General features: G+C 42.3%; 22 protein-coding genes. 6 read left to right on the forward strand and 16 right to left on the reverse strand.

Annotated features, from left to right (window positions below; genetic code table 11):
- Positions 1-178: 178 nt before the first annotated feature.
- On the reverse strand, positions 179-1,411 hold the full coding sequence (gene lpxB / locus AC4II3_RS09180; protein WP_488009361.1) for a lipid-A-disaccharide synthase: 1,233 nt from the start codon (positions 1,409-1,411) through the stop codon (positions 179-181).
- A gap of 163 nt (positions 1,412-1,574) precedes the next feature.
- On the opposite strand from lpxB, the gene AC4II3_RS09185 reads away from it, so the two are divergent.
- Together AC4II3_RS09185 and AC4II3_RS09190 are read left to right on the forward strand one after the other, a co-directional pair.
- On the forward strand, positions 1,575-1,751 hold the full coding sequence (locus AC4II3_RS09185; protein WP_488009363.1) for a hypothetical protein: 177 nt from the start codon (positions 1,575-1,577) through the stop codon (positions 1,749-1,751).
- A gap of 304 nt (positions 1,752-2,055) precedes the next feature.
- Positions 2,056-3,126, forward strand: a complete 1,071-nt coding sequence (locus AC4II3_RS09190) for a calcium-binding protein (protein WP_488009365.1) — start codon at positions 2,056-2,058, stop codon at positions 3,124-3,126.
- 101 nt (positions 3,127-3,227) lie between these two features.
- Here AC4II3_RS09190 and lpxA read toward each other — a convergent pair whose 3' ends face one another.
- The 5 genes from lpxA to purC all read right to left on the reverse strand — a co-directional run bounded on the left by lpxA (position 3,228) and on the right by purC (position 9,787).
- On the reverse strand, positions 3,228-4,022 hold the full coding sequence (lpxA, locus tag AC4II3_RS09195; RefSeq protein ID WP_488009367.1) for an acyl-ACP--UDP-N-acetylglucosamine O-acyltransferase: 795 nt from the start codon (positions 4,020-4,022) through the stop codon (positions 3,228-3,230).
- Between the two features lie 492 nt (positions 4,023-4,514).
- Positions 4,515-5,027: a 3-hydroxyacyl-ACP dehydratase FabZ gene (gene fabZ, locus AC4II3_RS09200; RefSeq protein ID WP_424102180.1), complete on the reverse strand. Its 513-nt coding sequence runs from the start codon at positions 5,025-5,027 to the stop codon at positions 4,515-4,517.
- An 18-nt stretch (positions 5,028-5,045) separates the two neighbouring features.
- Positions 5,046-6,044: a UDP-3-O-acyl-N-acetylglucosamine deacetylase gene (locus AC4II3_RS09205; protein ID WP_488009369.1), complete on the reverse strand. Its 999-nt coding sequence runs from the start codon at positions 6,042-6,044 to the stop codon at positions 5,046-5,048.
- A gap of 135 nt (positions 6,045-6,179) precedes the next feature.
- A complete protein-coding gene (locus AC4II3_RS09210) occupies positions 6,180-8,732 on the reverse strand; it encodes a BamA/TamA family outer membrane protein (RefSeq protein ID WP_488009371.1) in 2,553 nt (850 codons plus the stop codon).
- 326 nt (positions 8,733-9,058) lie between these two features.
- Positions 9,059-9,787, reverse strand: coding sequence for a phosphoribosylaminoimidazolesuccinocarboxamide synthase (purC, locus tag AC4II3_RS09215; protein ID WP_488009384.1), 729 nt, complete (start codon positions 9,785-9,787; stop codon positions 9,059-9,061).
- A gap of 662 nt (positions 9,788-10,449) precedes the next feature.
- On the opposite strand from purC, the gene AC4II3_RS09220 reads away from it, so the two are divergent.
- Positions 10,450-10,671 carry a DUF7219 family protein gene (locus AC4II3_RS09220; protein ID WP_424102177.1) on the forward strand — a complete coding sequence of 74 codons (222 nt, stop codon included), beginning with the start codon at positions 10,450-10,452 and terminating at the stop codon, positions 10,669-10,671.
- A gap of 23 nt (positions 10,672-10,694) precedes the next feature.
- Here AC4II3_RS09220 and AC4II3_RS09225 read toward each other — a convergent pair whose 3' ends face one another.
- The 7 genes from AC4II3_RS09225 to AC4II3_RS09255 form a co-directional block, all read right to left on the reverse strand.
- On the reverse strand, positions 10,695-13,262 hold the full coding sequence (locus tag AC4II3_RS09225; protein WP_488009374.1) for a GAF domain-containing protein: 2,568 nt from the start codon (positions 13,260-13,262) through the stop codon (positions 10,695-10,697).
- Between the two features lie 475 nt (positions 13,263-13,737).
- Complete coding sequence (locus AC4II3_RS09230) at positions 13,738-14,871, reverse strand: glycosyltransferase family 4 protein (RefSeq protein WP_488009376.1); 1,134 nt, start codon at positions 14,869-14,871, stop codon at positions 13,738-13,740.
- A 260-nt stretch (positions 14,872-15,131) separates the two neighbouring features.
- Positions 15,132-15,746: a CpcT/CpeT family chromophore lyase gene (locus AC4II3_RS09235; protein ID WP_488009378.1), complete on the reverse strand. Its 615-nt coding sequence runs from the start codon at positions 15,744-15,746 to the stop codon at positions 15,132-15,134.
- Positions 15,747-16,006: 260 nt separating this feature from the next.
- Complete coding sequence (locus AC4II3_RS09240) at positions 16,007-17,197, reverse strand: esterase-like activity of phytase family protein (RefSeq protein ID WP_488009380.1); 1,191 nt, start codon at positions 17,195-17,197, stop codon at positions 16,007-16,009.
- A gap of 170 nt (positions 17,198-17,367) precedes the next feature.
- The gene (locus AC4II3_RS09245; protein ID WP_488029255.1) at positions 17,368-30,462 is read right to left on the reverse strand and encodes an amino acid adenylation domain-containing protein; all 13,095 of its coding nucleotides are present in this window, start codon (positions 30,460-30,462) and stop codon (positions 17,368-17,370) included.
- A 60-nt stretch (positions 30,463-30,522) separates the two neighbouring features.
- Complete coding sequence (locus tag AC4II3_RS09250) at positions 30,523-31,746, reverse strand: cytochrome P450 (protein ID WP_488015321.1); 1,224 nt, start codon at positions 31,744-31,746, stop codon at positions 30,523-30,525.
- Positions 31,721-33,865: an AMP-binding protein gene (locus tag AC4II3_RS09255; RefSeq protein WP_488029254.1), complete on the reverse strand. Its 2,145-nt coding sequence runs from the start codon at positions 33,863-33,865 to the stop codon at positions 31,721-31,723. Before AC4II3_RS09255 ends, AC4II3_RS09250 begins: the two co-directional genes overlap by 26 nt.
- A gap of 672 nt (positions 33,866-34,537) precedes the next feature.
- Here AC4II3_RS09255 and AC4II3_RS09260 point away from each other — a divergent pair.
- Positions 34,538-35,791: a tetratricopeptide repeat protein gene (locus AC4II3_RS09260; protein ID WP_490722806.1), complete on the forward strand. Its 1,254-nt coding sequence runs from the start codon at positions 34,538-34,540 to the stop codon at positions 35,789-35,791.
- 215 nt (positions 35,792-36,006) lie between these two features.
- On the opposite strand, the gene AC4II3_RS09265 is transcribed toward AC4II3_RS09260, so the two are convergent.
- Positions 36,007-36,162, reverse strand: coding sequence for a hypothetical protein (locus AC4II3_RS09265; protein ID WP_488015686.1), 156 nt, complete (start codon positions 36,160-36,162; stop codon positions 36,007-36,009).
- A gap of 195 nt (positions 36,163-36,357) precedes the next feature.
- On the opposite strand from AC4II3_RS09265, the gene AC4II3_RS09270 reads away from it, so the two are divergent.
- Together AC4II3_RS09270 and AC4II3_RS09275 are read left to right on the forward strand one after the other, a co-directional pair.
- Entirely contained in the window at positions 36,358-37,653 is a 1,296-nt protein-coding gene (locus AC4II3_RS09270) for an AAA-like domain-containing protein (protein ID WP_488015684.1), read from the forward strand.
- Complete coding sequence (locus AC4II3_RS09275) at positions 37,602-40,265, forward strand: AAA-like domain-containing protein (RefSeq protein ID WP_488015682.1); 2,664 nt, start codon at positions 37,602-37,604, stop codon at positions 40,263-40,265. The genes AC4II3_RS09270 and AC4II3_RS09275 overlap by 52 nt, the downstream gene beginning before the upstream one ends.
- 124 nt (positions 40,266-40,389) lie before the next feature.
- Here AC4II3_RS09275 and AC4II3_RS09280 read toward each other — a convergent pair whose 3' ends face one another.
- Positions 40,390-42,981: a CHAT domain-containing protein gene (locus AC4II3_RS09280; protein ID WP_490722807.1), complete on the reverse strand. Its 2,592-nt coding sequence runs from the start codon at positions 42,979-42,981 to the stop codon at positions 40,390-40,392.
- Positions 42,982-43,008: 27 nt separating this feature from the next.
- The coding region (locus AC4II3_RS09285) for a hypothetical protein (RefSeq protein WP_488017293.1) at positions 43,009-43,247 on the reverse strand (239 nt) is incomplete at its 5' end.

Here is a 43,247-nt window from a genome sequence, read left to right on the forward strand (position 1 = left end):
TTCCCATAGTGTCGTAAAAAATATTCTATATCCAAGCTAACCTGCGGAATGTGGGTTTTAAGCATATGCGCTACGCGCACGCTACGCGAACATCTATCAGCCAATGCGCTACGCGCACGCTACGCGAACAGTCATTAGCCTTTGACCACCCTAAGCTAAACCCGATTTTAAATGCGTTTTAGCTGATTAGTTGGAAAATTTCTTGAGCAGCGCGATCGCATACGCCCACTTCACCCAATAACTGGCGCATTTCCTGATAATTTTTCAGGGTTTGCTGACGCCGTTCTTGATTAAAAAGGAGTTCCAAGGATTCCTGGACAATATTCTCTGGTGTGGCTTGCTCTTGTAACAACTCCGGCACAATGGAACGCATTACTACTAAGTTAGGGGGAGACATGAAGGGAATCGAAAACTTCAAGAAAGTGCGAGCAAACCAGTAGGTAAAGGGATTAACTCGGTAGAAAACTACCTGGGGCACATCTAGTAGTGCTAGTTCCAAATTCACTGTACCTGACTTGGTAATGGCTAAATCAGCAGCAGCCAAGATTTCCTTAGTTTGACCAGCTACCACCTTAGCTTGTAAACCATAGCGCTTTACTGCTTCTTCAATGGGATGGCGATAGGCTTCTAAAGATAGAGGAATCCAAAATAGTGGTGAATCAGCTTGACTTTCCCTTAAGCCTTCACCCTTTGACTGGCTAAGCTGGCCGGTTTCCTTAGTATCCAACAATTGTGACTGTAGCTGCTTGGCGGCTTCAAAGACTACAGGCATGAGATACTTAATTTCTTGTTGTCTAGAGGCAGGTAAAAGTGCGATCGCACTTTGTTCTGGAGCTATGCCTAAGGTAGCACGAGCCTCCTCCCGGCTTGGGCTAGATTCCATCCGATCTACCAGGGGATGACCTACCCAACTAACTGACGCTCCCTTTTCCACAAAGTAACGGGCTTCTTCTGGGAAAATTGCCAACATTCGATCAGTCATCTCCACAATCATCCTGGTGTTGCGCTTAGAGATAGACCAAACCCACTCTTGGGGAGCAATATAATACACTACCGGTAATTGCGGTAGTTCACGCTTCAGAAAACTACCAATACTCAAATTTGGTCCCATGTAGTCAATCAGCACTACTAGGTCAGGGGGCTGCTGCCGGAGATACTGTTTAGCACGACCTTGGACTTTCAGGGTAGGCAGCACAAAGGGTAGAGATTCCAGAATTCCTACAGAACCAATACTGGTGGTATTACCCAACAGCTTCGCACCAGCTTGGGTCATTTGATCACCGCCTAGAGCAACAATCTCTAACTCTAAGCCAGCTGCTGTTCCCTGACGTTTCAATGCTTCAATCAGTAGAGCCCCTTGTAAATCACCAGATACCTCGCCAGTACTGATAAAGATAGTTTTGAGAGTCATGGTTAATGGATCGATAGGGATTAGGAAAATAGGGGAGTAGACAGTAACCAAATCTAAATTACCTGACTACTGCAACATGGTATCAGTGCCCGGCTAGGGTAAACTGTCACACATTTAAATTGTGAATAAATTGTGAATAGGGGCGCTTTGGGGAGATGGGGAGATGAGGAGATGGGGAGATGGGAACCCACCCCTAACCCCTCCCAGGAGGGGAAGATGGGGAGATGGGGAGATGGGGAGATCAGGAAATGGGGAGATGGTAGACCGGCTTTTGCACAAGTGGATTGACCGTAGGTCACGCTACGGGAACGATTGGCCGTTGGCCACGCTAAGCGATTGACCGTAGGTCACGCTACGGGAACGGACATTTAAATCCATATTAGCTTAATCACTAATTATGTAATTTTTTTATACTTAAGTATTTTCTTTTAAAAGAAAAATTTTACAATTTTATGGGATTTTTACAAGTTACTATAAACTTCATTAAAACTAGTCATTTACTTCATCCACTTTTCATAGTTGTGAAAGCAAAATAAAAACAAATGAAGGAAAAAATACGTGATTTTACTGAATTAGCGCCAGCTAAAATCACATTTTTTATACTATAGGGTGCAATTAAAAAGTATTTTTTAGGAGAAATAAAGATGTCTAGTAATTCTACTAATACAACAGTTTTGACTTTCGATGAACTGCCCTTTCAACCCGTTGATGATCTGAGTTTCATGGGGGTCACATTTGATTTCAAAGTAGCTGGGGTAGATTCAACGGATGCCAATTATGCTGACGTCGGTCCAGGCTCAATTTTCTTTGTACAGGATCCGAGTTTGGAAGGTGATGCCGCCGGAATCCTAACCCTTGACTTTGATGCACCCATTTCCGAGCTTGAGTTTGGGGTGGCGCTGAGTACCTTTGGTACTCTCACACCTGGTTTTACAGTGGAACTGTTTGATGGCTCCACATTGGTAGATGAGATCGAAGTTGATACTAGTCCACTGTCAATCTTTAGCGAGGGTCTGTTCTCCTTTTCTGATAGTGATACACCAATAGACCGGGTTGTAATCGATTTCAATGATGGCACTGCTACCCGCTTCGCTGTTGACAACCTTAGCTTTGAGAAAGCTGGTATTACTCTAATCGGTACTTCCAACAATGACATCCTCGAAGGTGGCGGAGATGACGATATTATCAAAGGCCTTAACAGTAAAGATCTTCTTATAGGACTTGCTGGAGAAGACTACCTCGACGGTGGTGACGGTGACGATCTACTGTTTGGAGGGGACGGTCATGACACCCTCAAAGGTGGCAATGGTCAGGATACCCTCATTGGTGGGGCTCATGACGATATCCTGGAAGGTGGCAAGGGTGACGATTGGCTTTATGGTCAAGAAGGCAATGATCTGCTTAATGGTGGCCAGGGTCAAGATCAACTATTAGGTGGTTTCGGTAATGATACTCTTATCGGTGGCTCAGGAGATAACATTTTAACTGGTGGCAGTGGCCAAGATACCTTTGTCTTGTCAACAGTAGGCAAAGTTACCATCACTGACTTTACCGATGGTGAAGATCTGTTGCAGTTAGATGGTCTGACCTTTGGTCAGATTTCAATTTTTGAACAAAATGACGATACCATAATCACCACCATCAATAATCAACCATTAGCTGTCTTGAGTGGTGTAGATTTTGGTGATATTACAGAGGCAGATTTTGTGCTTTAATCTTCTGTTTTCTTAATTGAGAATCCCTAAAATAGGTTAGCAAAGGGTAAAGGTTAAAGGTGAAAGCAATTTGAAATAAACCTTAAAAACCTTTACCCTTTTCAGCGACGAGGAGGAATCAAACCCCGACGACCTTCCATGACAGACAACTGCAAAAACTGATGCAGGTGCTCAACATGTGGGTTATCTGGTGGTAATTCCAGAGTTTGGAGGGCTTTAGTGAATGGTTGTCCTGAAAGATAGAGCTTCCGGAAGACATTTTTTAGCTGTCTAATTTCAACGGTTGTCAGTCCAGCTCGTTTAAGACCGATTAAGTTAAGCGATCGCACTCGGGATGGATTCCCCTCCACTAGCATATAGGGTGGAACATCCCGGTCAATGCGACTCATCCCACCCACCATAGCTAGACGTCCAATGTGGACAAATTGATGAATCCCCAAGACCCCACTAATTCTCACCTGGGACTCAATATAAACATGACCTGCTATAGCAGTTCCATTAGCGATAATGACAGAATCTTCAATCACGCAATTGTGAGCAACATGACTATAAGCCATTAGCATATTGCCATTGCCAATTACGGTTGCTTCTCCCGCCCCGGTGGCTCGGTTAATGGTGACGTACTCTCGAATTAGATTATTATCACCAATTCTCACCCAGCTAGGAGCACCATCATACTTAAGGTCTTGGGGTTCCGAACCCAGTACTGCTCCTGGAAAGATTTGATTCCTGGCTCCGATCTCCATCGGTCCAGAAAGAACCACATGGGCACCAATGGTTGTTTCTGGGCCAACTTTCACATTATCTTCGATCACCGCGTAGGCACCAATCTGAACTGTCGGGTGTAGTTCAGCACCAGGATGGATAACAGCAGTAGGATGAATAAGTGTTGCCAATTTTCCAAACACCAAAGTGACCAATGACTAACAATACTGGCAAGTTAAAGGTTGCAGGTTGCAGGTTGCAGGTTGCAGGCTACAAGTTGCAGGTTGCAGGTTGCAGGTTTTAGGTTACAGGTTGCAGGTTACAGGTTGCAGGTTTAAGGTTGCAGGTTACAGGTTACAGGTTGCAGGTTGCAGGTTGCAGGTTGCAGGTTTTAGGTTTAATGTTTAATGTTGCAGGTTTAAGGTTTAATGTTGAAAGGTTAAGGTTGACTGTTGCAGGTTTAAGGGTTAATGTTTAGTGTTCCAGGTTTTAGTGCTAAAATAGAACATTAACGTTTAACCTCCAAAGCCAAGTATTTCAACCAAATAACCTACCCTAAACCGAAGGCGAAAGGCGAACAACTAAATAAACAAATAAATAACTTTTAACCAAATAACCTACCCTGAACCGAAGGCGAAAGGCGAATAACCAAATAACTTTTATTCGCTCTTACTAATTATGTTTTAATCCACTATAGAGAACATAAGTTCGCCTTCTACTGCTTTCTTACCATCAACAGTAGCAACTGAGTGTATCTTACCAAAACGACGGCGCTTGATGGACAACAGTTCCGCAGTCATTACCAGTTGATCTCCTGGCACTACGGGACGCCGAAAACGAACTTTGTCAATCCCTGCAAATACGAATAATCCATCAGGACTATCGGGCATTTGGGTTAATACAATCCCCCCAACCTGAGCCATAGCTTCCACTATCATTACCCCAGGCATTAAGGGTCGTCCAGGAAAATGTCCTTGAAAAAAAGGTTCATTAAAGGTAACATTTTTGATACCTACAGCTCGTTTACCTGGAACATAGTCAATAATCCGATCAACTAATGCGAAAGGATACCGATGAGGGAGTAGTTTATGAATCTCTTCAACAGTTAGAACTGTTTTAGTTGATGAGTCATCATTTACATCCTGGGTACTTCCGGTAGAGTTATTTGGCGTGTCAACGTCAGTCAGTGTGGACATAAGCGTACTTTAAGAGAATTACAAATTGTAGGTTAGTTTATTCATTTTTAAAGCTTCAACCTTCTGTGTGTGTGACTTGCAACCCATGCGTTCACCCAGCTTTTTGGCAAGTTGGACATGGAGATGGTGGCTAGCTTTATAGGCGAGGATGTGAGCGACAGGAAAACGTCCTAATAAACTCAAATCCCCTACTAAGTCTAAAAGTTTATGACGCACTGGCTCATTTGAAAATCGTAAGGGAGGATTAACCCATCCGTGTTTACCACAAACCAGAGCATTCTCCAAGCTACCACCTTTTATTAAACCGCGATCGCGCAGCTGGTCAATTTGATCAGCCAAGCCAAAGGTGCGAGCTGGTGCGATCGCATCAGCAAAATTGTTCTGTTCTGGAGTCCAACTATACCATTGTTTACCAATAGCTGGTAACGCAAAGTCAATCCCATAGGTAAATCGAGTTTTGGGTGCTGGTAGAGCGGTTACAAAGGCATCTCCGTGATAAACCGAGACTGGCTCGTTTAATACAAAAGGGATAGGTGTTGTTCCTGAGGGAGTTAGGAGGTGAGGGGGTGTTAGGGTAGCTCGAACTTGTCCGGGGGGAAAACTCTCGTGTGCTTTACCCTCGATTCCTCGAACCCCTGCTGCTACTACTCCCACCTCCTGGATAGCTTCCAGCCACACCTTCGCCGAACCATCTAAAAGAGGCACTTCTGGACCATCAATCTCAATCTGAGCATTATCCACACCACTACCAGCCAGTGCAGCTAAAAGGTGTTCCACCGTGCGAACGGTAGCGTTTCCATACTGGGTTGATGTGGAGAGTTCCGTAGACAGTGTAGTACCTGAAACTGCATCTATGTTTGCTGGAATAACGGGTTTACCTGGTAGGTCAACCCGCACAAAATATCGCCCAACTCCCGCAGCTGCTGGTAGTACCCTTACGTTGGTTAAAATACCGCTGTGCAGTCCGACACCAGAGCGTTCAAACATACCAGCCAAGGTGTTATATACTGAAGACATGTTTTTTGGTCAATTTTATATCAATAAATGCAGGAAAATTGAAAATTGAAAATTGAAATTAACCAATCACAAATCCCAATTAACAATTAGCAATTAACCACTAACAATTCACAACTAACAATTCACAATTAACAATTAAAACTTCTCTCCAATACCAAAGTGAAGACGACTGTCCCCTTCGGTATTCAAACCAAAGTCTACCCGAATCGGACCAAGTGGTGACTGTACTCTAACCCCAAGACCGTAACCGACACCAGTACCGGGTAAATCTCTCTGCTCACCCGGTTCACCAGGAACAGAACCAGCAGAACCAAGGTCAGTGCCAGCGTCAACAAATAGAGCGCCCCCTATTACTGAGAAAATGGGGAAGCGATATTCTGCAGTAGCCTGAAGGTAGCTACGTCCTGAGGCTAGGTCTCCCTCAGCAAACCCCCGCACGGAGTTACTACCACCAATAATAAAAGCTTCATAGGGAGGTAAATCCCCCAAGATAGTTCCCCCTTGAATGTTAAAGGCAAGAGCCTGAGGTCCTTCGGTAAAGTTGGTGAAGTCTACAGGGATATAGAAACTATAGCTACCTCTTAACCGATTCATTAAGATGCTGCCACTACCAATAGGAATAGATTGTTCCATGCCCAACCGCAGTAGAGAACCGTTAGTAGGTTGGGTGGTACTATTGCGTAAATCCCGCACTGCCCCTAACTGGACAGTAGTTAGGTCATCTTCACCACTGTCACTAAAGCTCAACAGTTCTCCATCTGTAGATTCAGGTCTGACATCCCCATCACTATCTTCAATGGCAACACGTTGATATTTCAAGCCTAGGGATGCTGTCCATTCTGCCCGTTTAAATACATCTTCCGATAAAGGACGGCGAAAAGTCACTCCACCACCAGTGCGCACAATCCGGGGGCGGTCTCCATCATCATCATCATTAGGAACTTTAATATTATTCTCACCGCTGCCCCCATTAAATACCAAGGAAATCGAGCGCCTTCGGAATGCATTGATAGTGTAAGAGGTGCGGAAGGGGTCTCCTGCAATCCAAGGGTCTGTAAAGCTCAAATCGAACAATAGCTCTCGGGTTCCCAGCTGAAATTCTCCCCCTAAGGTCTGATTATTACCCCCTAGATTTTGCTGTTGATAGCTCACCGTACCAAAAAAACCACTGGCAGAACTCAGACCTGCACCAGCCGCAATCGAGCCACTACTCTTCTCAATCACGTCTACTACGATGACCACCTGGCGTGGGTCCGTACCAGGTTCAAAGGAAAACCGTACATCATCGAAAATGCCTAAACCAAAAACTCGCTGTAGGTCCCTTTGGGCTTTCTTCCGGTTAAATACACTACCGGATTTTAACTCCACCTCCCGGGTAATAATAAAGGGGCGAGTATTACCCCCAACCGGTTCCTCTTTGTCAGTCATTGATGGAAGTGGGTTGCCATTTTCATCTACAACCGGGTTACCCTCTTCATCGAGAAAACGCACCTTGACAGCTTCGATCACCCCTTCTGCCACGACCAAGGTGACTGTGCCATCCGGTGTGACTTGCTCAGCATCAATGACTTGAGCTAGGTCATAACCTTCTTCCTTATACCAATCGTTTAATTGTTTGATTCCCTCTTGCAGGTCTCGCAGATTCAGGATTGAGCCATATTGCTCACTGAAGATTTCATTAATTTTTTCCTGGTTTACGATCCGTTGCCCTTCCCCTGGGGGTTCTGTTTTGACTGCCACCTGACGCAATACTGGGTTAGCTCTGACAACAAAGCTAATCCTAACTCCCAAGGGAGTATCTTCTGGCTGCACATCCACACTGGAAAAGAAACCTGTGGCAAAGATAGCATTCACATCTTCCTGAAGCTGAGAGCGCGTGGTTGCTCGTCCTGGTCGGGTTTTAATCACCCGATAAATTTCCTCCTCCAGTTGGGGAGATGCGCCAGTAATCAAGACTTCTGCTACCAGTACTCGTATCTCTGAGGAGTCAGAAGGAGGTTGAGTTGAAGGGGGCTCCAGTTGAGTGGGTTCCGGGAGTTGGGACAGATCAACTGTCCCAAAAGGAGGTGTTAGTTGAGCACTCCCTTCGATGCTATCGATTGATAAAGGAGGTTGAGTTGAAGGGGGCTCCAGTTGATTGGGTTCCGGGAGTTGGGACGGTTGATCTACCCCAAAAGCAGGTGTTAGTTGAGGAATCCCTTCTATGCTATCCGGTGATAGTTGAGGTGGGTTTGGGCTAAAGGAGGGTAACTCTGCGGCTGTTGAATCTGCCGGAACCACTAGTTTAGTTGGTTTAGTGGGTACTGCCACCTGGGTTAGTGAAGAATTCGACCCTGAGAGAGTGGTAGGCACAGACTGCACAACAATCTTGGTCGGTACTGCCACCTCAGTCCGGGAAGAGTGAAGCACCGAGGCAGTCGTTGGTTTTGCCTGCACAGCAATTGTTTCAGTAACCGCTTGTTCAGAGGTAGCGCGGTCTTGGGGAGGCAGCGCGGTCTTGGGGGTTCCCCCCATGAGCGACTGCCGTTGGTCCCCCCCATGAGCGACTACCGGTGGTGTTTTTACGTCACTGGAATTCTGTTGAGGTGCATCCGGTAGGGACTGAATGGTTTGCCCACGGGTTGGTTTGGATACACCAATACTGGCAGTAGCAGCGATCATTGCTGCTAACAAAGGAGATAAACGCATTGTGTTGTTTGTTTTTGACACTTCCACACACCATTCCTATTGGGTCATTGGTCATTGGTCAACTCTCAGTAAGCCATTGATTACTAGTTGACGGAGGGCTAACAACTCCAGTGCCATAGGAGCAACTATTATATTAGTTATTAGTTGTCAGCCACAGTACCATGACTGAACACTAGACCTAAGCAAGCAATGCGCATGCCTGTTGTCTATTTTCGTTCGTCTGTGGTTATTTTTACCAATGTGCTGAATTTTTTTTGGGTTACGGGTTAACGATGGCATCAATCCCGTCACTTGTTGTCACCCTGTCACCTCTAGTCAGAGGCTGATTAGATTTTGCTCTGAAGAATTTTTTGTAGCACTTGCTGATAGCCTTGTTCTACATTGCCCAAATCTTTGCGAAATCGGTCTTTGTCCATCACTCGACGCTCCGGATCCGTTTCGGCTTGGTTCCAAAGGCGGCAGGTATCAGGACTGATTTCATCGGCTAATAGTAGTTCTTCAGACGGGGTTACACCAAACTCCAACTTGAAGTCTACTAGAGTAATGCCACACTGATAGAAGAAGTCAGTCAGAATTTGGTTGATTCGCAACGCTTGCTCAATCAGTTGGTTCAACTGCTCAGGCGTTGCTAGTTCCAGCAGTAGTAAGCGATCGCGTGTTAACAAGGGATCTCCTAAGTCGTCATTCTTTAAATAAAATTCCACTAGGGGCTTCGGGAGTACCCGACCCTCTGGTATTCCAGTTTGTTGACATAGACTACCAGCAGCAATGTTCCTGACTACCACCTCCAAGGGCACAATTTTTACCTGTTTGACCAACATTTGGTTGGGAGTAGGACGGTCAATGAAGTGTGTAGCAATTGCCTTCTCTTCTAAGACTTTGAACAAATGAGATGCGATCGCACAATTAATCTCACCCTTACCAGAAATCTGACCTCGCTTTTGGGCATTAAAGGCAGTGGCATCATCTTTAAAGTGAGTTAGCAGAATCTCTGGGTCATCGGTAGTATATAGGATTTTGGCTTTACCTTCGTAGAGTTTTTGATCAGGGGACATAATCAGTAACATGATGGTTCACTGAGAATATCTTGACAGATAGATGTTGAAAGATACATTTAATTCCGGCATTGCTCGACAGAACCAGAAATATAGTTTGACCCTATTGATCCTAAATGCGTTTGTCAGCTACATCTCGATCAGCGCTACTAGGGAGAAAGTGGTAACAGGGGAAGGAGTGGGAATAAATTTTTGTGATTTCGTACTGAGTATGCTTTTTTGTCAAAAACAAAGCCTAAAAGCATTGCTTAGCAATACTTTTAGGCTTTGAGATTCTATTTCCCATAAAAACTAAATCAAAAGAACTAAAAGCGATATAAAGTATTTTTTTAGGCGATTTCAGTTAAATTTTAAGCATAACAGGTACCGAAGAGCTGTTGAACTGAAATCTAAAGTTTTTCACCAAAGCCGAAAACGATCCAGCAAGGGAACAGGATAGGCCACCCCACTCCCGCTTTGGCTTGGTTTCCCACACTCGCGCTTTGTATCAAGACCATGCCCTTGTGTTTTGGGTAATTGCAGCAATCAAAATCATGCCAAATCAGAAATTTGGCTAGGAAGTTATAGTATAATCAGTTAAGTTAAGGTTAGGTTAAGAACGTCTGGTGCAGCCAATAGCTAAGTTAAGGTTAGGTTAAGAACGTCTGGTGCAGGCAATAGCTATGGTAGATCCATCTGATTTTTTATACCCTCACAGTCCCTATCACGGTCAGTTTAAGCCAGAAAACCTGGTTTTTAACGCTAATTTACAGGAATTTTCTCAAAAAGTAAACTACATCTGTAATCTGGAAACTGCTGGTAAGCTGCCTCCAGAAGAGGCTTACCAGCAGATTAAACAACTGTGGAAAGACTTGAAACAAAGCAAAAAGAGCCTGGGTATATAAAGAAGGAAGAAATAGTTCATACTTTACTTCGTGGTCATCGTGTAAACTCCATCCCAGGAATCATCAGGAGGATGATCACAATAGTTTTTAGCTCGGTTAATATGGGTTTTGACAGGCCGGTCATTTGGTTGTATCTCTAGTGCATCAGTAAAATACTTGAGTGCCTGGTGAAAGTCTCGTTTGATGTAAGCATTACGCCCTGCTTGATACAAATCCAAGAACCGTTTTCTTTTATCGGTAAGGGATAGGTCGGTTTTGCCAATTAATTCATAAATCCTAACCGCTTCGTTTTTACCTTTGACCCGGATTTGATCTAACTCCCGCACCACAATGCGATCGCGGCACAAATTATAGGTAGACTCACTCAAGATAATATCGCAGCCATACTCTTTGGTAACGCTTTCGAGACGAGCACTTAAATTCACCCCATCTCCAATAACCGTATAGTCCATCCGTTTTTGGGAGCCGATATTGCCGGAAACCACTTCTCCAGAACTAATTCCCATCCCAATCCGGATTTCCGGTTGGTTGTTACCCCTGCGATTGGAATTAAATTTTGCTAAGCGTGAACGCATATCTAGAGCTGATTTGACAGCCTTCCAAGCATGATTTGGCAGGGGTAAAGGTGCTCCAAACACGGCCATCAAGGCATCTCCAATAAACTTGTCCAAGGTGCCATCGTGATTGAATACAGCCTCTACCATGGTTTCAAAATACTTGTTAAGCAACGATACCACCTCTGTTGCTCCGAGATGTTCTGTTAGGTTTGTGTAGCCCCGGATATCGGAAAATAGAATGGTTACTTCTTGCTTCTTGCCCTGCATTAAGGTATCTTCCCCGAGGGCTAAGACTTGATCAGCAACCCGTGGAGTCATGTAGCGATACATGGCTGTCTTCATACGCTTCTCACGAGTCATATCTTCTAAAACCACCAACCCACCCCGCACACTACCCTCTGGGTTGAGCAAAGGATTGACGCTTAGGTTTAGACTGCGTTCAATTTCCTGAACTTGGTATTTTGACAAATAATAAGTAGATGAAGATTCCGTCTGGGGTGTTTCATTCCAGGGTACATAAACATTCGGGTCATCCCACTTTGGCATTGCCAGCACCATGGATGGTGACCCTTGTGAATCCCCTTGAGGAGGTTTATATAGACCAATCTTCAGAGTTTGCTCTGGCATGTAATGCCGAGTCCCTGTAGCCAAGCTATCTTGCCAACGCCACTGGAGATTCTCAATCGGCACTATATCCCAGATGTATCGACCAGTGAGCTTAGACTGCCACAATTTCCAATCGGGACTGCCTTTTCTACGATTAGGACCACCTAGGAACTTGATGGCTGCATCATTAATCATCACAATTCGTCCCTGCATGTCAGTGGAAATCACTGCGTCGGTTAGACTTTGCAGGATATCTTGCTGATATTGCTTTTCAATCAGGACCCTTTCAAACAGCTGGGCATTTTCCAGAGCTATGCCTGCCTGAATATTAAACGCCCGCATAAACTCTTGATCAGAGCTGGTAAAGTAGCCTTGGTGCTTGTTGATTAACTGGGTCACACCAATTAATTTATTTTTGGAGTTAAATACCGGCATACAAAGAATACTTTCGGTGCGATAACCGGTTTGTTTGTCAGTGGTCGGGTCAAAACGGTCGTCTTTATAGGCATCTGGAATATTGAGCGGCTTACATGTTGATGCTACATAACCAGCAATACCTCGGTTGGCTGGTATTCTGATTTCTATGGTATTTTCTCCATCCGCTGTAGCTACCTTACTCCAAAGTTCGTTGCGATCTTGGCATAGCAAAAATAGCGTAGAGCGGTCCGCTTGCATTAGATCCCGAGCCTGCTCCATAACTAAACTTAGGGTTTGTTCGAGCTTCAGGCTCTTCCCCAGAGACTCCGTTGCCTTGAGCAGAGCAATCACTCCCCTTTGGTTGCGAGCTGCCCGTTGAAATGATTGGCAGGCTTCGAGGATGATGCCAAGGTCGTCGGCAAAGTCCTGAAATTGCTTTTCGTCGGTACTATCGAAGGGCACACCGCCAGTTTTATTCAAAAAATTTATGACAGCAATCACCTGGTTATTGCGATTAAAAATTGGCATACACAGGAGGCTTTGGGTACGATAGCCAGGGATTGCGTCAAATTCTGGGTTAAATAGGGGATGATGGTAAGCAACTGACGTATTGAAAGACTTGCCAGTGGCAGCAACATGACCGACAACACCCTGATTGTGGGGAATCCGGCGTTCTATGGTTTTGTCCGTGTGAGGTTGGGGGATGTTTGCCCATAGTTGACCTGTGTCGGTGTCAACCATGAAAATAGTGGCTTGCTCTGCCTGTAGGACTTGACCAACTTTTAGGGTTAAAGCCTCGATCACCTGCTCTAGCCGAGTTTCCAGAGCATCATTATTGATCAGTGCGATCGCTCCCAGAAACTGTTGGAAATCAGCAGCAAAGAAATCTAACCAGCAGCTAAATTGAGGAATGGATAGGGTTTTGATGCGGTCAATTAGATGGCTGGTTTGTGAGGGTTGAGTTAACTGAGATAATGTAGCGGTGACACTACTGGTGTTCTGTCTTGTCATACTTCGTCTGCTCCTGCCTTTGGAGGCGCGTGAGGGCAAGTCAACTGGGCAGATAAGAATTGCTGCGTTGATAAGTCTTCTATTATCGTCTTTGACTTCAAAAACATGAATTGACACCCTGGTTATAAGTAGATCTGAGGATATATCTATCCTGATTACAAGTTTGACATATCTCTCCAGTAAAAATCAGTACCCTAAGGGGTACTTCACTAGTGGATAGATTTCCCTAAAACTGTTAAGGATTATACAATTACAATAGTTAAGTTTTCGATAAGACTTTATAAAAAAGTCAGTAAGCTCAACCGGATTAGGAACGCTTAGACCCTGAAACGCTTACCTTTCACGCTCCCAAACGACCCTGGCTGACAGCGTTGAATTAGGCACAGTTAATTAGGCCTTAGGTTACGAAAACTTCAAACCTAACACCTAACATCGTTAATTATGGGGTTAATTGTGGGTCAGACCTGGGGGATGCTTAAGCAGCGGAAGACATGGATTCGGAAAACACGATTGCCTGGTAGTAATTTTGCAATTGGCGTGTAGCAGCTGACCAACTCCAGCGTTCAGCTTCTGCTCTAGCATTGCGGCGCAGAGTTTCCCGTTCCTGCTGTTGTGCTAAGAGACGCTGGGTTGCTGCGATCGCTCCTTGCTCATCTGCTGGATCGTATAAATACCCATTCATCCCATCCGTGACAATATCGGGAATCCCTCCAGAGTTGGCTGCTACCACAGGACAACCTGCTGCCATCGCTTCTAGTAAGACTAGTCCTAAGGTTTCTGTCCTAGAAGGAAAGATAAATGCATCAGCAGAGGCAAAGGCAGAGCCGAGGGTTGTACCGGTAAGGTAACCTACGAAATGAGTCGGGGTGCCAGCAAAGTGTGCTTCTAGTTCCTTACGGTGGGGTCCATCTCCTACTAATGCTAGGCAAGCGTTGGGAATTGCTTCTAGCACTAGCTTGATCCGCTCAATTTCTTTTTCAGCAGAAAGACGGCCTACATAAAGGAGTATGGGGCTGTCTGGATTTCCTTGAGAAAGATGCGATCGCATTTCATCTGAAGCTAACTCTGGTTGGAACGTTTCCGTATCCACACCTCGCTGCCACAAGTCTACTCGCTCAACACCATGGTCTCTTAATTCCTGTACCATAGCATTAGAGGTACACAAATTCAGCTCAGCTTGATTGTGACTAACCTTAATTAACTCCCACATAACTCCTTCGAGCATACCCAATCCGTAGTGCTGGAGGTACTGAGGTAAATGGGTGTGGTAGGAAGCAACCAAGGGAATATTCATCACCTTGGCATAATACAGACCTCCCAACCCTAATACTGCTGGGTTGACAACATGGATCAAATCTGGTTGAAACTCTTCTAATACCCCACCAATCGAGGGTCGTGGCAGGGCTAGCTTTAATTCGGGATACAAGGGTAGGGGAAAGCCAGAAACACCGTAAATTTTGGCTCCTTTGTAGGCTTTGAGTCCCCCTTCTGGGCATATAACTAGCACTTGGTCACCGTTACGCTGCAAATGTTCCACCGTGTGGCGCAACCGGGTCACGATGCCATCAACTTTGGGTAGAAATGTTTCAGTAAAAAAAGCAATTCGCATAATTAGTTATTAGTCATTAGTCATTCGCCATTAGTTATTAGTAGTTTATAGTTCCTTGATCCAACTTGGGTAACCTTACTCGCTAAATGTATCAGCTTTGGGGCACTTATTGAACATCAATAGTATTCTAGGTATTAGAACATTGCTCATGGTGTTTATGGATTCCACGAAGCCCTTGACTCTAACCTGATCGATTTCGCTATAATTGTGGTTTATATGGAACCTTTTTTGAACTCAAACCGCCACGGTAAGAGTTAATTCTATAGTTCAGTAAATTCCGGAGTTGGAATCAGCACTTCTGAAGCGAAGCTAGTCCTGGGTGCAAAGTGAAATGCTCCAGCAATCGAACCCCAAACTAGTTCATCGGTTTGGGGGTCACGTCCCCTGTCAAGACTAATCAATGTTTCTTCCATTACTTCAAAGTTACTATCGAGATAGGTTTCTTTACTATTGCGCACTACCAAGCAAGCTTTACCTGGTTCTACTTCCGCTTTGAAGCTGTGACCAGTCCAGGTAACATTGAACGTGCAACCAGGAAGCTTCTCTAACTGTTGGGCACTCAGGGATTTTAGACGTTCTAAATCACGGGAAGCTCCGTATAATAGTTTCTCATCCTGAACCTTGTAATTTTCGATTTTGATTTGCCCGTCTAGCTCAACAATCTTTAGTACCCGCACTCGGTAGGGGGTGTTGAGCATATAGTCATAGGCTTGCTCAAGGAACAAGCTACATCCATCTAGCACTGACCAAGGTAGAGGACGCATGCAGACGCGGATGTGAGCATACAATGGTGGATTCTCAAACGCCTGCTGTTGGTTACTAAAATCAGCTGCCATCCAGCGGGCTAAAGTAGCGATATCCGTAGAATGAGTCATTACCAGAAGTGTTGAACTTAGAATAGCGGGAACTTCGGATGAAGTAGTGTTTGATGTAGTTGGTATCTTTAAGAATACATGGTCTTGATGCAGTCCCTTATGGTTTGGGTTATGCATCAAGACCAATTGCTAAAACCTTTAGTTGACAAGGGCGCATCATTACCCTGATCTGAAGTTCCCTATTCTGTATTTCCTGTACCCAGCACTATAGCTGATAGCAAACGGCGGGAGAGCTTGGGAATCCCTATGGTTTCTTTGGGCTATTTCAAACCTTTAATCCTAAACAACAGAAACTGTGTCACCTGAGCCTCACTAAAATTATTATCACTCACCAAAATTAAACTCTGAGTGCCATCACTCAAGCGCGGACCAAGGGTCATTCCCTCTAAATTATCTAAGTAAATCCCCAATTCACTCAAATCCAACAACAACTTTTTTTTCAGTGGCTTAATCTTGGAAATATTACCCTTGAAACTAGCAATCTTGGTGGTATCGGTTGCTCCACCGGTCACCACTTGATAAAGTTTGGCACTAAATCCAAATAAACCATAGGTACGCTCCAAACTTAGAAAATGTCCTGCGGTATCCACTGCTAATAACTCAGTCAAACCGTGAGCAATGGTGTTAGGGGGGTCTTCGTCGAGTAAGTAAAGATGTTCACTAACCAGCATTGGAGGAGTAACGTCTCCAATCAAATAGTGCAACCAACGAATTCCCGCTGCTTGTTCGGTCTCTGGTTCTGGCTGGTCTTGGTGTAAGGAGTACTCACTGGCACTAAATAAGCGAAATGACTCTTGCCCACTGGCTGCAGCTAGGCTGATCGGTTCTAAGGTTAATGCTTCAAATCCTAAGTTATCCTGGATACCATTACTAACTGTTTCTAGGTCAGTATCATTCGGTAGATAACGCTGGGGAATTTTTAAATTTTGCAACTGTTGTCCTGTTGCTATATCAAACTGCCGAATGAATGGAGCAATGCCTTGATTAGTAGCCCCTTCACTAGAGATAAATACAGAATCTTTTCCAGACCAAGCAATTCCTTCTGGATCCAGGGTACCCCTTACAAAGGTCTCACCATTTTTATCTTTGAGGAAAGTGACATCTTCCACTTCTACGTTTTCAATCCCTATGTTTCCTGTATCGGTGGGATTGAAGTTTAGTTTTAGGGTGTAGAATCGAGCTGGAGCTAATCGAGAACGATCATCAGAAACAGCTAAAAAGCGATCGCGTTCCCGATCATAGGCCAATCCTGACAATCCTCCCACTACTGTATTTTTGAACTGCGTTTGGGGCAGTTGATACTCCCCTAAGAAGTCCAGGGAAAGGTTGATGAAGGTGCGTTGCTCTGCTGTGATGGCTGGTAAAAAGCCACAGGTAGTGGTCAGGCTACTCACAAGTATTATTACCACAACCCATAGTATCGTTGATATTTTTTTAGGTTTTCTTAACATTAGGTCAGTCTACCAGTACCTTAACTTACTTGTATTATTACGTGGTTCGACCAGAACTGTTGATTGTTATAAATTATCCCTAAAAAAAATAACCAAGCTGTAGAATAATTGGTGCTGTATTACAAATAAAAAATGATTTATTACTTAAGTCTGTTCATTTTTGATAAGGTTTATAGATACTTGTTCAATTTTGCAGTCAGCCCCTCAACTTGAGGTGCTTTCATAATGGTGTAATGGTCTCCAGTAATAGTGTGAGTTTGGATGTCACCTAGAACTAAAGAACCCCAGCCGTGGGTTGGGTCTTCAATTACTGCTTGGGAAGTTTTACTAGCATTTAGAAGGAGAACTGAATCTGGATAAGCTTGCGGTTGATAATGATAGTTTGCAGCTAGATTTGCTTTAAAAACTTCCCATAAAGACCGCATTTGCTCTATTTTTATATCTGATGGAAATATCCCTTGCTGTTTGGCTTGCTCAAATAGATGCAAAACTTGCTCGGATGCTTCGAGTTTTCTCAGTGTTTCATTGGATATATCTAACTCTTGACCATAGATACCTCCCAAATCTTGAGCCAATTGATTTATTATTATGGCTTGATCTATTTCTGAAGGCATCCGAATTACAGTGGGTGCATAACTGTCTATTAACGTTAGAAGACCCACTGGAGTATTTTTAGCCTGTAATTGTTGTGCCATCTCATAGGCAATTACACCTCCGAGAGACCAGCCAATTAGGTGTAATGGTCCTTGGGGTTGAATTTGCTGTATTACCTGAATATAATGGGATGCCATCTCCTCAACAGACGTTAAGGGTTGCTGTTGCCCATCTAAACCGAGAGATTGTAACCCATATATTGGGCGATCGCTATCTAAATGACGAGCTAGGTCTCCATAACACAAGACATTGCCACCAACAGGATGAATACAGAATAATGGAGGTTGATTTCCACTGGTTTTAATACCCACTAAGATGGAGTCAGATGTATTTACTGAAGAGTGGAGAAGGCTGGCGAGTTTTTCAATAGTTGGATTTTGGAAAAGGGTAGCTAGGGGGAAATTTTTTGGAAATTGTTGTTGAATTAAGGACATGAGACGGATAGCGACAAGGGAATGACCGCCCAGTTCAAAAAAGTTGTCGTGGAGACCTACATTTTGGACACCTAAAACTGAAGAGAAGATATTTGCTAATATTTTTTCAGTTGGTGTTCGTGGCGCTACGTATTCATGTTCTCGGCTAATTGCCCCGTCGGGTGCTGGTAGTGCTTTGCGGTCTACTTTACCGTTGGGAGTCAGCGGCATCTTATCTAGTTGAACAAAGTGCGACGGGATCATGTAATCTGGCAAACTCGCGGCGAGGTATGCACGTAACTCTGATGCTGTTAACCGTTGATTGGCAACAAAATAAGCACATAAGGACTGACTGCTTTTTCCATCTTCCTGAACTAAAATCACCGCATCCTGAACTTCCTTAGAAAAATAGCCAATTTTATCCAGTATTTTTCCCACTCTCTTAACGTCAATCGGGGATTCAACTTCTGCTAAAGCATCTGCTCGTTGACTAATGCCCAGGCGAATATCCCAGCTTAACGGGGCTTCATAGTTGTGATATCCCTTTTGGGCAGAATGTACGCAAATACCCACATCATTCATCATGCAATTCGAGGAACAAAAACCCGTATCCTTTGGTTTTTGCCAGTAAGAATCGCGGGCTTTAAGGAAATTATTGATTTCTTCAACGGGTGTTCGATCATATCTGAAGAAATCGACGAAATACATTTGCTCGAAGGGTACGTCTTGTACATCAACCTGAAGCAACCGAGTCGTCCAATCCTCCTGAGTATGGTACATCTTGCGGAAAAGGAGTAGTTTTTCTTCTATCGCCTCAGGCTCGTAGATTCCCTGCTCATACAATCCCACTAATTTAGTATCAAAAATCTGTCCACGGGATAAGCCAGTAATAATCACGTTAATCCCTTTTTCTTTAGCAAGCTTAGTACTGATTGCCGTCAAGGATTTAAAGCAACCTGAACAGACGGTAGAGTCTGTATTTAAACTCTCAACAAAAATTTCGTTAATATGTTCAGTCTGGGCGATAATGCTTTCCACCCCAAGCCTGTGAGTTTGACGTTGGATATTAGCGATCGCTGTTGGGGAAATGAACCCATTGTCAAAAGTAAAGGCAAGAACGTTGTAACCCATTTCCACCAGGCGGTAGAGGACATAGGAGCTATCTTTGCCACCACTATAGAGCAGCATACAGTCATACTCGCCTTGCTGCTGAGCCTCGCTCATTAAGGCTTGAAAGTCTTTGAGGGTTTTAAAGTACCTCTTGGCTTGTTCTTGGTACTCTTCATAAGAACGACAAACGCTACAAACACCAAAATTATCAAAGGTAATTTCTGGATGCATGGAGGTAATCAAACAAGTATTACAACGTTGATAGTTTGACGAATTAACCGATAGTTTTGTGGTTTTATTATTGGGTAAATTATGCTCTATTTTACGCTTGTATAAACGGAGCTTTTGTTCAATTTCAGCCAGTTCAATACGAAAACCGCGAATTTTAACTTGATGGTCAATACGTCCAAAATACTCAATTGCACCATCGGAACGATATTTGACTAAGTCCCCCGTTTTATATAAGCAGCCTTCACCAAAAGGATTGGGAATGAATTTCTCTGCGGTTAGCAGAGAACGGTTGAGATAACCTTGCGCTAGTCCGGTTCCGCCCAGGTGTAACTCACCGATAACACCAACTGGAAGCAATTGCAAGTTTACATCCAGCACATAAGTTTGCAGATTCGCAATGGGACGACCAATGGGAATAGTTTGTTGTAGACTATGCCTTTGACAAGTCCAGAACGTTGAGTCAATACAAGCTTCTGTCGGGCCATAAAGGTTATACAAGGATGCATTGGACTGAGCAAAAAATTGTTTCTGTAACTCTATAGAGAGAGCTTCACCGCCACAGAAAACTCGCCGGAGTGATTGACATTGACTAAATGCTTCGTGGGTTAATAGCATCTTCAGCAGAGAAGGTACAAGCTGAAGGATGGTAATTTTTTGATTAATAATTGTCTCAATGAGATAGTCCCTATCTTGTTGTCCACCAGGTTGTGCGAGGACGAGCTGAGCACCGGCCAATAAGGGAGCATAGAATTCCCAAACAGCTGCATCAAAGCTAAAAGAGGTCTTTTGCAGGACTTTATCTGTTGTCTCTAGAGGAAAGGTTTGCTGCATCCAGCACATATGGTTATGAATCGCCCTGTGAGGAATCAGCACTCCCTTAGGTTGTCCCGTAGAACCAGAAGTATAGATTACATAAGCTAAATTATTTAAACCGACCCCAATATCAAGATTCTCCTGATTCTCTTGTAGAGTAGCTTCCCCATGGCTATCCAGGCAAACGACTTGGGCTTCGTTTGGCGGTAAAGATGTCAATAAAGACTGTTGAGTCAACAAGACCTCAACCCCTGAATCATCCAACATATAACTCAACCGTTCTTGGGGATAACTGGGATCAAGGGGTACATAAGCGCCACCTGCCTTAAGTATCCCCAACAGTCCCACCACCATTTCTACTGAACGTTCTACGCAAATCCCCACCAATACTTCTGGTTTTACTCCCAAGCTTGTCAGGTGATGGGCAAGTTGATTCGCTTTTTGATTCAACTGACGATAGGTTAATTGCTGTTGCTCAAACACCACCGCCACTGCATCTGGCGTTCTGTGTACTTGTTCCTCAAATAATTGATGGATACATTTATCAGTGGGATATTCTGTTGCAGTATCATTCCATTCCACCAACAATTGATGGCGTTCGATCTCAGTTAACAAAGGAAGTTGACCCACTTTCTCTTGAGGGTTAACGATAATGCCCTCTAACAAAGTCTGGAAATGACTGGCCATCCGAGAAATGGTTTCTTCCTTAAATAAATCGGTGTTGTATTTGAAAGAACCCATCACAGATGTGCCATCATCTAGCATTTCTAGATATAAATCAGATAAACCTTCTTGTTGCCTTATTTCCCAAGGCTCTATTTTTAGTCCCTCTATATTCTGTTCTCCGACAATAAATTTATGAAAGCTCTCCATTTGTGTCGAGTTGTACAGAGCAAATATCGTTTGAAATATAGGGGCATAACTAGGATCTCTTTCTGGCTGTAGTCGCTCTACCAATAAAGCAAAAGGAAAATCTTGATGTGCTAAGGCTTCGACTACTGTTTGGCGAATTTGACTGAGAAAATCTTGGAAACTAGGATTACCAAAAAGATTAGCTCGTATTACTATTGGATCGACAAAATAACCAACTACAGACACAAACTCAGATCTTGTTCTGCCAGAAGTAGGAGAACCAACTAATATTTCGTCTTGTCCTGATAAGCGATGAATAAGAACGTTGTAGGCGGCTAAAATTAGGGTATAAAGGGTTACTTTTTCTTGTTTTGCTAGTTCTTTCAGTTTTATCGTTAATTGCTTTGATAAACCAAACTTAACAGAAGAGCCATTATAAGTTTGTAGGGCTGGTCGAGGTTTATCGGTAGGTAAATTTAGTACTGGTAAATCCCCTTGCAGTTTTTCTTGCCAATACTCCCATAGTTTTTCTCCAGATTTTCCTGCCAATAAATTTCTTTGCCAGCTAACATAATCTCGGTAGGTATTTTGAAGAGGAGGAAGAGAAGACTTTGTTCCTAATAATACTGCTTTATATATGAGCTTAAATTCTTCGATCAGTATTCCCATAGACCAACCATCAACAGCAATATGATGGATGGTCAGTAAGAGAATATGTTCGGAAACAGAAAGATGGAATAATCGAAGTCTGATTACTGGTTGATTTTCCAGATCGAAGGGGAGTTGGGATTCTGAATTGACTTTTTGCTCAAGTTCTGAACTATTCATTTTAGAGGCATCTACTACCTCAAAATCTAATTTTTTATAATGAATTATCTTTTGAACTGGTTCAGTTTTTTTTTGAATAAAAACACTGTGTAATAAAGGATGACGATCGCACAATATTTGCCAAGTTTTCCTTATAATTTTGACACTTATTTTTGAATAAACACGGCAGCTATAGCTCAGATTATAAGCACTACTTTTTGGTTCTAATTTCCATAAAAACCAAAGAGCTTTTTGACCAGAGGAAAGAGGATAGACATCAGTGGGTAGTGTTTCCTCTTTTTTTGCAGATAGGTTCTGTTCTGTATCCCTCTGAGTAAGTTGCTCGTTAAGCTCAATGACTAGAGTAGTAAGATTAACATCTTCCATCAATTTAGTAATGGGAATATCTACTTCTAGATCTGTTTGAACTTGATTACGTATTTCTATGGCCATGAGTGAGTCAACACCCATACTCATTAAAGGTTGTTCTACATCTATCTGATTTGTTCTCATCCCCAAAACTTTGGCAACACAATCTTGAAGATAATGATTTAACTTCTTTTCTCTTTCAGTAGCCGAAAGTTTTTTTAACTCTGATAAAAAGCTATTTTTTTCTTCGGTCGGAATAGATTTAACTGAAATCAACTCCTCTAACAAAGGCATATTGATGTTCTGAGATAACCCTTGCTTAAACTGATGCCAGTCAATATTAAATACCCCTATTTGTGGCTCGGACTTAGATATTAAGCAATTAAGAGCCTTTATTCCTTGCTCTGGAGTTATAAAATTAATCCCAGAAGATGCCATCTGAGTTTGATAATTATCCCCCAGACGAGAAGCCATACCTATTTTACCCCAAGGTCCCCAGTTAATAGTTAATCCTGGCAATCCCAGGGATTGGCGATAATGAATTAAAGCATCCATAAAGGCATTAGCAGCAGCATAGTTTCCTTGACCAGGTGAACCGATAATTGAAGCCATTGAGGAGAAGCAAACGAAAAAGTCTAGAGGAATATCTTGAGTTAGCTTATGCAAATACCAACCACCATTGACTTTTGGAGCAATAACGTTCACAAAACCAGACCAACTCATCTGTTGTAATAAACAATCATCTATAATTCCTGCTGCATGAATTACTCCTTTCAGGGGAGGCAAAGATGACTTAATTATTTTGATTATTTGAGCTATCTCTTGCTGTTTAGAAATATCCGCTAATAAAACTGAAATGTTTGCTCCCTTGTTGGTTAGGTTTTTTATGATTTTTTGAGCCTTTGCTGAGGATTCTCTACGTGAGCTTAAGATAATATTTCTAGCCCCTTGCTCTACTAACCACTGAGCGACTTCTAATCCTAAAGCACCAAGACCACCAGTAATGAGATAACTGGCGTGAGATTGAATAGATAAGTGTTTTGGTTGATCCTCCAACTGTTTTTCTTGTGGAACTAGTCGAGCTACATGACGTAACCCTTGACTATAAGCTATTTGGTTTTCAGAATCACAATTTAAAATTTCTTTGAGTAATATTGATGCTGAATCAATAATCTCAGACTGAGCCTCTAAATCTAAACATCGACATCCATATTCGGGATGTTCTAACCCTATTACTTTCCCTAAACCCCATAAAAGTGTCTCTTGTAGTTGTAGGTTGTTTGAATTGGCTGTTACATTTTGACACCCTTTAGTAATTAACCATAAATTAGACATCTGAGAGTTAATAATGGGTTTCAGTGCTTGTAAAAGATATAATGCACTACCACAACCTAAAATCTTGGCTTTTTCTAAATTATCATGAGTCAATTCTTCCGCAAACTCTGTATTTAAACTCCAAAGATGAATAATTCCTGTCACAGATGATGAACTACCATCTTTTATTTCTTGACATAATCTTTTAAAATCTTCAGCATCATCAGGTGTGACACCATAAACTCTTGTTTCTCGATCGCTATAGTTATGATCTGGATATATTAAAGTACAAAGATGACCTTCTTTTTGTAAGAATTGAGCTAGAGTTATCCCAATTTGGCTAGAGTCTGCAAAAATTAGCCAGTGTTGAGATGTATTTTCTAAATTATTTGGAGAAAGTTGATGAGGATTGAGAGGCAAAGGCTTCCATACTAATTCATAGAAACAATTTTCTACATTTTGCTCTAAATTTAATTGTTTTTGATGTTGTTTTAAAAGTAACTTCAGTAACTTAGGTGCTAGTAATTTTTCTACATCAGAGAGTTCTCCTGTAGCTTGCAATAGTTGATTGACCTGTTCAATATCCCCGTTGCTTAAACTCTTAAGAATAGGTGTTTCCTCAGAATTTTCCCCAAATATATTTTCTGACAATGACCCTTGACGCTGAGGGTAACATTGATAGAAACCTTCCCAATTGACAGATGTCCCCAGAACGTAAAGTTGTCCTAATGTTGTCAATATATGCTTCCAGTCAGAACCTAATTTACGTAAACTAGGAAGCCATATTCCTTCTTTTTCAGGAAAACATGCACGTACAGCGCCTAAAGCAATAGCTTGAGGTCCGATTTCTACAAATGCTTCATAACTTAGCTGATAAAGAGTTTTTGATGTTTTAGATAACTGTACTGGCTGTCTTAAATGTGCTATCCAATATTCCGGAGTTATGACTTCTGAGCTAACTAGCTCCCCCGTAACAGTAGATAAATAATCAGTGTGTGGTATTGAGTAATTAAGATTTTTGAGTATTTCATTATGTTTTTTTGAAAAACCATCAATGTTACTGGAATGAAACCCATAAGGATCTCCAGGCATTTGCATGTGTACAATTTTTTGTTCTTTTAGCTCTTTTTTGACTGCTTCTATTGCCAGATGTGAGCCGGTTATTACATTTCTAGAACTCCCATAACTAATAATTGAAATATCCTTACTGTAAGGTTTAATGATTTGTTTTAATTTTTCTTCAGATGTAATTACTCCAATTGTTTTATTATTTGGCAATAAGGTTTGTTTTACTTGCTTATTGACAAGAGCAATTTTTGTTAATATTGAGTTAAGATCAAAAACTCCTGCCGTATGAGCTGCCGCATTCTCTCCCAAACTAGGCCCAAAAACTAAAGAAGGTTCTATTCCCCAAGATTTCCATAATTTAACTAAAGCATACTGAAGGGTAAATAGAGCGGGACTACTATAGTCTATTCTTTCCAATTTTAATTCTATTTTTGCTGCATCAGAGTACAAGAATTCATATAAAGACTCTTCGATGTGGGAACTGATAATTTGTTCGCACTCATCAAAAGCCTGACGAAAAATAGGATGAGTTTCGTAGAGTTCTTTACCCATGCCATGATATTGACAACCATGACCGCTAAAGATAAAAGCTATCTTAGAAATTTGACGTTTGTTAAGATTTCCTTGTAATAAGTCAGTAACCGGTTTCCCTTCTATAAAGTCATTAAGTTTACTTTGAATGTCTAAAGTCGATTTAGCTACAATTGCCAAGCGATGCTCAGAATTTGATTTCTTGGTATTTGCTAAGAAACAAAGATTGTCAAGTTCTATCTCAGGATTTTGTTTGATAACAGATACTGTGCGTTTTGCTAAAGTTAATAATTCCTCTTGGCTGGAACCTGATAGACAAAAAATATGATAGGGGAGATTAGTGTTAGGTACTAATGTAAGTTGTGAGGATGACTCAGTTTTTTTATTTTTTTGTGGTGGTGTCTCTATCCAATACCGTTCTCTTTGGAATGGATAGGTGGGCAATACTACTTTATTATGAGCATAATCACAGTCAAATCCCAACCAATCAACTTTGACTCCCCGCACATATAACTCAGCCAAACTTTGTAGCATTTGCTGCCAGTCTTCTTGACCGGGACGCAGAGAAGGCAACCAAACTCCCACATCTTCTGGTAAACATTGCCTTCCCATTCCTAACAATATTGGTTTGGGACCGATTTCTAGGAAGACTTGATAACCTTCTTGATACAAGTTCTCCATGCTGTGGGCGAACTTCACTGGTTGGCGGACATGATTTACCCAATAGTTAGCTGTGCTAATACTCTGGTCTACTCTGGTTCCTGTTACATTTGAAATCAGTGGAATCTGAGGTAGATTATAGGTGATTTGATTAGCTACTGTTTCAAACTCCTTCAACATTGGTTCCATCAGGGGTGAGTGGAAGGCATGGGATACTTGTAGCTGTTTGGTCTTAATTCCTTCCGCTTCTAAAATTTCCTTAACTGTCCTAATTGCTTCTGCTGCACCGGAAATAACCACACTTTGGGGTCCGTTGATGGCAGCGATGCCTACGGCGGGCTTCGCCAACGGCACTTGTTCTATGTAGGGGGCAATCAGTTGCTTGACTTGCTCCTCTGATGCCATCACCGCTACCATCTCACCCCCATCCGGTAACTGCTCCATTAACCTTCCCCGATGGGCTATCAATTTTAATCCATCTTCTAAACTAAATACTCCTGCTACTATGGCTGCGACATATTCTCCTACACTATGCCCCATCACCACATCCGGTTTTATTCCCCAGGATTGCGATAACTGAAAGAGCGCATATTCAATGGCAAATAGGGCTGGTTGGGTGTAAGCAGTTTGGTCAAGGAGAGAACTATTTAATTGTTGAGTATTTTCAGGATAAATAACATCTAAAATAGATTTTTCTAAATAAGATTGTAGAATTTGCTCGCACTGGTCTAAGGTTCGACGGAAGACGGGTTGAGTTTCATAGAGTTGTCTTCCCATGTTGATGTACTGAGAACCTTGTCCTGTAAACAGGAAGGCAATTTTAGGTGCTTTATTATTACTAAGTTTTCCAGAAAATACACCATTAGGTTCTTCGCCCACACTGATTTTGGCTAATTGATCGGCTAATTCTTGTTGGTCAGAGGTGATAATGGCTAGACGATGGTTAAAGTGCGATCGCCCTGTATTGGCAGTGAAACAAATATCTGCGATCGCAGCTGTAGAATTATTCCCTAAAAATTTTTCATAAGATTGTGCTAACTGAAGCAGAGCTTTTTCAGATTTTGCAGATAAAGTTAATATATGGTGAGTACGCTCACTTAACTCTTCACTTTTGCCTTTTGCCTTTTGCCTTTTGCCTCGTCCTGGGGCTTCTTCTACAATGACGTGGGCATTTGTACCGCCAAAACCAAAAGCACTAACCCCTGCTAGTCTTGGTTGTTCCCCCGATGACCATGACTGAAGTTGCGTCGGAATTTCAATAGCAGTATTCTCAAGTTCAATATAGGGATTTAACTGTTTCAAGTGAAGGTGAGGTGGAATCTCACCGTGTTCTAATGACAAGACCACCTTAATTAAACCAGCAATCCCCGCAGCAGCTTCTGTGTGACCAATATTGGTTTTTACCGAACCAATCCAACAAGGTTGATTTGACTCCCTACCTGACATCAGCACTGCTTTGAGAGAATTCACCTCAATCGGATCTCCCAAAGAAGTGCCAGTCCCGTGTGTCTCCACATAACTAATTTGATTCGATTTGACTCGGGCATTAGCTAATGCTAGGTGAATTACCTCTTGTTGAGATTTGCCATTTGGTGCAGTTAGTCCATTAGTTTGACCGTCCTGATTCACGGCAGAACCTCTGATAATTCCCTGAATATTGTCTCCATTAGCCAAAGCATCAGAAAGACGTTTAAGTACAACTACTCCGCAGCCTTCTGAACGTACATAACCATCAGCAGCCGCATCAAAAGTCTTACAGCGACCGTCTGCTGCTATCATTTGAGCCTCAGAAAAAGTCAAAGTTAATTGAGGAGTCAACATTAAATTTACTCCTCCAGCTAAAGCCAGATTACACTCCCTTTGCAACAAACTTTGACAAGCTTGATGAACTGCTACTAATGATGATGAGCAAGCTGTATCTACAGCCCAAGACGGTCCATGCCAATCCAAGAAGTAAGACAAACGATTGGCAGCAATACTCAAGGCATTACCCGTACCATAGTAGGCTTCGGTATTAGTAAGGTTTCCGTTTAAGTTGGCATAATCTCCACTACTAATACCGATAAAAACCCCACCTCGACTTCCGGCTAATCCTTCTGCTGCTAATCCTGCGTTTTCTAATGCCTCCCAACTAACTTCTAACAACAATCTTTGTTGCGGATCCATGTTGCAAGCTTCCCGGGGAGAAATACTAAAAAAGTGGGGATCAAATTGGTCAACTTGCTCCAAAAAACCACCCCAACTATTGTCTGATTGCCAACGAAAGACTGGGACTTTAGTAATAGCATCATCACCTGAGCGCAATAAAGACCAGAAAGCTTGGAGATTATTAGCTTTTGGAAAACGACACCCCTTACCAACGATTGCTACTGCTTCGGTTGCACTCTGAGGATTGGAAACAAAAGCAGAGGATTCTAACGAGGGAGTTGTTTGCCCCAAATAGTTAGCTAGTGCCTGAATAGTGGGATAGTCATACACAATAGTTGGAGTAACCGAAATTCCCAACCATTCTTCTAATTCCGTTGCAATGTTCACAGCTTTGATAGAATTCAAACCATAGACAGCTAAGGGTTGTCTACTGTCAATTTTTTCTGGTGCTAGTTGCAAGAGTTCAGCAATTTTGTTGATTAACCAGGCTGAGATTTCTGCCACCGTTTTTGACGGGGTAGCAGAGGAATCATCTTGAGGAGTTAGAGGGGAACTTAAACTACTTATCTGAGGAGTAGTTTCAAGAGTTCTTTGCCACTGGCCTACGACCTTTAAACTCCCTTCTAAAAATCCTTGCTTACAAGCACGACGTTGAATCTTTCCACTAGAGGTCTTAGGAATACTCCCAGTTTTCAACAATACAACCCCATAAACGTCTAATTCATGTTCTGTGGATACGGCAATTTGAATTGCTCTAACTACCTCCTCTGTATTCAGCTTCCGTAGGTAAGTTCGTTCCAACTCACAAACAACAACTAAGCGCTCCTCTCCTTCTCTCTCCACAGAAAAGGCAGCACTACAATGACTTCGTAAAGCAGAATGGCTGTTTTCAAGGGTTAATTCAATATCTTGGGGATAATAATTACAACCCCGGATAATGATCATATCCTTGAGTCGTCCAGTCACAAATAACTCACCTTTGAGCAGAAATCCCAAGTCCCCTGTCCGCAAAAAAGGTCCTTCCCCTGTATCTTTCAGATAAGCTTGAAACATTTCTTGTGTTGCTTGGGGACGATTCCAATACCCAGAGGCAACACTCTCACCAGATACCCAAATCTCTCCTACTTGTCCTGTTTCACAACGAGTTAATGATTCTGGGTTAACAATAGTTACTGTTGTGTCCAGGTAAGGATGACCACATCCCACAAATCTTCGACTTTCTGGGGAGGAAATCTCACTCTCTACTACCAAATTTTGTTCTAGTTCTCCTGCCAATACCTCCTGAATCACCGGTAATTGATTTTTTTCCCCACCGGTAGCAAATAAGGTAGTCTCCGCCATGCCATAGCAAGGATAAAATGCAGTTTCGCTAAAACCACAGTTCGCAAATTTTTGGCTAAATTGTGTTAGAGTTTCTGCTCGTACTGGTTCTGCCCCACTGTAAGCTAAATCCCAACTGCTCAAGTCAAGATTAGCTAATTGTTCTGGTTGAACTTTTTTGACACATAGATCGTAAGCAAAATTTGGTCCCCCACTAGTAGTTGCCCTATAGTTATAAATCGCTTTTAACCAACGAATCGGCTTCTGGAGAAACGCTACTGGTGGCATCAGAATACTGGGAAATCCCACGTAAATAGGTTGAAAAACATGACCAATCAATCCCATATCATGGAACAAAGGCAACCAACCAACACCGATACTCTGATCAGTATGACCAAAAGCCTGTTGAATCAACTGCTGGTTGTGGATGATATTTCCATGGGTCACCATCACCCCTTTTGGTGTTCCCGTAGAACCGGAAGTATATTGCAAAAACGCCAAACTCTCTGATGTGACTGATTTAGGGAGAAATTCTTGACCATTAGCTTCAATTGTATCTGTAGCTACCAACGTCAACTGGGCTAACTCTGCTTCCTCTTCCCACCTTGTCTCAATGTTAGCTAATGTCGATCTAGTTGTTAGAGCTATTTTTGCTTGAGCATCATTGGCGATAGAAAGCAACCGAGACAATTTCTGATTACGCCTGGGAGGATAAACCGGAACCGCTACTACCCCAGCATACAAACAGCCAAAGAAAGCTGCAATAAACTCCAATCCTGAAGGATATAACAATAAAGCCCGTTCTCCTTGCCATTGCTGGAGATGAGATGCGATCGCTCTGGCTTGTCGGTCTAATTCCCCGTAGGTTAGACTCCCTGAGTCTATTTCTCCGTTTTCGAGGAAGATATAGGCTTGGCGATCGGGCTGATTTTGCGCTCTATATAAGAGAATATCGACTAAAGTTAGTAAAGTCATTATTATTTCTATCAACAGCTTTTGCTGAACTAGGGTATAGTAATTTGGAAGGTTTATTATCTACCTTAGATTCGTATTAAATGTTAATGGTAAACTTTTTAACCCTCTGAGGGTAATACTTTCACGCCAATCTAACTTATCTGTAGCTAATTGTATGTTAGCTAAATCTTGTACTATAGTATTAATCGCGATTTGCCCCTGTACTCTAGCAATAAAGGCACCCAAACAGAAATGAATACCCCCACCAAAAGGAAGATTACGGTTAGGACGTTTAACATTAAGAATATCAGGTTCTGGAAATTGGTCAGGATCGCGGTTAGCTGCACCTAGACAGAGAATTACTTTATCACCCTGGCGAATAGTTTTATCTCTCATCTTCACCTCTTCTGTCGCTAAACGGGCAATTACTTGCACTGGAGTGTCATAGCGTAATAATTCTTCGACTACTTGATTGGTAATCTCAGGGTTGTTTTTGAGTTGTGCTAGCTTGTCTGGGTGTTGTATTAAAGCTAGTATAGCATTACCGATGAAGCTTTTAGTTGTTTCTTGCCCTACAATCAGTAACATAATACAGAAACCTAAAATCTCATCCTCACTTAATCCATTTTCTTGGTCTTTTAGTCTTTGTAATTGGCTAATTAATCCTTGGTTAGGATATTGGCGTTGTTGTGCCATAAAATCTAATAAGTATTCTCTGGCTTCAATCGCTATTTCATTTTGTCTCTGGTAACCTTCTAGGGACATCGGTTGATCGAAGACAAAAAATAAATCATAAGACCAGCAAATTAATTTTTCAAAATCTTCAGTAGGTAAACCCAAAATATTGGTGACAGTCAGTGCAGGTAGGGGACTAGCTAAGTCCTTAATTAAATCTATTTTGCCATCAGGTTTGACCTTGTTTAATAAGTCGTTGACATTTGCTTGAATCAAGGGACGCATTAACTCCACACTACCAGGAGAAAAAACCTTGCTCACTAAACCCCTTAATCTAGTATGTTCGGGGGCTTTTTGAAAAAATAGCCACTTATCCACGGTTTTAGAAAGAGTGTAGAGGTCTCCCTGTTTGAGATAAGAGCTTTTATTTTGAAGACGAAGGGGTAAATCGTCTACTTGAAAACGAGGATCTTGGAGTAGGCTTTTTACATCATCATAACGAGTTATCACCCAAGCATTAAGCAAACTCCAGTGAATAGGATCTTCTCTTCTTAATTTGGCATAAGTCGGATAGGGATTTTGATGAAATTCAGCCGCAAAAGGATTAAATATTAGTTTCGTTGGGTTCATTTTCGATTTTTTCTTCTAAATATTGGATTAATTCAGGAATATTGGAACATTCCCAGAACAAAGTTGGTTGTAACTCCAAATTTAGCCAGGTTTCTAATTCACCTGTAAGAGTTAAAGCTACTGAAGAATCTAATCCGTATTCAACAAAGGAGTCATTCACATCAATCTCATCAGGTAATACATTCAGATAATGAGCTATATGGGAGACAAGCCAAGTTTCGAGCTCTTCTTTAGTTGAAACTAATTTTTGTTTTTGCAAATCTTTTTTAGACTTAGTTTTATATGAAAATAACTGTTGTGTTACTCCATTTTTGACTTGCTCCAACTGCATTGCCAATGCTGTCGGTAAATGTGGTAAGTCCATTTCCTGAAGATTGATCGTCCATTCTCCAACGACATCTAGACTTTTATTTAAAAAACCAGTTCTACAAGCATGATGCTGAATTTTACCACTGGATGTTTTTGGGATACTTCCTGTCTTGAGCAAAACTACAGCGTAAACCTGCAAATCATGTTCTTCACTTACCGCCTTGCGAACTCCTTTAACTACTTCCTGTGTATTTAACTTTCTGAGGTAACTTCGTTCTACCTCGCAAGCAACAACTAAGCGCTCCTCTCCTTCTATTTCTACAGAAAAGGCAGCACTACAATGACTTCGTAGAGAATTGTTGCTGTTTTCGACAGTTAATTCAATGTCTTGGGGATAATGATTACGACCTCTAATTATAATTAGATCCTTTAGTCTTCCTGTAACAAAAAGTTCTCCATTACTAAAAAATCCTAAGTCCCCTGTACGTAAAAAAGGGCCTTCCCCTGTATCCTTTAGATAAGCTTGAAAGGTTTCTTGTGTTGCTTGGGGGCAATTCCAATACCCAGAAGTTACACTGCCACCGCTAACCCAAATCTCTCCTACTTGTCCTGGTTCACTCGGAGTTAAGGACTCTGGGTTAACGATAATTACTGTTGTGTCCAGGTAAGAATGACCAACACCCACCAACTTTAGACTTTCTGGGGAGTAAATCTCACTCTGTACTACCGAATTTTGTTCTAAATCTTTAGCTTTAACTCCGTGAATCAATGGCTGTTGATTCTTTTCACCACCGGTAGCCAACAGGGTAGTCTCCGCCATGCCATAGCAAGGATAAAAGGCTCTGTAGTTAAAACCACAGTTCGCAAATTTTTTACCAAATTGCTTCAGAGTTTCTGCCCGTACTGGTTCTGCCCCATTGAAAGCCACATTCCAACTGCTCAAGTCAAGATTTGTTAATTGTTCTTCTTCAATTTTTTTGACACATAAATCATAAGCAAAATTGGGTCCGCCACTGGTAGTCGCTCTATAGTTATAAATCGCCTTTAACCAACGAATCGGCTTCTGCATAAATGCCACTGGAGGCATCAGAATACAGGGAATTCCCAGATACATTGGCTGCAGGACATTACCAATCAATCCCATATCATGGAACAAAGGCAACCAACCTACAAAGATAGTCTGCTCCCTATGACCAAAAGCAGTCTGAATCAACTGCTGGTTGTGGATGATATTGCCATGGGTCACCATCACCCCTTTCGGTGTTCCCGTGGAACCGGAAGTATATTGCAAAAACGCTAAACTCGACCCTGTCACTGATAATGGTGCAAACTCTTGGCGATCAGCAACAATGGTATCGGTAGCTATCAACTTCAACTGAGCTAACTCGGCATCACTTGCCCACCTTTGCTCAAGGTCAGCCAATATCGATGTGGTAGTCAGTGCAATACACGCTTGGGCATTATTAACAATAGAAAGCAACCGAGATAGTTTCTGATTGCGTCTGGGAGGATAAACCGGAACCGCCACTACCCCGGCATATAAGCAGCCCATAAAAGCGCTAATGAACTCTAATCCAGAAGGGTATAAGAGTAAAGCTCGTTCTCCTGGCATTGATTGGAGATGAGATGCGATCGCTCTGGCTTGTCTATCTAATTCCCCATAGGTAAGACTGTGTGATTCGGTTTCTCCGTCAAGGAGAAAGATATAGGCGAGCTGATTAGGTTGAGCTTGCGCTCTTTCGCCTAATAAATCAACTAAAGTCAAAAAGTTTGACTCCCCATTGGGGAAATCATTTACACAACTCGTCACTATGCTATTCCCTTAACAAGCAGTTCAAAAAAGTCAGATGCTTTGAATGTAATAATCAAGTTATAAATTCACAATTAAGCCAAGTAATAGTTGAATTATTTAGCTTATTCACGGCTCGTAGCTTGGCTTAGTTTGTTATCGATTCAGGTGCTTATTAGGTAAGATTATTACTACTTTAATAAGCCCGATAATTGAGCGAATATGTCTTGAAAATAAGAGCACATAATCAGATCATACAATAATACCATATTATGTTTTTTTTAATCTATAAATTAAGCTTTTATCACTCAGATTATGGATAGTTTATCAATAGTTTTTGTTCAGGAAACCGCCATGATAATAAGTTGTCATAAAACCAGGATAATTTTAAGATATACGAATGAATGGTATAAGTGTATTTTTTTAAACAAAATTTTACACTTTTGCTTATTTTTACAATATTTATAGGTATATTCTGGAGGACTGACTATATTGTCGTTTTAGTTACACCTCTTTTGTCAGTCCTAAATCTTGGTAGCAGGAACAAACTTAGTCCCGGAAGCGGTCAAACTAGTGCAGGGGGGCAGAAATAATACCAATTCTTGAAAGTAGGACTACAGATGCAGATGGGGAGATGTCAATTTGAACCTAAAATCGCTAGTCTAACTGGTAGTAACGTTCTTTAGTTTCCTTATGGCTACCTTGCGCTTACATCCTCTCGGACCCAAACTAAGCAAGTGGATGATCATAGCATTATCCGCTGCTATACTCCCCTTATGTTTTGCTAGTGTGACCTTATCCCAATCAAGTGATAATGATAATCCCAATCCATTGGAACTGACTGCTCCTGATCCCCTCCTTCCTTCCTTATCCCCAGACGAACCTCTCAACCCTTCCGAACGTTCTAGACTCAAGGAAGCGTTGGATGAACTGAATGCTGAAGCTGAAGCTGAATTCAAAGCTGGTAATCAATCGAAAGCCTTTGACATCTGGTATCGGGAAATCCGGCTGCGGCGAGTGCTAGGGGAGCCAGTGGCAGAAGTGCAAACGTTGGGCAGAGTAGGAGGAGTTGCCTGGAATGAAAACAATAAGCAGTCAGTGCAACTAATTACGGCACGCTTGGAAGAGATTCAGCAGGAAAATGAAGCACAAGACTCGATCAATCTGCCATTGTTAAAAGCTTTGGGTAAGGCTTATGAACAGATCCGAGTGCCAGGACAAGCGTTGACAGTCTATGAGCAAATTCTCGCTGATGCTCGAAACGAGGGCGATATGGCAGCGGTTGAGGCTACCTTGAAGACTATGGGTGAATTGCACATGGCTTGGTTTGATTATCCCAAAGCAGCAGAAACCTATGAGGAATTACTGGCTCAAGCTCAGAGCGATGTTCCTTTGGAACCGCTTCGCGAACGCATAAATCAAGAAGTGGCTTATTTACAACAGCTAGCTTATATCTACGACCAAGACCAACAACCAGACCAGGCATTGCCCAAAAAGCAGCAATTAGTGGACATTTACCTCAGTCAAGGCAATGATAACCTGATTCCAGCCCTGAAAATTGCGATCGCATCTGACTACAACAGCCTCAATCAACCAGAAAAAGCTAGTCAAACCTATCAAGAAGCCTATTCCTTAGCCTGGTCTCTACAGCAGTTTGCCCATGCTAGCCAAGCACTACAACCTCTAGCAGAACTTTACCTTACCTCTCAGCAGCCAGAGTTTGCCTTGCAAGTGTATGAGGTTTTGCTTCAAGTTGAACAAAAGTCCTATAATTACTATGGTTTGATGAATACTTACGACAAAATTGGTCAAGTTTATATGGATATGAATAACTATCCTCAAGCCTTAGCAGCATTTCAAAAGGGGCTAGACTTGGCTGAATCATTGCAGCATCGAAAAGCTTATTTTGTCAATAAAATTCAGATAGTCAATCGGCAAAATTTGTAGTATAATTTGATTTCGATAGTTGTTAAACTAACGACTATAGTACAGGGAATCGGGAATCGGGAATCGGGAATCGGGAACTTCCGATGAAGTATTCATTGATTAATTTGGTATCTTTATATCAATGGTGGAAATTACGAGTACAGATCAATTTCATTTCCGTATCTCCCCATTTCCCTATCTCCCTATCTTCCCATCTCTGGAGCTAAACAACCGCCTCACTCCTTACCATTATCTGAATCCTCAGAGTCGATTAACAAATACAACAATGCACAAATAGCAGCAGCAATACCTAAGAATGGAGATTCACTAGAGAGGGTTAGAACTAGTAACACAATTTCCAGAAGGGTTTGGAAGCTTTCGAGATTGTTCATGAAAATTGTTTCAGGTGAACTACAACTTCATCAAACCCTGAGGCTAAAGCAGTTCAGACCTTGGAAGCTATTGAGATCAGGTGAGTTATGGCCAACTTATAATTGATTGCCGACTTGTACCTGAGTTGTACCTGAGTTGGGCTGAGTGACTATAAAAGATAGTTATAGTTTGAGTAGTTCATCGAACCGACAACTATGTCTCGCTCACTCAGAGTTCATCCAGAGTCTATTGACCAGGTTAAATTAGCTCTTAAGCGCAACGGTTATCCTCGCCAGAAAGACTTAGCTGAGGAATTGGAGATATCTCTATCAACCCTCAATAATTACCTCAATGGCCGACCTGTCGATAACCTGAATTTTCAAGAAATTAGTGAAAAATTGGGGCAAGACTGGAAAGCGATCGCTTTTCTAGATCAAGAAAGCACACCCAGCAATAGCAACGTTAATCCAGATCCGTGGACACCGGATTTAGATCAGGACGAGTCTATCCCTGACGTTGACTATTATGTTGAACGCCCTCCCATTGAAAGCACTTGTTATCAAACACTTTTACGTCCAGGTGCCTTGGTGAGAATTAAAGCACCAAGTCTAATGGGGAAGACCTTACTGATAGCTAGAGTGCTGAGAAAGTTGGTTGCCCAGCAGGGCTATCAAACTGTTTATATTAACCTGCACCTGGCTAACCACGCTGACCTTGGCAATCTTAATTCATTACTCAAGTGGTTTAGCTTCTGTGTCAGTGAAAGTTTAGGATTAGCTAATCGATTAGCTGATTATTGGTACGAAGGATTATCGACTAGTAAAATGGCTTGTACCAACTACTTTGAACGGTATTTGCTAAGGCAGGTTAACAGGCCAGTGGTCTTATGTTTGGATGAGGTTGACCGAGTTTTTCCTCATCGTGATGTGGCATCGGACTTTTTAGGAATGCTAAGGGCTTGGCATGAGAAAGCCAAGATGGGTAAACGTTTAGAACGGCTCCGATTAGTGGTGGTTCATTCCACAGAAGTTTATATTCCCCTTAACCTTAACGAATCCCCGTTTAATGTTGGTGTTCCGATTGAGTTACCGGAATTGACCCAAGAGCAAATTATTGAATTAGCGCAACAATACCAACTTGATTGTACAGCATCTGAGGTTGAACAATTGCAGGGGTTAGTAGGTGGACATCCCTATTTAATTGGCGAATGCTTTAACCATCTCAAATTTAATGGTACTGGTTCCCTAGAGAAGGTATTAAACAATGCTGCCACCGAAGCTGGAATTTATCGCAACCATCTACGACACCTCTGGCAGATGCTACAGCAACACCAAGCTTTGGCTGATGCTTTTAAAGATGTGATTGAGGCCAGTTGTCCGATTCCCTTAGAATCCCGATCAGCTTACAAACTACACAGTATGGGATTAGTTCATTTACAAGCACATCAGGTAACTCTCCGTTGTCAGTTGTATCGCGAGTATTTTCAAGCACGATTCCAGGAGACCCAATGATGGAAACCCAGACTATGCAAATTTATCAAGTAGGCGGCGCATTACCCCTTAATGCTAGCAGTTATGTCAAACGTCAGGCCGATGAGGAGTTGTATCAATACCTAAAAGAAGGGGAATTTTGTTATGTGTTAAATTCCCGTCAGATGGGTAAGTCTTCCCTAAAAGTTCAAACCATAAAACGGTTGCAACAAGAAGACATTGTTTGTGCTTCTATTGATATTACCATGCTCGGATCGCAACAGATTCCCCCACGGGAATGGTATGGCGGTTTGATTAGTGGGTTAGTGTCTGAGTTGGAACTCTACGATAGGTTTGATGAATACCATTGGCTTCAACAGCACCAAAAGATTTCTCCGGTGCAGTGCTTTGGTAAGTTTATCAAAGAGGTATTGTTTGAATATATTGCTCAACCAATTGTTATTTTTATTGATGAAATCGATAGTGTTCTGCAATTAAGCTTCAAAGATGACTTCTTTGCCCTAGTTCGAGCCTGTTACAACAAACGGGCAGAAAATTCTGCTTATAATCGCCTTAGTTTTGTGCTGTTGGGGGTGGTGACACCGGGGGATTTAATTGAAGATAAAGACCGAACCCCGTTTAATATCGGACGGGCGGTTGAGTTACATGGCTTTCAACGCCATGAAGTTGAGCCGTTAGTTAGGGGATTGGCGGGACAGGTCAGCAACCCCCAGGCTGTGATCGAGGAAATCTTAGACTGGACAGGAGGACAGCCCTTTCTTACCCAAAAGCTGTGTCAGTTGGTGGTTAGTTCTGCGTCGGTTTTCGATCCCTTAAAACAAGGGGAGAAGGAATGGATTGAGCAATTGGTGCGATCGCATATCATCTCGAACTGGGAAGCTAACGATGAGCCAGAGCATTTGAAGACCATACGCGATCGCATTCTCAGTAATGAGCAACGGTCTGCCTACTTGTTGGAATTGTATCAGCAAGTGTGGCAACAGGGGGAAGTTGTTGCTAATAACAGTTTTGAGGAAGGTAAGTTACAGTTATCTGGATTAGTAGTCAAGCAGAGAGTTGGAGCTTTTCCAGTTCTTAAAGTCTATAACCGTATCTATCATCAAGTCTTTAATCAAGACTGGATTGAACAAGAATTAGCTGCATTACGTCCTTATTCCGAAGGGTTTAGGGCTTGGGTGGCGTCGGGATGTCAGGATGAGTCGCTGTTGTTGCGGGGGAAGGCTCTCAAGGATGCTCAGGCTTGGGCAAAAAGAAAGAATTTAAGTTATTTAGATCAACAGTTTTTGGCGGCTAGTGAAAAGAAGGGGATTGAGGAGCAAATCGCTCAAGAAAAGCTGGAAGCAGAATTAGACAGAGAGAGGAAAGATCGGGCAGCAACCCAGAAGATAAATCAGGTACTAACTGAGGCGAATCGGAAGGCTCAACGGCGGATTCAGATTGGTGCTATGGTGCTAAGTATAGCTGTATTGGGAGCAATTGTTTCAGGAGTAGTGGCAGGAAAGGAAATGATCATGGTAGCGGAAGCTAAAGCTGCTCATAAAATAATCAAAGAAGATATCGAAACCATTCATAGGCTCTCTGAACTTGCTGCAGAACTCCAACACAAGGGGCTGTATTCTGAAGCACAAGAGGCATGGGTTCAAGTCAGTAAGTCTACACTAATCCGAGAAGACAAGCGCAATCTTAAGCAAGCCATGCTCCTAGCTTCAATTTCTTTAGCAAATCAGCAACTTAGTCAGAAGTATCAAGACTTTGAACAGGATAATAAAGCAACCGAACGGTGGAATGAGGCTAGGCAAAGGATTAAACAGATAAAGGAAAAAAATCTCTTACCCTCACAACCCAATCTAGATGTCCCCGAAGAATGGGCAATTCAGGTTCATGTCAAAAGAGTAGAAGGGAGCTTGTTGAGAACAGAAGGTAAGATAGAGGAAGCCTTAAAAGCTTACCAAGAAGCCTTTGATATGCTTGATACTGCTTGGCAAAAGTTTCCGAACGTTGATATCGATACAGAAATTCCTATACCTAGCTTTCTTCCTCAACAACAGTCAATACTCTCAACGAATGCCGTAGAAAATTTTCATCGAGAATACATTGAGTTACTATCTGAAAACGGTCGAGACTATCAAATGGTCAAAGACTCTCTTTTCAATCACTTCCTAGCTGAACTTCACTTCTTTATGAAATCGGCAAACTGGAGAGATGCTGACCTAAAAAATGTTCGTATTATGCTTTACATCGCTGAGCGAGAAAAAGAAGGTTGGCTCGATCTCAAACATATTGAACAGTGCTCCTGCGAAAAGCTACGTACTCTTAACACCCTTTGGGTCAAACACTCAGATGGAAAGTTTGGCTTCAGTGTACAAAAGCAGATCTTAGACAAAATTATTGCTGAGCGTGGCTTACCCAAGGGAGAGTATGATGAATTATTAGATGAAACATGGTACGAGTGGTGGGAAAAAGTAAACTGGTATGCAGAAATTTTCAACAAAAACAAAGCGGAGGAAGGTCACTTACCATTGGCACCGTGGAACACCAAGGAAAATCGTACTGTGACTTTCCGGACAGACTCCCCAGTGACACCTTGGCGCAAGTCTTTTCTGAGTAATCTATTCTCCCGTTGCGACTGGTAGACTTTAACATCCTGTTTATACAGCCTTATTTTAAAATTCCTAGGGATTAGGGAACAAGGAACAAAAATTATTGCAATTACTATACGGATTGCTATAGTTGATCATAGCCACCCTAGTAGAGCCATTATAACCAATTACCCACTAACACAAAAGGAGCCCAAAATACAGGTTCATTAAAGTTAGAGTCTGTCATCAAATCTAGCTGGGCTTTCCGAAGTGCCTCTGCTTTTGTTATCCCTGGTTGTTGCAAGTAATCGTAAAACTTAGTCATTAAAATCGCTGTAGAGTCATCACGCACTGACCATAAACTGCCAATAGTAGATCGCGCTCCAGATCTGACCGCAAACCCAGCTAAACCTAACACAGCTCTGTCATCTCCTATTGCTGTTTGACAAGCACTTAGAACCAGTAAATCAATCCCTCCTTCTCCAACAAATGCTCGGCTACGTAGCACTTGATCCAATTCCTTGACATTGATGCGACCCTCCCAAGTTAGTAGAAACGTATCCTCAGCATTGGAGCTAAATTGACCATGGGTCGCCAAGTGTACTACATTTCTTTTACTATTCATTTCCCTGGCAAAGTTGCTGCGGGTGAATTCCTGATTGACTAGTACCGAGCCTGACAGGTTTCTGGTAATTTGTTCAATCTCATCTTTCACACTCGGTAAAGGCCGAAAGCCTTGACGAGCTTCGCTTAAGCCCGCACTAACCATACTCCATTGCTGTTGACGTAAGGGTTGTGGCTCTAGGAGTTGTAAACCGATAGATAGGGAAAGATTATATTTTTCTACTAAAAATTGGTCCCCATCATGTAAAGCTGCCATCGGGATTCTACGAAACTTGCCATCAAGCACAAAAACCAGGGTTTTGCTATTGGCTAAGGTTTGATTGGCTTCTGCGGGTCGAATTAGCCAGTCATAAACCTGTTTTAATAAAGGTAAGCGTTGCTGGGGAGTGAAAACAGGATGGAAATAGCTTAACAATGTTCTGAGAGTATTCTCTACCTCTGCTGCTGGTATAGGAGTAGCATAGTAGTCGAGGGATTTACCTGGTGCGGAAACAATCACTGCTAAACGGTCAGGTAAAATAATCGGATAGATAACCGTTGCATTAGGATCAATTTCATCAATTTTTGCAGTCTGAGTATCCAAGCAAGCTTCATGAAAATAGTTATCCAGTTCAGCTAGTTGCAGAGATTCAATCAACTCCCGGGCTTGGGCTAAATCAGCTTGAGTAGGAGTCCCCTCTAGCAACAGTGCTACAAATTCCCGGTAAACTGGCTCGACACTTTCTCGGAAAGAAAACTGAAGATCTGGGTTGATAGCAACTAAATCACCCCTGAGAGATTTTAAAGCATTGACCGCTTCAGTGTAAGCTGCTACGGCATGGTCAGGTTGTTGTTGTTGTTTGAATAGTTTTCCTAACTGCCAAGCGGCTTGGTAAATAATATCCGTAGATTGAATACTTTGAGCAATGGTTAAAGACTGCTTGGTGAGGCGAATTGCTTCGGATAATTGACCCTGTTGACCATAAAGTTTTCCCCACTCCCGAAGAGCATAGGCTTCAGCTTGGGGGTCTTTCAAGACTTTAGCTGACTTGACCGCTTGGACTAGCAATTGATTCAATTCTTGAGAATTTAGGGGTTGCTGCTGCGCTTCTATTTTGTCCAAATTAGCGGCCAGGTTAACCGTTCCATAGATAGAAGCACGAGTAGCAGGTAATTCCCTCAATTGACCTTGAATTTGGCCTACTAGGGTATTTACCTGTTGCCATTGTTCCGATTGAATAAACAGGCGCAGTAGATTGAGTCGAGCTTGCAAGCGGTCTAGGGGATTAAGGGCTGTTTGTTCCCCTTGTTGAAAATAGCTTAGTGCAGCCTCAGTATCCCCGGCATAGGCAGCAGTATTTCCCAGACTGAGCAAGATAGCACTAATTTCAGGAGCAGCCTCTAGACGTTTAGCGATCGCTAAACTTGACCCTAGCACCTCCTGACTAGCAGCAAAATCCCCAACCATTTGTAACGCCAATCCTAAACTCCTGAGTCCACTGGCTTTCAGTACCGAATCCGGTTTAGCAGCTAGTTGCTGGTTTATCTCTTCCAACAGACCTTTCGAGCGGCGATAGAACCCTAAACTTTGCAGGGCTTGGGCTTGATTAATTTTACTCCCTAATGCCCCCATTTCATAACCTGCTTGCTCGTAAAACTCCTGGGCTTTTTCCCAAGTCTCTAAAGCAGTTTGAGCTTGTCCAGTATAGAGCAGTAATTTACCCTGAGTGTTAAGGACTTTTGCCCAGATCAGAGGGTCAGCTTCAGGAGCAGACTGCAAGAGCTTGATGCTTTCAGTAATTGTTTGCTCAGCAACATCCCATTGACTTAGTTCTTGGTAAGCCAAAGACAAATAACTCAAACTTAGGATTTGTTTGAGATCATCCCCTTTCACTCCATAATTTTCAACCGCTTCACTCCATGCTGCTGCTGCTTTAGCAAACTGTCCTGCCTTGTAATAGTTTCTGCCCGTTGCTAAGGGGTCATAAACCGATCGCGAAGCGTGGCCAAAGGCCTTTTGTGCGATTTCTTTTGTATCAACAAATCCTTGATCTGGGAAAGATAATTGTTCAACAACAGCCTGTACTGGTGTCGGGATAACTATTCCCCATAAACCCAGTAATCCTAAGATTGATAAGGTAATTTTTAAGTCGAATTTCCTAGTCAACACCTCTGCCCATTCCCCATTAATTATTTATTTATTCCCAACACAATTTGTTCGTTGATAAACCGGCGGTTTTATGGTACCTTCAACTATAGCCACTAATTCCATATTTCCGTTTTCATCAACCATTAAGGCATTGGCTTCAATGATAGGTTCGCGCTTAGTTCTAATGGCTGCATCCTGACCTTGTCGCGCTTGTCTGTTCCTACGCTTACGATTTCCTGGCCAATCGTCTACATCAACCCAGACTCGACTAGTTTTCTGGTAAT

It is taken from the genome of Moorena sp. (genome assembly GCF_982860115.1).

Coding starts and splice junctions, on each gene's coding strand:
- purC (WP_488009384.1), bottom strand. CDS start 9,787: ATGTCCCCTGATCAAAAACTCTACGAAGGTAAAGCCAAAATCCTATAT.
- AC4II3_RS09250 (WP_488015321.1), bottom strand. CDS start 31,746: ATGAACCCAACGAAACTAATATTTAATCCTTTTGCGGCTGAATTTCAT.
- AC4II3_RS09220 (WP_424102177.1), top strand. CDS start 10,450: ATGGTAGATCCATCTGATTTTTTATACCCTCACAGTCCCTATCACGGT.
- AC4II3_RS09235 (WP_488009378.1), bottom strand. CDS start 15,746: ATGACTCATTCTACGGATATCGCTACTTTAGCCCGCTGGATGGCAGCT.
- lpxB (WP_488009361.1), bottom strand. CDS start 1,411: ATGACTCTCAAAACTATCTTTATCAGTACTGGCGAGGTATCTGGTGAT.
- fabZ (WP_424102180.1), bottom strand. CDS start 5,027: ATGTCCACACTGACTGACGTTGACACGCCAAATAACTCTACCGGAAGT.
- AC4II3_RS09265 (WP_488015686.1), bottom strand. CDS start 36,162: ATGAACAATCTCGAAAGCTTCCAAACCCTTCTGGAAATTGTGTTACTA.
- AC4II3_RS09190 (WP_488009365.1), top strand. CDS start 2,056: ATGTCTAGTAATTCTACTAATACAACAGTTTTGACTTTCGATGAACTG.
- AC4II3_RS09210 (WP_488009371.1), bottom strand. CDS start 8,732: ATGCGTTTATCTCCTTTGTTAGCAGCAATGATCGCTGCTACTGCCAGT.
- AC4II3_RS09270 (WP_488015684.1), top strand. CDS start 36,358: ATGTCTCGCTCACTCAGAGTTCATCCAGAGTCTATTGACCAGGTTAAA.
- AC4II3_RS09260 (WP_490722806.1), top strand. CDS start 34,538: ATGGCTACCTTGCGCTTACATCCTCTCGGACCCAAACTAAGCAAGTGG.
- AC4II3_RS09205 (WP_488009369.1), bottom strand. CDS start 6,044: ATGTCTTCAGTATATAACACCTTGGCTGGTATGTTTGAACGCTCTGGT.
- AC4II3_RS09240 (WP_488009380.1), bottom strand. CDS start 17,197: ATGTTAAGAAAACCTAAAAAAATATCAACGATACTATGGGTTGTGGTA.
- AC4II3_RS09185 (WP_488009363.1), top strand. CDS start 1,575: ATGAGGAGATGGGGAGATGGGAACCCACCCCTAACCCCTCCCAGGAGG.
- AC4II3_RS09225 (WP_488009374.1), bottom strand. CDS start 13,262: ATGACAAGACAGAACACCAGTAGTGTCACCGCTACATTATCTCAGTTA.
- AC4II3_RS09245 (WP_488029255.1), bottom strand. CDS start 30,462: ATGACTTTACTAACTTTAGTCGATATTCTCTTATATAGAGCGCAAAAT.
- AC4II3_RS09230 (WP_488009376.1), bottom strand. CDS start 14,871: ATGCGAATTGCTTTTTTTACTGAAACATTTCTACCCAAAGTTGATGGC.